55 protein-coding genes and 1 tRNA gene (1 of these 56 cut by a window edge) are annotated in these 56,866 nt (G+C 65.1%); 24 read left to right on the top strand and 32 right to left on the bottom strand.

From position 1 onward, the window contains the following. Positions 1–658, bottom strand: partial view of a response regulator transcription factor gene (locus VQ044_RS11980; protein ID WP_327624991.1) — the 5' portion only. The gene continues 8 nt to the left of window position 1, outside the view; only the first 658 of its 666 coding nucleotides appear in the window; it begins with the start codon at positions 656–658; its stop codon lies off the left edge, out of view. Between the two features lie 118 nt (positions 659–776). Here VQ044_RS11980 and dsbD point away from each other — a divergent pair, with 118 nt between their 5' ends. From dsbD to VQ044_RS11935, 9 genes are all read left to right on the top strand, one after another. After that, positions 777–2,717, top strand: coding sequence for a protein-disulfide reductase DsbD (gene dsbD, locus VQ044_RS11975; protein WP_327647501.1), 1,941 nt, complete (start codon positions 777–779; stop codon positions 2,715–2,717). A 1-nt stretch (position 2,718) separates the two neighbouring features. Beyond that, positions 2,719–3,525, top strand: a complete 807-nt coding sequence (locus VQ044_RS11970; RefSeq protein ID WP_327647499.1) for a TlpA family protein disulfide reductase — start codon at positions 2,719–2,721, stop codon at positions 3,523–3,525. A 1-nt stretch (position 3,526) separates the two neighbouring features. After that, positions 3,527–4,222, top strand: a complete 696-nt coding sequence (locus VQ044_RS11965) for a L,D-transpeptidase (RefSeq protein ID WP_327647497.1) — start codon at positions 3,527–3,529, stop codon at positions 4,220–4,222. A 118-nt stretch (positions 4,223–4,340) separates the two neighbouring features. Next, positions 4,341–5,009 (top strand): L,D-transpeptidase, encoded by a 669-nt coding sequence (locus VQ044_RS11960; RefSeq protein ID WP_442872915.1) that lies wholly within the window; start codon positions 4,341–4,343, stop codon positions 5,007–5,009. A 27-nt stretch (positions 5,010–5,036) separates the two neighbouring features. Next, a complete protein-coding gene (locus VQ044_RS11955) occupies positions 5,037–5,657 on the top strand; it encodes a DsbA family protein (protein ID WP_327624997.1) in 621 nt (206 codons plus the stop codon). Between the two features lie 322 nt (positions 5,658–5,979). Then, the gene (locus VQ044_RS11950; protein WP_327647493.1) at positions 5,980–7,032 is read left to right on the top strand and encodes an ABC transporter substrate-binding protein; all 1,053 of its coding nucleotides are present in this window, start codon (positions 5,980–5,982) and stop codon (positions 7,030–7,032) included. A 79-nt stretch (positions 7,033–7,111) separates the two neighbouring features. Further along, positions 7,112–8,176, top strand: a complete 1,065-nt coding sequence (locus tag VQ044_RS11945) for an ABC transporter ATP-binding protein (protein WP_327647492.1) — start codon at positions 7,112–7,114, stop codon at positions 8,174–8,176. Continuing rightward, complete coding sequence (locus VQ044_RS11940) at positions 8,173–9,345, top strand: ABC transporter permease (protein WP_327647491.1); 1,173 nt, start codon at positions 8,173–8,175, stop codon at positions 9,343–9,345. Before VQ044_RS11945 ends, VQ044_RS11940 begins: the two co-directional genes overlap by 4 nt. Next, entirely contained in the window at positions 9,342–10,133 is a 792-nt protein-coding gene (locus VQ044_RS11935) for an ABC transporter permease (protein WP_327647489.1), read from the top strand. The genes VQ044_RS11940 and VQ044_RS11935 overlap by 4 nt, the downstream gene beginning before the upstream one ends. A gap of 116 nt (positions 10,134–10,249) precedes the next feature. On the opposite strand, the gene VQ044_RS11930 is transcribed toward VQ044_RS11935, so the two are convergent. The 8 genes from VQ044_RS11930 to VQ044_RS11895 all read right to left on the bottom strand — a co-directional run bounded on the left by VQ044_RS11930 (position 10,250) and on the right by VQ044_RS11895 (position 18,308). Further along, positions 10,250–11,005 (bottom strand): TSUP family transporter, encoded by a 756-nt coding sequence (locus VQ044_RS11930; RefSeq protein ID WP_327647487.1) that lies wholly within the window; start codon positions 11,003–11,005, stop codon positions 10,250–10,252. 17 nt (positions 11,006–11,022) lie between these two features. Beyond that, complete coding sequence (locus VQ044_RS11925) at positions 11,023–11,883, bottom strand: fumarylacetoacetate hydrolase family protein (protein ID WP_327647486.1); 861 nt, start codon at positions 11,881–11,883, stop codon at positions 11,023–11,025. A gap of 48 nt (positions 11,884–11,931) precedes the next feature. Then, entirely contained in the window at positions 11,932–12,858 is a 927-nt protein-coding gene (locus VQ044_RS11920) for an alpha/beta hydrolase (protein WP_327647485.1), read from the bottom strand. A gap of 36 nt (positions 12,859–12,894) precedes the next feature. Next, positions 12,895–13,878, bottom strand: a complete 984-nt coding sequence (locus VQ044_RS11915; protein WP_327647484.1) for an aldo/keto reductase — start codon at positions 13,876–13,878, stop codon at positions 12,895–12,897. A 28-nt stretch (positions 13,879–13,906) separates the two neighbouring features. Further along, positions 13,907–15,187, bottom strand: coding sequence for an RNA polymerase subunit sigma-70 (locus tag VQ044_RS11910; protein WP_327647483.1), 1,281 nt, complete (start codon positions 15,185–15,187; stop codon positions 13,907–13,909). After that, entirely contained in the window at positions 15,184–16,719 is a 1,536-nt protein-coding gene (locus tag VQ044_RS11905; RefSeq protein WP_327647481.1) for a tripartite tricarboxylate transporter permease, read from the bottom strand. Before VQ044_RS11905 ends, VQ044_RS11910 begins: the two co-directional genes overlap by 4 nt. Then, positions 16,719–17,213 (bottom strand): tripartite tricarboxylate transporter TctB family protein, encoded by a 495-nt coding sequence (locus VQ044_RS11900; protein ID WP_327625008.1) that lies wholly within the window; start codon positions 17,211–17,213, stop codon positions 16,719–16,721. The genes VQ044_RS11905 and VQ044_RS11900 overlap by 1 nt, the downstream gene beginning before the upstream one ends. Positions 17,214–17,300: 87 nt before the next feature. Then, positions 17,301–18,308: a tripartite tricarboxylate transporter substrate-binding protein gene (locus tag VQ044_RS11895; RefSeq protein ID WP_327647478.1), complete on the bottom strand. Its 1,008-nt coding sequence runs from the start codon at positions 18,306–18,308 to the stop codon at positions 17,301–17,303. 126 nt (positions 18,309–18,434) lie between these two features. Between VQ044_RS11895 and VQ044_RS11890 the strand changes: the two genes are divergently transcribed. Beyond that, positions 18,435–19,178, top strand: coding sequence for a FadR/GntR family transcriptional regulator (locus tag VQ044_RS11890; protein ID WP_327647477.1), 744 nt, complete (start codon positions 18,435–18,437; stop codon positions 19,176–19,178). Between the two features lie 28 nt (positions 19,179–19,206). Here the strand turns inward: VQ044_RS11890 and VQ044_RS11885 are convergent, their stop codons facing one another. The 8 genes from VQ044_RS11885 to VQ044_RS11850 all read right to left on the bottom strand — a co-directional run bounded on the left by VQ044_RS11885 (position 19,207) and on the right by VQ044_RS11850 (position 28,388). Then, positions 19,207–20,388, bottom strand: a complete 1,182-nt coding sequence (locus VQ044_RS11885) for a pyridoxal phosphate-dependent aminotransferase (protein WP_327647507.1) — start codon at positions 20,386–20,388, stop codon at positions 19,207–19,209. A gap of 149 nt (positions 20,389–20,537) precedes the next feature. Further along, positions 20,538–21,683: an iron-containing alcohol dehydrogenase gene (locus tag VQ044_RS11880; protein WP_327647475.1), complete on the bottom strand. Its 1,146-nt coding sequence runs from the start codon at positions 21,681–21,683 to the stop codon at positions 20,538–20,540. Between the two features lie 3 nt (positions 21,684–21,686). Further along, the gene (locus VQ044_RS11875; protein WP_327647474.1) at positions 21,687–23,069 is read right to left on the bottom strand and encodes an aldehyde dehydrogenase family protein; all 1,383 of its coding nucleotides are present in this window, start codon (positions 23,067–23,069) and stop codon (positions 21,687–21,689) included. Between the two features lie 9 nt (positions 23,070–23,078). Beyond that, the gene (locus VQ044_RS11870) at positions 23,079–24,449 is read right to left on the bottom strand and encodes a glutamine synthetase family protein (protein ID WP_327647473.1); all 1,371 of its coding nucleotides are present in this window, start codon (positions 24,447–24,449) and stop codon (positions 23,079–23,081) included. 84 nt (positions 24,450–24,533) lie between these two features. After that, positions 24,534–25,586: a TRAP transporter substrate-binding protein gene (locus tag VQ044_RS11865; RefSeq protein WP_327625014.1), complete on the bottom strand. Its 1,053-nt coding sequence runs from the start codon at positions 25,584–25,586 to the stop codon at positions 24,534–24,536. Between the two features lie 80 nt (positions 25,587–25,666). Continuing rightward, positions 25,667–26,998, bottom strand: coding sequence for a TRAP transporter large permease (locus VQ044_RS11860; protein ID WP_327625015.1), 1,332 nt, complete (start codon positions 26,996–26,998; stop codon positions 25,667–25,669). Further along, positions 26,995–27,585, bottom strand: coding sequence for a TRAP transporter small permease subunit (locus VQ044_RS11855; protein ID WP_327625016.1), 591 nt, complete (start codon positions 27,583–27,585; stop codon positions 26,995–26,997). The genes VQ044_RS11860 and VQ044_RS11855 overlap by 4 nt, the downstream gene beginning before the upstream one ends. Continuing rightward, on the bottom strand, positions 27,582–28,388 hold the full coding sequence (locus VQ044_RS11850; RefSeq protein WP_327647471.1) for an N-formylglutamate amidohydrolase: 807 nt from the start codon (positions 28,386–28,388) through the stop codon (positions 27,582–27,584). Before VQ044_RS11850 ends, VQ044_RS11855 begins: the two co-directional genes overlap by 4 nt. 134 nt (positions 28,389–28,522) lie before the next feature. Between VQ044_RS11850 and VQ044_RS11845 the strand changes: the two genes are divergently transcribed. After that, on the top strand, positions 28,523–29,398 hold the full coding sequence (locus VQ044_RS11845; RefSeq protein ID WP_327647469.1) for a MurR/RpiR family transcriptional regulator: 876 nt from the start codon (positions 28,523–28,525) through the stop codon (positions 29,396–29,398). A gap of 52 nt (positions 29,399–29,450) precedes the next feature. Here VQ044_RS11845 and VQ044_RS11840 read toward each other — a convergent pair whose 3' ends face one another. The 9 genes from VQ044_RS11840 to VQ044_RS11800 form a co-directional block, all read right to left on the bottom strand. Continuing rightward, on the bottom strand, positions 29,451–30,275 hold the full coding sequence (locus VQ044_RS11840) for an XdhC family protein (protein WP_327647468.1): 825 nt from the start codon (positions 30,273–30,275) through the stop codon (positions 29,451–29,453). 13 nt (positions 30,276–30,288) lie between these two features. Further along, positions 30,289–31,500 carry a vWA domain-containing protein gene (locus VQ044_RS11835; protein WP_327647467.1) on the bottom strand — a complete coding sequence of 404 codons (1,212 nt, stop codon included), beginning with the start codon at positions 31,498–31,500 and terminating at the stop codon, positions 30,289–30,291. Continuing rightward, positions 31,497–32,381, bottom strand: coding sequence for an AAA family ATPase (locus tag VQ044_RS11830; RefSeq protein ID WP_327647465.1), 885 nt, complete (start codon positions 32,379–32,381; stop codon positions 31,497–31,499). The genes VQ044_RS11835 and VQ044_RS11830 overlap by 4 nt, the downstream gene beginning before the upstream one ends. An 87-nt stretch (positions 32,382–32,468) precedes the next feature. Then, on the bottom strand, positions 32,469–34,889 hold the full coding sequence (locus tag VQ044_RS11825; RefSeq protein ID WP_327647463.1) for an aerobic carbon-monoxide dehydrogenase large subunit: 2,421 nt from the start codon (positions 34,887–34,889) through the stop codon (positions 32,469–32,471). Then, a complete protein-coding gene (locus VQ044_RS11820) occupies positions 34,886–35,386 on the bottom strand; it encodes a (2Fe-2S)-binding protein (protein WP_327647461.1) in 501 nt (166 codons plus the stop codon). The genes VQ044_RS11825 and VQ044_RS11820 overlap by 4 nt, the downstream gene beginning before the upstream one ends. A 10-nt stretch (positions 35,387–35,396) precedes the next feature. Further along, positions 35,397–36,260 (bottom strand): FAD binding domain-containing protein, encoded by an 864-nt coding sequence (locus VQ044_RS11815; protein ID WP_327647460.1) that lies wholly within the window; start codon positions 36,258–36,260, stop codon positions 35,397–35,399. Between the two features lie 141 nt (positions 36,261–36,401). Further along, the gene (locus VQ044_RS11810) at positions 36,402–37,601 is read right to left on the bottom strand and encodes an MHYT domain-containing protein (RefSeq protein WP_327647458.1); all 1,200 of its coding nucleotides are present in this window, start codon (positions 37,599–37,601) and stop codon (positions 36,402–36,404) included. 220 nt (positions 37,602–37,821) lie between these two features. Then, positions 37,822–38,079, bottom strand: a complete 258-nt coding sequence (locus VQ044_RS11805; protein WP_327647457.1) for a DUF6552 family protein — start codon at positions 38,077–38,079, stop codon at positions 37,822–37,824. Then, a complete protein-coding gene (locus VQ044_RS11800; protein WP_327647455.1) occupies positions 38,069–38,770 on the bottom strand; it encodes an SDR family oxidoreductase in 702 nt (233 codons plus the stop codon). Before VQ044_RS11800 ends, VQ044_RS11805 begins: the two co-directional genes overlap by 11 nt. Positions 38,771–38,887: 117 nt before the next feature. Here VQ044_RS11800 and VQ044_RS11795 point away from each other — a divergent pair, with 117 nt between their 5' ends. From VQ044_RS11795 to VQ044_RS11775, 5 genes are all read left to right on the top strand, one after another. Next, positions 38,888–39,778, top strand: a complete 891-nt coding sequence (locus VQ044_RS11795; protein WP_327647453.1) for a LysR substrate-binding domain-containing protein — start codon at positions 38,888–38,890, stop codon at positions 39,776–39,778. Between the two features lie 467 nt (positions 39,779–40,245). Beyond that, a complete protein-coding gene (locus VQ044_RS11790) occupies positions 40,246–41,364 on the top strand; it encodes an ABC transporter substrate-binding protein (RefSeq protein WP_327647505.1) in 1,119 nt (372 codons plus the stop codon). 72 nt (positions 41,365–41,436) lie between these two features. Beyond that, positions 41,437–42,354: an ABC transporter permease gene (locus tag VQ044_RS11785; RefSeq protein ID WP_327647451.1), complete on the top strand. Its 918-nt coding sequence runs from the start codon at positions 41,437–41,439 to the stop codon at positions 42,352–42,354. Further along, the gene (locus VQ044_RS11780) at positions 42,351–43,175 is read left to right on the top strand and encodes an ABC transporter permease (protein WP_327647449.1); all 825 of its coding nucleotides are present in this window, start codon (positions 42,351–42,353) and stop codon (positions 43,173–43,175) included. Before VQ044_RS11785 ends, VQ044_RS11780 begins: the two co-directional genes overlap by 4 nt. After that, on the top strand, positions 43,172–44,254 hold the full coding sequence (locus VQ044_RS11775) for an ABC transporter ATP-binding protein (protein ID WP_327647448.1): 1,083 nt from the start codon (positions 43,172–43,174) through the stop codon (positions 44,252–44,254). The genes VQ044_RS11780 and VQ044_RS11775 overlap by 4 nt, the downstream gene beginning before the upstream one ends. Positions 44,255–44,278: 24 nt before the next feature. On the opposite strand, the gene VQ044_RS11770 is transcribed toward VQ044_RS11775, so the two are convergent. From VQ044_RS11770 to VQ044_RS11750, 5 genes are all read right to left on the bottom strand, one after another. Next, positions 44,279–44,632 (bottom strand): SHOCT domain-containing protein, encoded by a 354-nt coding sequence (locus VQ044_RS11770; RefSeq protein ID WP_327625036.1) that lies wholly within the window; start codon positions 44,630–44,632, stop codon positions 44,279–44,281. Between the two features lie 125 nt (positions 44,633–44,757). Further along, positions 44,758–45,690, bottom strand: a complete 933-nt coding sequence (locus VQ044_RS11765) for an SDR family oxidoreductase (RefSeq protein ID WP_327647503.1) — start codon at positions 45,688–45,690, stop codon at positions 44,758–44,760. Between the two features lie 23 nt (positions 45,691–45,713). Continuing rightward, positions 45,714–46,001 carry a hypothetical protein gene (locus VQ044_RS11760; protein WP_327647447.1) on the bottom strand — a complete coding sequence of 96 codons (288 nt, stop codon included), beginning with the start codon at positions 45,999–46,001 and terminating at the stop codon, positions 45,714–45,716. A gap of 43 nt (positions 46,002–46,044) precedes the next feature. Next, complete coding sequence (gene queG / locus VQ044_RS11755) at positions 46,045–47,226, bottom strand: tRNA epoxyqueuosine(34) reductase QueG (protein WP_327650956.1); 1,182 nt, start codon at positions 47,224–47,226, stop codon at positions 46,045–46,047. Between the two features lie 51 nt (positions 47,227–47,277). Continuing rightward, the gene (locus tag VQ044_RS11750; protein ID WP_327647443.1) at positions 47,278–47,970 is read right to left on the bottom strand and encodes a glutathione S-transferase family protein; all 693 of its coding nucleotides are present in this window, start codon (positions 47,968–47,970) and stop codon (positions 47,278–47,280) included. Between the two features lie 351 nt (positions 47,971–48,321). Here VQ044_RS11750 and VQ044_RS11745 point away from each other — a divergent pair, with 351 nt between their 5' ends. Then, positions 48,322–49,128 carry an undecaprenyl-diphosphate phosphatase gene (locus VQ044_RS11745; protein WP_327625044.1) on the top strand — a complete coding sequence of 269 codons (807 nt, stop codon included), beginning with the start codon at positions 48,322–48,324 and terminating at the stop codon, positions 49,126–49,128. A 145-nt stretch (positions 49,129–49,273) separates the two neighbouring features. Here VQ044_RS11745 and VQ044_RS11740 read toward each other — a convergent pair whose 3' ends face one another. After that, positions 49,274–50,278, bottom strand: coding sequence for a complex I NDUFA9 subunit family protein (locus VQ044_RS11740; protein ID WP_327647441.1), 1,005 nt, complete (start codon positions 50,276–50,278; stop codon positions 49,274–49,276). Between the two features lie 156 nt (positions 50,279–50,434). Here VQ044_RS11740 and VQ044_RS11735 point away from each other — a divergent pair. The 7 genes from VQ044_RS11735 to VQ044_RS11705 all read left to right on the top strand — a co-directional run. Continuing rightward, positions 50,435–50,519 (top strand) — tRNA-Leu (locus VQ044_RS11735). A gap of 186 nt (positions 50,520–50,705) precedes the next feature. Then, complete coding sequence (locus tag VQ044_RS11730; protein ID WP_327647439.1) at positions 50,706–51,887, top strand: tyrosine-type recombinase/integrase; 1,182 nt, start codon at positions 50,706–50,708, stop codon at positions 51,885–51,887. Then, positions 51,888–52,514 carry a hypothetical protein gene (locus VQ044_RS11725; RefSeq protein WP_327647437.1) on the top strand — a complete coding sequence of 209 codons (627 nt, stop codon included), beginning with the start codon at positions 51,888–51,890 and terminating at the stop codon, positions 52,512–52,514. A 78-nt stretch (positions 52,515–52,592) separates the two neighbouring features. After that, positions 52,593–52,796 (top strand): helix-turn-helix transcriptional regulator, encoded by a 204-nt coding sequence (locus VQ044_RS11720; protein WP_327647435.1) that lies wholly within the window; start codon positions 52,593–52,595, stop codon positions 52,794–52,796. 1 nt (position 52,797) lies between these two features. Next, positions 52,798–53,229, top strand: coding sequence for a helix-turn-helix domain-containing protein (locus VQ044_RS11715; protein WP_327647434.1), 432 nt, complete (start codon positions 52,798–52,800; stop codon positions 53,227–53,229). Between the two features lie 49 nt (positions 53,230–53,278). Next, positions 53,279–54,403, top strand: a complete 1,125-nt coding sequence (locus VQ044_RS11710) for a tyrosine-type recombinase/integrase (RefSeq protein WP_327647432.1) — start codon at positions 53,279–53,281, stop codon at positions 54,401–54,403. A gap of 70 nt (positions 54,404–54,473) precedes the next feature. After that, positions 54,474–56,866, top strand: a 2,393-nt coding sequence (locus VQ044_RS11705) for a class I SAM-dependent DNA methyltransferase (RefSeq protein ID WP_331827672.1), incomplete at its 3' end; no start/stop codon positions are given.

The raw sequence follows: 56,866 nt of genomic DNA, 5'->3' as shown, positions 1-56,866 counted from the left end.
CGGCCTCCCGCAGCCGGTAGCCGACACCGCGCACCGTCTCGACGACGCTTCTGCCGAACTTGGCCCTCAGATTATGGATATGGACCTCGACCGCATTGCTTTCGACGCCTTCCTGAAAACCGTAGAGCTTCTCTTCCAGCTGGGCCTTGGACAGGATCGTGCCGGGCCGTTCCATGAGCGCATGCAGAAGCTTGAACTCGCGGCGCGAAAGACGCACGTCCTCGCCGCCGCGCGTGGCGAGCATCTTGGCCGGATTGAGGCGCACGCCGTCCCATTCCAGATGGGCCGTCGGGCGATTGCTGGCGCGTCGAACCAGCGCCCGCAACCGCGCTGCGACCTCGTCGAGATCGAACGGCTTGCCGAGATGATCGTCGGCCCCGCCATCGAGCCCCTCGACACGATCGGCAACGGTATCGAGCGCCGTCAGCAAGAGAACGGGCGTCGCGTCGCCGCGCCCGCGTATCGTCGCCAGCAATTCGTGGCCGGACCCGTCCGGCAGCATGACATCGAGGACAATCGCATCGAAGCCACCCGACCGCAACGCGGCGTCCGCATCGCCGCGACACGTCGCCAGATCGGCGGTGAAGCCGTTCATCTGGAGGCCGACCGTCAGGCCGTTGCCGAGGATCTCGTCGTCCTCGACGATCAGAATGCGCATGCGTCGTCCTTCTCGATCTGAACGTGGCGTCGTTTTCCCTGCTCGCCTGCCCAGCTTAAGGCTGCCTTAAGCTGGGCAGGCGATCTCACCCCCGCAACGACGCAATGAGGGGTCGCCCATGAGATCGATGACGATCTTCTTTTCGCTTTGGCTTTTTCTGCCTCTGGCATCGGCTCTTGCCCAGACGGCGCCGCTGCCGGTGGACACGGCGTTCGCGTTCTCCGCGAACAAGACCCCGGCCGGAGGGCTCGAGCTGCGATGGGAGATCGCCGACGGCTATTATCTCTATCGTGATCGCATCGCGGCGCAAACGACCGATGGCCGCAATGTCCCGATGACGACCCCGGCCGGAGAGCCGAAGGACGATCCCTATTTCGGTCGGATGGAGGTGTACCATCGCTCGGCCGAGGCCTCCGCCGAGCCGGCCGCCATCGCCGATCTCGGTGATGCACCGGCCGTAACCGTCAGCTACCAGGGCTGCCAGGACGACGGCATCTGCTACCGGCCGCAGACGAAGACGTTCGATCTCGCGGCGCTGTCGGCGCAACCGACGACACCCGGCAAGGCCGAGGACGCGCTGAACCGCCTCGTCCGGGGCGAAAGCATCTGGAAACGTCCGTCGGTGTCCGCGGCGGGCGACGAAACGAGCGTTGCCACCGCCAACGCCCCGGCCTCCTCCGCCCCGCAGGCCGGGACGCCGGTGGCCACGACGATCAGCAACCTTCCGCAACCTTCGGCGGGCACGCCCGGCATCGCGATCGACCGATCGAACCGCGGTTTCGTCGCCGATCTGCTCGCCGATGGCGGCGCGGCATGGGTGGTTGCGATGTTCTTCGTCCTCGGTCTCGGACTGGCGTTCACGCCTTGCGTCTTGCCCATGTATCCGATCCTGGCGGGTCAACTCAGCCGTGGCGGCGAGCGGCTGTCGGCCGGTCGCGGCTTCGTGGTCTCCGCGACCTATGTCGGAGCGATGGCCGCAGCGTTCGGGCTTCTCGGCGTCGCTGCGGCATGGTCCGGCCAGAATCTACAGATCGCGCTGCAATCAAAGGCCGCGATCCTGTTCGTCTCGGCGCTCTTCGTCGTTCTGGCACTGTCGATGTTCGGCCTGTTCGAGCTGCGGCTTCCCGCCGCCTGGACAAACGCGATCGCCCGAAAGGCGCCGGGATCGCGCGGAAGCCTCTCGTCCAGCGCCGCGCTCGGATTCACCTCGGCGCTCATCGTCGGCCCTTGCGTAACGGCCCCCCTCGCCGGCGGTCTTCTTTATATCGCCCAGACGGGCGATGTCGGCCTCGGCGCGGTCGCACTGTCCGCGCTCGGGCTCGGCCAGGGCATTCCCCTGATCGTCTTCGGCACGATCGAGTCAAGGGCGCTGCCGAAAGCCGGCCGCTGGATGGTGCTGGTCACGCGCGCCTTCGGCTTCGCCTTTCTCGGCCTGGCGATCTGGATGATGTCGCGGATCCTGCCGCCGACAGCCACGCTCGGCCTCTGGTCGGCGCTGCTTCTGGGTGCCGGCGTGTTCCTCGGCGCGTTGGACGTCCTCGGCAGCGAAGCCGGCGTTCCGCAGCGGCTGGCCAAGGCCGGCGGCTTCGCCGCGATGCTCTATGGCGCGATTCTGGCCGTCGGCGCCGCCGCCGGGGCGGACGATCCGCTACGCCCGCTGGCAAGTCTGGCTACGGCCGGACCGGCGGCACCAAGCGAAAAGCCGATCTTCCGCAAAGTGCGGGATTCGGCGGACATGGCAGCGTTGGTTCGCGCGGCCGACCGTCCGTCGCTCATCTACACCACCGCCGAATGGTGCGTGACCTGCAAGGTCATCGAACGGAACGTCTTCGGCGACCCGACCGTCAGAGCCGAGCTTGCCGGATTCCAGTTGCTCGAACTGGACCTCACCGAGGACGATCCCGCCCGGACCGCGCTGATGAAGGAGTTGGACGTCGTCGGTCCGCCCACCATGCTCTTTGTCGACAACCAAGCGCGCGAGGTGCCCGGTTCCCGGCTGATCGGCGATATCACGGCCAGCGGTTTTCTCGCCGCGGCCCGCCTGGCGGAGGGTAGCTGATATGACGGCCATCAGCCTCGGCCCCCTCGTCTTCGCCGGTGACCGGCTGGCCGCGATCCTCGCCATCGTCGCCTTTCTCGGGATCGCGGCGATCGTGGCGGGCCGGATCGACCCGCGCATCGGCAACTGGTCGCTGGCCGTGGTCGTCGTCGGCTTCGTGGCGGCGCGGCTCGGCCATGTCGCCGCGAACTGGGATAGTTTCGCGGAGGCCCCGCTACGGATCTTCGCTGTTCAGGAGGGCGGATTTTCCTGGATTGCCGCCATCGCGGCCGCGGCCCTTTACACCCTCTACGCCTGCCGCGGCGCGAAACTGCGCGCCTGGTCATTTGGAACGTTGGCGGCCGCGTTCGTCATCTGGAACACCGCCTGGCAACTGACCGCCACGACCAGCGCGGTCGCCGCTCCGATGACCGCCTTCGCCACGCTCGATGGCGGCGAAGCGCGCCTGTCCGACTTCGAGGGCAAACCCGTGGTGCTCAATCTCTGGGCCAGCTGGTGTCCGCCCTGCCGTCGGGAAATGCCGATGATGGCGCAAATGGCCAAGGAGCGCGGTGATGCTTTCTTCGTCTTCGCCAATCAGGGCGAAGGCACGGATACGGTCCGCCGCTATCTCGAACAGACCGGGGTGCAGATCGACAACGTCCTGCTCGACCAGGCCAACAGTTTCGCCCGCCACTACAGCGTCGCCGGCTATCCCGCGACCCTGTTTCTCGACAAGACGGGAACCCTTCAAACGATGCATTTCGGTGAAATCTCGCGGGAAATCCTGGCCTCGACCCTTTCCGACATCGCAAAGAAGGATGACTGACATGTCCGGATGGACCATCGCCATTCGAGGAAGCCTCCTCGGCGCGGCGGCGCTTCTCTCCGCCTGCTCGACGACGAGCAATCCTTCGCGCGTCGCCCTCGGATATGCGGGCAGCTCCGACGACGATCCGCGTATCTCGCGCTACTACGGCGGCGTTGTCGATCAGGGTTGGGCGATTCCGGCGATCCAGCCGGACGTCGTGGAGCAGCGCAATATCCGGCAGGTCGTCGATTTCGACACCAAGGAACCGGCCGGCACCATCGTCGTCGATCCAAAGAACCACTTTCTCTACCTGGTGATGGAGAACGGCAAGGCGATGCGCTACGGCGTCGGCGTCGGCAAGGCGGGCTACGCCTTTTCGGGCACGGCCACCATCGCCCGGAAGGCGAGCTGGCCGGGATGGACGCCGACGGCCAACATGATCCGGCGCGACCCCGAGCGGTACGGCCCGCATGCGGGCGGTGTTTCAGGTGGCCTTGGAAATCCGCTCGGCGCGCGGGCCATGTACCTTTACCGGAACGGCCAAGACACGCTCTACCGCGTCCACGGGACCAACGAGCCCTGGACGATCGGTCAATCCGTGTCGTCTGGCTGCATCCGGATGGTCAACCAGGATGTCATCGACCTTGAACAGAGGACTCCGGTCGGCACCCGCGTCGTGGTGCTCGACGGAAGCGAGACTCCGGGGTCCGTGTAATCGCCTGTCAGCCCCGGCACGCGCCGCAGCCCCCCAGCGGCGAATTGCGGCGTCGGATGCGGATTCACCGCCGCCGCGTCAAAGCCGATCACCCATGCCAACCAAAAGGTCTTTCGATTTGTCTGCAACTCTTCTGCGCATCAGCGCCATCGCGCTGGCGACATTCACGCTGGCCGCCTGCTCGACATCGTCTCAGCCGACCCAGCAACTGGCCTATGCCGCGCCCAAGCCGCCCGTCGACCCGCGCGTCGCCCGGATGTATGGCGCGGTGACCGACGACGGCTGGCAGATTCCGGCTGTCGATCCGAAAAACATGGACCCCCGCAACATTCGCCAGGTGGTCGACTACGAAACGACGGAGCCGGCGGGAACGATCGTCGTCGATCCCCGCGCCCGCTTCCTCTATCTCGTCATGGAGAATGGCAAGGCCATGCGCTACGGCGTCGGCGTCGGCAAGGCGGGCCTGGAGTTCACCGGCAGCGGCATCATCAAGCGCAAGGCGGCATGGCCGCACTGGACGCCGACCCAGGACATGATCAAGCGCGAGCCCGACAAATATGGCGGCGCCCTGCGCGACGGCATGGACGGCGGCATCGACAACCCCCTCGGAGCCCGGGCCCTGTATCTCTACAAGGACGGCAAGGACACGCTCTACCGCATCCACGGTACCAATCAGGAATGGTCGATCGGCAAGGCCGTCTCCTCCGGCTGCATCCGGATGCTAAACCAGGACGTTATCGATCTCAACAGCCGTGTCCCGAAGGATACGCGGATCGTCGTGATCTGATTGCCCAACCAAAAAGGAACTCCCGCCATGACCATTCCATCCATCTCCCGCCGCAAGCTGATCGTCGCCTCCGCTGTCCTCGCCGGTACGCCATTTTTGTCCCGGACGGCCTTTGCCGAGGTCGATCCGATGTCGAAGGAGGCCGTGCTGTTCGATCCGCAGGTTCCCGTCCTCGGCAACCCGAAAGGCGACGTGACCATCGTGGAATATTTCGATTACCAGTGCCCCTACTGCAAAAAGGCCCATCCGGACGACATGCGGGTGGTGCAGGAAGACGGCAACGTCCGCTTCGTCATGAAGGACTGGCCGATCTTCGGCCCCCCCTCGCTCTATGCGGCGCGCCTGACGCTCGCCGCCGGCTCGGGCCACGCCAAGGCAATGGCCGCCTTGATGGCGACCAAGGGCAAGCTGACGCCCGACATGATCGAGACGATCCTGACCAAGGCGGGCTTTTCGGTGCCCAAGCTCAATGCGGCCTATGATCGGGACAAGGACCGGATCAATTCCATGCTGCAGCGAAACAGCACGCAGGCCGAGACCTTCGGCTTTCCGGGGACGCCGGCATACGTCATCGGAACCGCCATCTATCCCGGTGTGGTCGCGCCGAACGACATGAAGGCGGCCATCGCCGCAGCCCGCAAGGGCTGAGCGGCGCAGCCAAGCCTCTGGTTCGGATCACCCCGTTGAAACGATCCGCCAAGCAATCGAAGTGGCCGGGCCGTCCCGGCCTTTTCTCGCATCCGAGCCATCCTTGGCGTCGTCAAACGTCCGGTAAAGGACCGTCGGTACCCCAGAAGGGATGGCTCGGATTCCAATTTCTCTACAGCCGCCGAGGGTAACTTTCGCCACCTGCAACCGGCAATTATCCGTCGGGAAACCCGCCCGGACGTTCCCAATCCGAGAATGCATATTGTGCTGGCAGGCAAAGCGTGATCCCATTTCAAACCAGTTCCGAAATGGGGGGAATTCAATGAGCACGACCAATCTGCCACGCGCTGCCGCCGCCGCGCTTGGAAGCCTGATACTTCTTGCGTCCGCCGGGGCGCAGGCGCGAGACCTGACCGTGGTCTCCTGGGGCGGCAGCTACCAGGACGCCCAGAAGAAAATCTATTTCGAGCCATTCTCGCAGAAGATCGGCAAGCCGGTTCTCGACGAGAGCTGGGATGGCGGCATCGGCGTGATCGCGGCGAAGACGCAGGCGGGCGTACCCAACTGGGACGTGGTTCAGGTCGAGTCCGAGGAACTCGAACTCGGCTGTTTCGACGGCATGTACGAGCCGATCGACTGGGAGGCGCTCGGTGGGCGCGACAAATTCATCGACGCGGCGGTCAGCGACTGCGGCGTCGGAGCGATCGTCTGGTCGACTGCGATCAGCTACGACGCCAGCAAGCTGACGACAGCGCCGACCTCCTGGGCAGATTTCTGGGACGTGGAGAAAATTCCCGGCAAACGTGGCCTGCGACGCGGACCCAAATACTCGCTCGAATTCGCATTGATGGCCGACGGTGTCGCGCCGGCGGAGGTCTATTCAGTTCTCGCCACGCCGGAGGGCGTCGACAGGGCCTTCGCCAAGCTCGACGCGTTGAAGCCGAACATCGTCTGGTGGGAGTCGGGCGCCCAGCCGTTGCAGTTGCTCGCCTCGGGCGAGGTGGCGATGACGACCGCCTATAACGGGCGCATTTCGGGCATCAACAAGGACGAGGGCACGAACTTTGAGGTCGTGTGGAACGGCAGCATCTATGCGGTCGACAGCTGGGTCATCCTCAAGGACAGCCCCAACGCCGAAGAGGCGATGGATTTCATCGCCTTCGCCAGCGCGCCGGAGAACCAGTCGAAGCTGCCCGAATACATCGCCTATGGGTTGCCGAACAAAGAGGCGGCGGCGCAAGTGCCGGCCGATTTGCAGGCCGATCTTCCGACGACAGCGCAGAATATCGAGAATGCCGTCCCCCTCGATGCCGGCTTCTGGACCGACAATGTCGAGACACTGACCAAGCGCTTCGACGCCTGGCTCGCACAGTAAGCTGTGGGATCAAGTGGCTCCGATCCGGCGAGATCCGCCGGGTCGGAGCGTTGCGGGTATGCGGGCTCGAAGGTATGCAATGGACGCGTTTATCAGGTTCGAGAACATCTCGAAGGCGTTTGGCGCGCAGACCGTGGTCGACAATCTCGATCTGACGATCCGGCGGGGCGAATTTCTCAGCCTGCTCGGGCCCTCGGGGTCGGGCAAGACGACGATCCTGATGATGCTTGCCGGCTTCGTCGCGCCGACGCAGGGCCGGATTCGGCTCGACGGACGCGAGATTCAGGGCGTCCCCGCGCACAAGCGCGATCTCGGCGTCGTCTTCCAGAGTTATGCGCTCTTTCCGCATATGACGGTTTCCGAGAACGTCGCCTTTCCCTTGCGCATGCGTGGGGTGCGCAAGGCCGAGATCAGCGAGCGCGTCACGCGTTCGCTCGACATGGTCCAACTCGGCAAACTCGGCGCCCGGCGACCCGCGCAACTGTCGGGAGGCCAGCAGCAGCGCGTGGCGCTTGCCCGCGCCATGGTCTACGAGCCGAAGGTGGTGCTGATGGATGAGCCGCTCGGCGCGCTCGACAAGCAGTTGCGCGAGCAAATGCAGCTCGAACTGCGGGACCTGCACCGCTCGCTTGGCCTGACCATCGTCTTCGTGACGCACGATCAGTCCGAGGCGCTGACGATGTCCGACCGTATCGCGGTCTTCGAGTCGGGCCGCATCGAGCAGATCGGCCCGCCGGAGGAGATATACGACCGTCCGCGGACCCGTTTCGTCGCCGAGTTCATCGGCGAGACCAATGTGCTGGAAGGGACGGTGGTGTCGTTGGAGAAGGGCGTGGCGCGGCTGTCCGCCGGGGGGGGACGAACGCTCTTGGCGCGGACCGACCGCGATCTCGCCGCAGGGCAACGGCTGCTCGTCTGTGTCCGGCCGGAACGAATCGCCGTTTCGGACGACCCCGGCGCCGCCAACGCCATTCCGGTCGAAGTCGCCGACAGCGTGTACCAGGGCGACCACATCCGGTTGCGGCTCGAGGGCGATGGCGTGTCGCTGGTCGGGCGCCGGGATCGCAGCCGCGCCGACGTCCCGACCGGCACACGCGGCTATGCCTCCTTCGCTCCGGGCGATTGCGCGCTGGTCGACGCATGAACGCGGCGGGGTTGAGATCGGCTGCCCTTGTCCTGCCGCTCGTGCTGTTTCTCGGCGTGTTCTTCTTCTGGCCGCTGGCCACGATGCTGGCGACTGCCGTGAGCGACGATGCCGTCGGCAAGGCGTTTCCAACGACAGCGGCGGCGCTCTCGTCGTGGGATGGCGCGGTGCCACCTGACGCGGCGATCCAGACGGCGGTGGCGACCGATCTGCGCGTGATCGAGGATCGCAGCGTCCTCGGCGACGCCGTGCGCCGCCTCAACAGTGCGGTGCCAGGGTTTCGTTCGCTGATCACCAAGACCTATCGTACCGTTCGCCAGAACGCCGACGCGCCGTTGGACCTCACCGCGATCGACGCCCAATGGGGCGATCCTGCGGTATGGCGCGGCTTCGCCAGAGCCGTGCCGCCCTATACGGATCGCAATCTCCTTGCCGCCGTCGATCTTCAACGCGGCCCCGACGGCGACATCCGCCAGGTCGGCGAGGCCGCTTCGGCCAACCGCGTCATCATGGTGCGAACCTTCGTCATCGCGGCAAGCGTCACGGCGCTGTGCGCCGCCATCGGACTGCCTTACGCCATGCTGATCGCCGGTGCCGGCGGTTGGGTGCGAACCCTCCTCCTCCTCGCGGTGCTGCTGCCGCTCTGGACCTCGCTGCTGGTGCGCACTGCGGCGTGGGTGGTGCTCCTGCAGAACAACGGGCTGGTGAATGGTTTCCTCCAGACCTTCGGTCTGATCGACCATCCGCTGCCGCTGATCTTCAATCGCGCGGGCGTCGTGATCGCCATGACCCATGTGCTCTTGCCGTTCATGGTCCTGCCGATCTACAGCGTGCTGCTGACAATCCCGTCGAACCTGATGCCGGCGGCGGCCACGCTCGGCGCGAACCCGCTCCGGGCGTTCCGGCACGTTCTCTTTCCCCTCGTGCTTCCGGGTCTGATGTCCGGTTCGCTGCTCGTCTTCATGGTGGCGCTTGGTTATTACATCACGCCGGCGCTGGTCGGCGGAGCAGAGGACCAGATGATCTCGTCGGTCATCGCGTTCTACGCGACCGGCACCGCCAACTGGGGGATGGCCGCGGCACTCGGCATCATCCTGCTTGCGGCGACCCTCGTTCTCTACGCCGTCTATGGCCGCTTTTCCCGCACACCGCCGGGGTTCGGCGTATGACCGGGCGGATCCTGCGCACGATCTACGGCGCCGCGGTGGTGTTCTTCCTGATCGCGCCGATCCTGGCGATCCTGCCGCTCGCCTTCACCGACAGCATCTTCCTTTCCTATCCGATCAACGGCTTCTCCGACCGGTGGTTCAGGGAACTCGTCGCCAACGAGACCTGGAGCCGGTCGATCGTCAACAGCCTGATCATCGCGACCAGCGCCACCGTCCTGTCGACCAGCATCGGCACCCTCGCCGCGCTTGGCCTGCGCGGCGATCGGATTCCGCTGGCCGGGCTTTTGCGCACCGGCTTCATCCTTCCGATGGTGGTGCCACCGGTGGTTCTCGGCGTCGGGATGCAGATCCTGTTTGTCAAAGTCGGGCTGGCCAGCAGCTATCTCGGCGTCATTGTCGCCCATTCCGTCCTGTGCGTGCCCTTCGTCGTGGTCACCGTTTCGGCCTCGCTCGCCGGCATCGACCCGGCGATCGAGCGCGCCGCATCGAGCCTCGGCGCCTCGCGGACGCGAACGTTTCGCGAGATCACCTTGCCGCTCGCCCTCCCCGGCGTCGTTTCGGGCGCGGTTTTCGCCTTCGCCACGTCTCTCGACGAGGTGATCCTGACCCTGTTCGTCGCCGGGCCCAACCAGCGCACGCTGGCTCGCCAGATGTTTTCGACGATCCGCGAGAATATCAGCCCCGCCGTCGCCGCGGCCGCTCTGCTGCTCATTGTCGGAACGCTCGTCCTCGCCGCCTTGGGCGCGGTCCTTCGACACAGGCAGGCGCGACCGGCCGATACCGCGTAGTCCAGCCACGGCATCCCCGGTGTGGCCCACTTCCTCTCGAAACAGGTGGCGCCAACCATGACGCGCAACCCCGCTGGCATTCTCGACCCACAGACGAGGAGGGACGCCGGAGTTCGCTATGCCGGGCTGAGGAGAATCGCGAGCCCTTGGACGAGATAGACCGCGCCGATCCCCAGCACGATGGTCTTGGTCCAGGTTCTATACTGGCGGTCGGTGATCCGATCGAGGACGGTGCGGGCCAGCGAGGTGCCGACGACCGCCAAGCCCGCGCCCATCAGCAACAGCCAGCCGGAGACCGCATCGCCCCCCGCCGTCACGATGACGCCGAAATAGACCAGCTTCATGCCGTGGGCCATGACCTGGCAAGCCGACTTGCTGGCCACGATGATGCGGCGATCCACCGGCATGCGGACGAGAAACGCGTCGAGGAGCGGGCCTGATACGCCCGAGACGAATTGCAGGCCGGTGCCGACGAAGCCGGCAAATTCGGCGGCGCCGCGCCGCCGGGCATGGGGCGCGTAGCGCTCGGGCAGCGCGAAAGCCATGAACGGCACCAACCCGAGGCTGATCAGCACGGTGGCGCGATCCGGCACGAGCAAGAGAAACGAGAACAACGCCAACGCCGCCGCCGATCCGGCGGCGAACCGCGCCACGACCCGAAAATCGATATAGCGCCACCACAGCACCGCCCGCCAACCATTGGCCGCCAGCTGCGTGACGCCGTGCAGGATCATCGCCGCCGGAACGGGCAACAGGAACAGCAAGCCGCCCATCAGCACCATGCCGCCGGCGATGCCGAACACGCCGCTCAGGAACGACGTGCCGAGAACCAGCACGGCGAGCCCGGCCAGGGCGAGCGGTCCGCTCAGCATCAGCTCCGCCCTCGAACCTACTGGAAGCTGTTTTCGAGCGTGCCAAGCCCCGTAATGTTCATGCGCACGACATCGCCCGGCTTGAGAAACCGCGGCGGCTTGAAGCCGATCCCGACGCCGACCGGCGTGCCGGTGGCGATGATGTCGCCGGGCACCAGGGTCAGGCCGGCCGAAATCGTCTCGACGAGGCTGGGGATGTCGAAGATCAGGTCGCTGGTATTCGCCTTTTGCCGGACCTCGCCGTTCACCCGGGTCTCCAGATCGAGGTTCTCCGGGTCGACCTCGTCGGCGGTGGCGATCCACGGCCCCATCGGGCAGAAGGTGTCGAGCGCCTTGCCGAGGAACCACTGCTTGTGCTGTTTCTGGCGGTCGCGCGCCGTCACGTCGTTGACGATCATGTAACCCCAGATGTGTTCGTAAGCCTTGGCCTTGGGGATGTTGCGGCCGCCCTTGCCGATCACCAGGGCGAGCTCGATCTCGTAATCGACCGACTGCGTGACGTCGCCATGCAGTTGCACGACGTCGCCGGTTCCCACAACGCATGAGGCGGGCTTGGTGAAGACGGCCGGAAACTCGTCGACCTCCGCTCCCGCCACCGCGCCGGCCTCAAAGCCGCTCTGGGAAAACTCCTTGGCGTGGGCATGATAATTCTTGCCGACGCAGAAGATGTTGCGGCGCGGCGCCGGAATCGGCGCTTCGATCGTCAGGCTGTCGAGCGGCATCGCTTCGCCGACAGCGCGGATCTCGCCGCGCAGACGATCGTAATTCTCGATCAGTTCCACCATGTCAGAAACGGCCGGCTCGATCGCCCGCACCATCTGATCCTCAACGACGCCGATCCGGGATTCGCCGTTCTTCGCATACCGTATGAACTTCATCCTGCCGGGCTTCCTCTCCAGTCCAGTGTCTGCTTTTTCGCGGGTAATTCAGCCGCGATAGTCCGATGCCGGCCGGGTGAAGAAGCCATGCAGGATCTGGTAGGCGATCAGGAAGTTCTTCTGGGTGAAGGACGCATGCGAGATGCCCTTCATCACCGCGAACTCCTTGTCGGCGTTCGGCAAGCGCTTGAAGAAGGCGAGCAGGTCGTCGATGCCGGCGATGCCGTCGAACTCGCCGCGCATGACGATCGTCGCCGCCTCGAGCTTTTCCGGATCGACCAGCGGCAGCCGGGTACACATGTCGATATAGGTGCCGTTCGGCATGGAATCGTCGAGCGCCAGCACCTGATCGATGAAGGGCTGGGCGAAGCTGTCATGCACGGTGCCGGGGTGGTCGCGAGTGAAGATCGACCACATGAATTCCTGGTTGACCGGACGGCGGACAGTACCGCGCCAATCGTCGATCTTCTTGCGGCGCTGTTCCAGCGTCGGGCTGCCCTCGCCGGTCCAGACCATCGCGTCGAGCGCCAGGCGGCTGACACGGTCGGGATGGCGTTCGGCGAACGTCGCGGCGCGAAGCGCGCCTGAGGAAATGCCATAGGCAAAAAGCGGTCCGCTCTCGCCCTGCTCGATGATGTAATCGGAGACAGCCTTGGCGTCGTCGGCGCCGTCGGCGATCGTCGCCAAGACGTCCTCGCCCTTGTAGGAGCGGCCATAGCCGCGGCAATCGAAGCACCAGGTGTTGAAGCCGCGGCTGGCGAACCAGTCCATGACCGAGGCTTCCGGCATGCCCTCGACCTGCAGGTCGAAGGTCGGCTGGCTGGCCATCGACGACCCGTGCACGAACAGGATGGTGCCGCGGATGGGGCCATCGGCCACGCTCGGCTTTTCCCAGATGAAAACTTCCTGGCCATTCGATGTCGTGCGGTGTGCCTTGCCTTCGGTCTTCGTCGTCCGGCGGATGTCGTCCTGCATGTCGTGTTCCTGATGGTTGGGGATCGTTCAGTCGGCTCAGATGCCGAGGCGCTTCATCTGTGGTTCGGGATAGCGCAGGCCCGCCGCCGCGCCGGGCGGGAAGGCCGCGTCGAGCCGAGCGCGTTCGGCGTCGGTGAGAACGAGGTCGAGCGATTCGGCGTTCTCGTCCACACGTTGCGGTCGTTTGGTGCCGGGAATCGGCACGATGTCCTCGCCGCGCGCCAAGAGCCACGCCAGCGCCACCTGCGCCGGCGTCGCGCCATGGGCCTCGGCGCAGGCCCGCAGGCTATCAAGCAGCCGAAGATTTTGCGCCAAGTTGTCGCCGGTGAAGCGCGGCATGTCGCGGCGGCGGTCCTTCTCCGCCAGATCGACCTCGCCGCCGATCGCGCCGGTCAAGAACCCCCGCCCCAGCGGCGAATAGGGTACGAAGCCGATGCCGAGTTCGCGGCAGGTCGGCAGGATTTCCGTTTCCACGTCGCGGGTCCACAGAGAATATTCGGTCTGCACGGCGCTGAGCGGATGCACCGCATGGGCGCGGCGGATCGTCGACGCACCGGCCTCCGAAAGCCCGATGAAGCGTACCTTGCCCGCCTCGACCAGCCGCGCCATCGCCCCGACCGTGTCCTCGATCGGCACGTTCGGATCGACACGGTGCAGGTAATAGAGGTCGATCACCTCGGTTCCGAGTCGTTGCAGGCTCTTCTCGCAGGCGGCATGCGCATATTCCGGCGTGCCGTTCACCCCGGTCTTGCCGTCAGGCAGCCGCAGATTGCCGAATTTCGTGGCCAGGACGGCTTCGTTCCGCCGGCCTTCCAGCGCCGCGCCCAGCAGCTCTTCGTTGCGGCCGTTGGAGTACATGTCGGAGGTGTCGATGAAGTCGACGCCGCGATCCAGCGCGTGGTGGATCGTCGCGATCGACTCCTCTCGATCCGCCGGACCGTAGATATCGGTCATCGACATGCAGCCGAGGCCGATGGCCGAGACGGTCAGTCCCTGTTCGCCCAGCTTCCGGGTTTTCATGTCGCCTCCGATCCTTCGTTCAAGACCCTCACGCGCCCTCGAATTCCAGAATATGCAGGCCGCGATTGCGATCGAGCAGATAGATGATGCCGTCCTCGCCGACGGCCACGTCGTTCGACTGGGGGCTCGGCTCGCCGCCGAGCGGTTCGGGGATGAAGAAGCCGACCTCCTCCGGCAAGGTGGGGTCCTTGGCGTCGATGATCCGCAGGCCGCCGGAAAACCAGGTGGCGTAGATCAGGGTCGTATCGAGCCGCTCGTGGAACTGATGCGCGCCGAACCGGCCGGGCGCGCCGCTGTAGGGTGAGGCGTGCTCGCCCAGACTGAAGATCGACAGCGGCTTGAGATCGCTCAGGTCGCTCGCGTCGAAGAGCCAGAGGAACCCATGCAGCCGGCCGTGCAAATGGTCATGCTCCTCGTCGATCGCCGCGGCGATGCGCCGGCCGCCGATCGGGTTCTCGAACGGCATGACGGTGTGGGTCGGCTCCGGAATCGCCGGATGGTAGTCATAGGCACCGATGGTTCTGAGATCAGTGATGTCGGTCGCGTCGATCACCCGGATCCCGGCGTTCCAGACCGCCGCCCACAGCTCGTCGCCGCAACGCATGGCGTGGTGGAGGCGGTTCTTCAGGCCGTGCCAATGTGGCGTCTCGCCGCCGGCTACGTGCTGGCCTGGCAGCGCCCAGCGCGCGACCTCGCGCGGCCGGGCGGGCTCGGCAAGGTCGTAGACGACCAGGATATTGCCGACATAGCCCTCCATCTCGGTCGAGATGTAGGCGTAACGTGCGTCGGCATCGAAACGGTGGACGCCGACGCCATGGGTGCGCTCATAGGCGAGGAGGGACGGCTTGGTCCGGTCGGAGATATCCCAGATCTTGAAGCCGCCCTCGTCGTAGCTCTCGTTCGCGGCCTTGCGCAGCCGCGGCATGTCGCCGGGCGCGACGCCGACCCGCGCCGCCACCTCCGCCTCGCCCGGGTCACGGCCGAGTTCGTCGCGCAGCGCGATTTCCGCAGCGGCGATGCCCTTGGCGCGGCGTTTGAAGTGGCGGTCGTTCTGCTCGACATTGGTGATCATCAGATCGCCGACGACGCGCAACTTGTGGGTGTGCGAGGCGTCGGTCTCCAGCCGGATGTCCGCCACGACCTTCGGATTTCTGCGGTCCGAGACGTCGACGATCGAGGTGCCGTAGGGCGGTTTCATGTGCCCGATGAAGACATGATCGCCGTCGACCACGACCTGGCCACCACCGGGAATGTCGAGCATCGCGATCTGACGCACCCGGTGCGAAAGCGGCTGATCCGCGGGGCTCATCGACCGGCTCCCGCCGATGGTCCCGCCGCCCTGGCCCGCCGATCGCGCCACCGCCCGGTGACGACCGGCAGCAGCAGGCTCAGGAGCAGCAGCACCCAGAGGATGTTGCCGATCGTGGAGGAGAACATCACCATCGGGTCGTTTCCGGAAATCCGCATGGCCAGGATGAAGGAGCGCTCGATCAGCGGGCCGAGGATCACCCCGATCAAAATGGCCGCGACGTGATAGCCGGTCTTGCGCGCCACATAGCCGATGATGCCGAAGGCGAAGGCGATGCCCATATCGAACAGGAATCCACGCGGGACGAAGGCGCCGACCAGCGTGAACGCGACGATCATCGGTGCGAGATACATGGTCGAGACGACGGTGATCCGCGACATGTAGCGAACCATCGGGACGATGGTGAGGAACATGAAGACGTAGGACACCGCCATCGCCGTGATGACGCCATAGGCCAGTTCCGGGGCCTCCACGAAGAGCCGCGGGCCGAACGGAAAGCCGTGAAACTGCAGCACGACCATCATCACCGCCGCCGTGCTGCCGCCCGGCACGCCGATGGCGAGCAGCGGCACCAGCGTTCCGGTGGTCACGCCATTATTGGCGGCCTCGGGCGCCGCGACGCCGTCAGAAAAGCCGGTGCCAAACCGTTCCGGCGTTTTGGAGAACAGCCGGGCCTGCTGGTAGGCGACGAAGGCCGCGATCGAGGCGCCGGCGCCCGGCAGCACGCCAATCACCAGCCCGAGCAGGCTGGTCCAGGTGATCAACCACCATTTGCGGAAGGCCTGCAGGGTCTCGCTCAGGCTGTTCGCCCAGGTTGTGGCCGGCACGGCGACCGTCCCCTTGGTATCGACGAGCCATTTCTGCTCAAGCATGACAAGAGCTTCGGAGATGGCGAACAGGCCGATCAGGGCGGGCACCAGCGGCACGCCGTCGAAGAGCTCCAGAAAGCCGAAGGTGCCGCGCGGTGTCGCGTAGATGTGGTCGGCGCCCATCGCCCCGAGCATCAATCCGAAAGCACCGGCGATCAGGCCCTTCAACATGTCCTGAGCGGCGATGGAAGCGATCAGCGCAAGGCCGAACAGCATGATCACGACCATCTCGACGCTGTGGACGTAGTAACCGACGCGCGATAGCGCCGGCAGCGCGAACAGCGTCACGATCGAACTGATCAGTCCGCCCATCACCGACGCCACGAAACAGACGGCGAGCGCCTTGCTGGCCAGACCATTCTTGGTCATCTGGTAGCCGTCGAGCGTCGTCGCAGCGGCACCGCCGGTGCCGGGGATGTTGAGCAGGATCGCCGGAATCCCGCCGCCGAAATGCGAGGCGCTGTAGAGCGCCACCATGAACACCAGCGCCACTTCCACATCGAGGGCGAGCGTCAGCGGCAACAGGATGATGATCGTGTTGTGGGCGGCAAAACCGGGGATCGCCCCCATGACGATGCCGATCAGCACGGCAGGGATGATCACCCACCAGAGGCTGAAGGAATGCAGGAACAGGCCCGTGATAAAGGCGGCGTCGAATTCCATCAGAAGATGGCTCCCATGAGCTGCTCGAACGGACCCTTGGGGAATCGGGTATTCAAGAGAACGATGAAGAAGAACCAACCGCCGAGGGCGGCAAGGCCGGCCGTCAGCAAGGCGCGCCCGACCGGGCGCGCGCCGGCGACGTGAAACGAGAGCGCCAGAAAGGCGAAGGTCGTGAGGGTGAAGCCGAGATAGGGAACCGCGAAAATATACGCGACGATCAGCGCGACGAAGATCGCCCGACTGGCGCGCGAAGCCGGCGCCCCGAAGAAGTCGCCGAAACCCATCGAATAACGGCCGCGGCGAAGGCCGATCGCGACTCGCGCCATGTAGATCAGGACGAGCAGCAGCATCAGCCCGGCGAGGATCATGCCGCTCATCTGCGCCTGCCAGGGAAAGCTCCGGACGGACAGCACGTAATAGATGGCGTAGGCGCCCGCGGCGATGGGGATGATGAGATCAGCCCCGACTGGTTTCCTGGTTTCGCGATCCAACATCGGCGAGATCCTGCTTGCGACCGGATGGGATAGGGGGCGGCTGCACAGCCGCCCCCGTCAGGCAAAGTCTTCTTGCCCGAGGTGGGATTACTTGCCCGTCAAAAGGTCGCGGTAGCGCTCGGCCAGTTCGCGGGTGGCCGCAGCTTCAGCCATCGCCGTTTCCTGGTCGCCCGGCGTGATGAACTCGGGCGGAACGCCGGCCGCCTTCACCGCCTCGACATAGGCAGGATCCGCCATGGTCTGGTCGATGGTGGACTTCAGCAATTCGACCCGCTCGGGATATTGCTCGAGTGCCGCGGCGTGGACCGCCCAGGCGCGCGAACTGAACAGTTCCGGCAACTCGGTTCCAAGCGCCCCGTTCACGGTCGGGGCGTTTCCGGACGCCTCGGGAACGGTGTTCTTATTCGCGAAAATGCCGAGAATGCGGGCCTGCTCGCCGAGCGCGATCGGGTTGGCCAGCGGCAGGGCGGAGGCGTCGACCTCGCCGGTGATCGCCGCCATCGCCGTCGGATTGCCGCCGCCGAACGGGATCAGGTTGAACTGGGCCCCGGTCGCCTCGCCGAGCGCCAGCATGCCGATCGAGGCCGGATGCGGCAGGCGGCTGACCGAAATGCTCACTGGCCGCTTCTTGCCTTCTTCGACAAGCTGCTCGAGCGATTCAAACGGTGAATCCGCGCCAACCCAAACCGCCATTGGTTCGGTGCTGGTACGCCGGATGTAGACCAAATCCTTGCCGATATCGATGCCGACATTCTGCAGCGTCAGCATGATGACCTCGGGACCGAGGTTCGAGAACAGCAAATTGTAGGCGTTCGGCTCTTTCTGCATGAAGAATTCATAGCCGACCTGCCCCGCGGCGCCGGGGTAGTAGCCGAATTCGAAGTTGGTTTTCAGATATGTGTTCCAGACCTGGACGAAAGCGCGGGAATCGCGATCAGCGCCGCCACCTTCTCCGGTCGGGATGGTGATTTCCATGTTGCCGGCGGGATAATCCTGGGCGAAGGCCGAGCGGCCGAGACCGAGCGACAGCGCCGCGGCACCGGCCGCCGTGCCGGCAAGAAACTTGCGGCGAGACGGATGTGTGGTGAATTTCATCGTGTAACCTCCCTGGTAAACGCGGTAAGCCGCATCGTTCTCGTTTCTATCCGAGGCCTTATTGGTTGACCTTTACGGCATTCTGGTATATTCTTGGTTTGATATTGTCAACCAATGAAAGACGCAATGCAAGGTTTCGATTCCAAGCGAGGCTCCGCCGATCTGGCGCTGGACGAACTCCGGCGGCTTTTGCGCGACGACGGCCTGGCTCCCGGCGTCAGGCTGCCGACGGAGCGCGCGCTCGCCGATCGGCTGGGGATCAATCGGGCGACCTTGCGCAAGGCCTTGGCGCGCCTTGAGATGGAGGGAGCGATCGTCCGACATGTCGGACGCGGCACCTTCGTCAGCGCGCCGCCCGAGGCTTCGAAGGCACCCGCCGAAAACGCCTCGCCGATCGAGCTCATGGAGGCCCGTCTGGTCCTGGAGCCCGCCATCGCGCGCGAAGCGGCCTTGCGGGCGCGCAAGGAGGATCTGGAACGGCTGGAGCTGTGCCTCGTTCGCTCTGAATCCGCCGACGGATTCGAGGCCTTCGAGGAATGGGACATCGCCTTTCACCGGGCTTTGGCCGACGCGACCCAGAACGCGGTCTTCACGATGGTGATGGAGATGATGCGGACCATGCGCAGCACGGCGGAATGGGACAGGCTGAAGCGGGCGTCGTTCAACCCGGACCTGCGGGACCGCTATCGCATCGAGCACCGGGCCATTCTTCGCGCCCTTGAGGCGCGCGATCAGGCCGCCGCGGTCATGGCGACGGTCCAGCATATGCAGACCGTCTACGCCGCGATTTCCGGCAAGCAATGGCCCCCCATCGACCACCCCGCGATGCCGCGACGCCGCATACGGGAAGACATGGCGGACCGCGTCTAGCGCGGCTGGCGAATAGGCCCGGAGGCGATCAGGTCCCGGCGTTGGAGCGAAGAAACCCATCCATCCGCACCAGCGCCTTGCGGATGTTCTCCTCCGAATTGGCGTAGGACAGCCGGACATAGCCCTCGCCGAGAATACCGAAATCGGGACCGCCGATCAGCGCGACTCCGGTCTCCTCGAGCAGCGCGGACGCCAGCTTCTTGGCCTTCCAGTCGGTCCCGGAAATATTCGGGAAGGCATAGAACGCGCCCTTCGGCGTCGCGCAGGTCACGCCCGGCAGGGCGTTCAGCCCGTCGACGACGACACGGCGGCGGCGGTCGAAGGCAGCCATCATCGCCGCGACATCGTCCTGCGGCCCGTCGATCGCCGCAATTCCGGCGAACTGGCTCGGCGCGTTGACGCAGGACCAGCAATTGACCGCCAGCTTGCGGATCTTGTCGTAGAGCTGGTCGGGCCAGATCGACCAGCCCATGCGCCAGCCGGTCATCGCCCAGGTCTTCGACCAGCCGTTCAGCACGATCAGCCGGTCGCGGAGTTCCGGGAACGTCAAAAGCGAGCAATGTTCCTCGCCGTCATAGGTCATGACGTCGTAGATCTCGTCCGACAGGATCGCCACGTCCGGATGATCGGCGAGGCCCTTGACCAGCTTCTCGATCTCGGTGCGCGGGGTGACGCCGCCGGTCGGATTGGCCGGGGAATTCAGGATCAGGAGCCGCGTCCGGTCAGTGATCAGCGACAGGGTTTCGTCGGCGGAGAAGGCAAAGCCATTCTCCTCGCGCACCGGCACCGGCACCGGCGTCGCGCCGGTGTATTCGATCATCGAGCGATAGATCGGAAATCCCGGATCGGGGTAGAGGATCTCGGCGCCCGGCTCGCCGAACATGACGATGGCCGCATACATGGTCGGCTTGCCGCCCGGCAGGATCACGATGCTCTCCGGCGACACCTCGACGCCGGTCGTCGTCAGCGTTCGCCGCGCCACCGCCTCGCGTGTCGCCAGCAGCCCGGTTGCCGGCGTATAGCCGTGGTGGCCGTCGCGCAGCGCCTTGATTGCCGCTTCGACGATATGGTCCGGGGTGCGAAAATCCGGCTGGCCGATGCCGAGATTGATGATGTCCTTGCCCGTGGCGCTGAGCGCGGTGGCGCGCGCGAGCACGGCGAAGGCGTTCTCTTCGCCAATGCGATCGAAGCCTGAAATCGTGTGAAGCATCATCGTCTCTCGGAAAGCGTGGGCACAAGACCGCGGCTCTCGACACGCATCCACGCGCCGGGATTTCGCGGCCACTGCCTAAGCCATGCCGGCCTCGAAGTCGAGTTGCGTCGCTTGGGCGCGGCGGGGCCCGGCGCCCCCGCATCGTCTCACAGACAGGCGCGGATCAGGTCGCGGGTGTTCTCGGCCGTCATCGTGACCGGATTGCCGCCGGTGCTGGGATCGCGCAGCGCCATCTCGGTTAGACGATCGATGTCGGGATCGACGACGCCCAACGCCGTCAAGTTGGCGGGGATGCCAAGCTCACCGGTGAGTTCGCCGACGAAGGCGTCGAACCCCTCGAAGCCGCCGGCGATGTCGAGATAGGCCGCCGCCCGTTCGATCCGCGCTTCGATCGCCTCGCGATTGAAGGCCAGCACCGGCCGCATGACGACGGCGTTGGTGGTGCCGTGATGGGTGTGATGGAGGGCGCCGATCGGATGCGAGATCGCATGGATGGCGCCGAGCCCCTTCTGGAAGGCGGTCGCGCCCATCGCGGCAGCGGCCATCACCTGGGCGCGGGCCTCGATGTCCGAGCCATCGCGAAAGGCGCGCGGCAGATACGCCTTGACCAGCCGCAGGCCCTCCAGGGCGATGCCCTGGCTCATCGGATGGAAATGCGGCGAGCAATAGGCCTCCAGGCAATGGGCGAAGGCATCCATGCCGGTACCGGCGGTTATCGCCGGCGGCATCCCGATGGTGAGCTCGGGATCGCAGATGACGACCTGGGGCATCAGCTTCGGATGGAAGATGATCTTCTTGGTTTCAGTCGCCGCGTCAGTCAGGACTCCCGCGCGGCCGACCTCCGATCCAGTTCCCGCGGTCGTCGGCACCGCGACGATCGGGGCGATCGCGTCGGCATTCGCCCGCGTCCACCAGTCGCCGATGTCCTCCAGGTCCCAGACCGGGATCGACTGCCCGGCCATCAGCGCGACGAGCTTGCCGAGATCGAGACCCGAGCCGCCGCCGAAGGCGATGACACCGTCATGGCCGCCGTCGCGATAGGCCTTCACCCCGGCGTCGAGATTGGCGCCGTTCGGGTTCGGGTCGACATCGGCGAACATCGCCCGTCCCAGCCCCGCCTCCTGCATCAGGTCGAGCGCGCGGGCGGTGACCGGCAGCTTGGCCAGGCCCCTGTCGGTGATCAGCAGCGGGCGCGCGATGCCGGCGGCCGCGCAGGCGTCGGCGAGTTCCGCGATGCGTCCGGCGCCGAAACGGATGGCGGTGGGATACGACCAATTGCCCCAGAGCTTCATGGGTCAGGCTTTCTTCAGATGATAGGATTTCGGGCGGGTCACGCTGCGATAGCCGAGCGTCGACAGCGCCGCGCCACGGCCGGTGTCCTTGCAGCCGGTCCAGCAGAGCGCCGGGTCGAGATAGTCGCAGCGGTTCATGTAGATCGTCCCGGTCTCGATCTGACGGCCGATCCGCTCCGCCGCGTCAGCGTCCCGCGTCCACAGCGAGGCGGTCAGTCCGAAGGGCGAATCGTTCATCAAAGAGATCGCCTCCGCGTCCGACGATACCCGCATGATGCCGACGACGGGGCCGAAGCTCTCGTCGCGCATGACGCGCATGGAATGGTCGACATCGATCAGGATCTGCGGGGCGAGATAGGCGGTGTCGCCCGTGTCGGCCGGAAACAGCGCCGGATCGATCAGCGCCCTAGCGCCGGCATCGATCGCTTCCTTGACCTGGGCCCGGACCTCGCGTGCGAAGCGGATGTTGGCCATCGGCCCGAGCGTCGTTTCCGGGTCGAGCGGATCGCCGAGACGATAGGCTTCGACGATCTTGACCGCCTTCTCGACGAAGGCGTCGAAGAGCGCGTCCGCGACGTAGATCCGCTCGATCCCGCAGCAGCATTGGCCGGAGTTGAACATCGCGCCGTCGATCAGCGTCTCCACCGCCGCGTCGAGATCGGCGTCGGCGCGGACATAACCCGGATCCTTGCCGCCGAGCTCCAGTCCGACGCCGGTGAAGGTGCCCGCCGCGGCGCGCTCGATCGCCCGCCCGCCGCCGACCGACCCGGTGAAATTGACGAAGTCGAAGGCGCGGGCGCCGAGAAGCTCGGCGGCCGTCTCATGGGTGACGTGGATCGCCTGGAACAGCCCGTCCGGCAGGCCGGCGGCGCGGAACGCGGCGGCGAAGCGTTCGCCGGCGAGGATCGTCTGCGTCGAATGTTTCAGCACCACCGCGTTGCCGGCGGCCAGCGCCGGCACGATCGTGTTGACGGCGGTCAGATACGGGTAGTTCCAAGGCGCGACGACCAGTACGAGGCCGAGGGGTTCATAGGCGATGAAGCGGCGAAAGGCGTCGGAATCCTCGATCACCGTCGGCTCCAGCGCGTCCTTCGCCAGCGCGGTCATGTGGAAGGCACGCTCCTTCACGCCGCCGATCTCGCCGCCGTAGCGCACCGGCCGGCCCATCATCCGGGCGAGTTCGGGAACGATCTCGTCGTTCATCGCCTCCAGCGCCGCAATCGCCCGGTCGACGATCGCGACACGCTCGGCAAGCGGTCGAACCGCCCAATCCTTCTGCGCCGCCCGCGCGGCCGCAAGGCGTGGCGCCAGCGCCGCCGCGTCCTCGGTGTCCCGACGGACCAAGACGCTGCCGTCGATCGGAGAGATACAGGTCAATTCGCTCATCACAACCTCTCAGGAGCGCTCGAAGCCGCGCCGGACTTCCCAGTCGGTCACATGGGAATCATATTCGCGCTGCTCCCACCGGGCGGCATGCACATAATGGGCGACGACGTCGTCGCCCAGGGCCTGTCTCAGCATCGCGGATTGGTCGAACGCCTCGCTCGCGGTGCGAAGGGTGGACGGGACGTGCCGCATTCCCTCCCGCGCGCCATAGGCATCACCCTCGAAGGCCGGCTCCAGCGCCAGCTTTTCCTCGATCCCGGCGAGCCCGGCGGCGATCTGTCCGGCAAAAGCCAGATAGGGATTGAGATCCGAGCCGCCGACCCGGCACTCGACCCTGACGCCCTTGGTGCCGGCGCCGCACAGGCGATAGCCTGCGGTGCGGTTATCGAGGCTCCACACGGCCATGGTCGGCGCGAAGGTGCCGGCGACGAAGCGCTTGTAGGAATTGACATTCGGCGCGAGCAGCAGCGTGACGTCGTCGGCGTATTTCAGCAGTCCGGCCAGATAGTGCCGCATCAGCTCCGACATGCCGTGCTCGGCCTCGGCGTCGTAAAAGGCGGGCTCGCCGTCTAGGGTCTGTAGCGACTGATGGACATGGCTGGACGAGCCGGCGGAGGCGTCGTTCCACTTCGCCATGAAGGTCGCCGCGCGGCCCTTGGCCCAGGCGATCTCCTTGACGCCGTTCTTGACGATCACATGGTTGTCGGCGGCGGTCAGCGCGTGATCGTATTTGACGTTGATCTCTTCCTGGCCCGCCGAGGCCTCGCCCTTCGAGCATTCGACCGGGATGCCGGCGCCGTAGAGCCCGTTGCGGACGGCGCGCATCACCTCCTCTTCCTTGGTCGTCTGGAGGATGTGATAGTCCTCGTTATAGGCGCTGACGAGGGAAAGATCGCGGTAGCCGGCCCGCTCGGCGGCCGCGAAACTGTCCTCGAACAGGAAGAATTCGAGCTCCGAGGCCATCGTCGGCCGCAGCCCGATCGCCTCCAGCCGCGCGATCTGGCGCTTCAGAACGGCGCGGGGCGAATGGGCGACCGGCCCGTCGGCGTCATGATCCTCCACGTCGCAGAGGACCAGCGCCGTTGCTTCCAGCCAGGGCACCCGGCGCAGCGTCGACAGGTCCGGCCGCATGACGTAGTCGCCATATCCCGCCGCCCAGCTCGTTGCCTCGTATCCCTCCACCGTGTTCATCTCCATGTCGGTGGCGAGGAGATAGTTGCAGCCATGGGTCTCTTCCCAGGCGCTCTCGACGAAGAACGCGGCGTGGAAACGCTTGCCCATCAGCCGCCCCTGCATGTCCACCTGGACCACCAGGACGGTGTCGATCTCGCCGCTCTGAACGGCCTGTTTCAGTTCGTCGAAGGTCAGTTTGCCGGGCATCGGTGAGACACGTCGCAGCTGGAGTGAGGGAGCCGCGGCGCCGATCGTGGCGCCGCGGCTGGGTGAGGTTCGATCAGCTCAATTCTAGCTGTAGCGGTAAGGCTTGCCGGCTTTCGCCATCACGTCGTTGTACTCGCGGAAGATCTTCACCACACGCGCCGTGCGCTCGCTGGTCGCGGCGATCTCGTCCCAGAACTTGAACGCCTCGGCTTCCACCGTCGCCCATTCCTCTTCCGGGATCGTGGTCAGCTTCAGTTTGTCGCCGTTGACACGCAGCTTGGCTTCGCCGCCCCAATACCATTGCTGGCGGAAGTAGTGGGAGGAATCCATCGCCAGCTTCAACAGCATCTTCAGGTGCTCCGGCAGCTCGTCATACTTCTCCTGGTTGGCGAAGAACGAGCCGCACCAGGCGCCGGAGATGTTGTTGGTGAGGAAATATTCGGTCACGTCGGCCCAGCCGACGGTGTAGTCCTCGGTGATGCCGGACCAGGCGATGCCGTCGAGCTCACCGGTCTGCAGCGCCACCTCGACGTCCTCCCAGGGCAGTGTCACCGGCACGATGCCGAAGCGGGTAAGGAAGCGGCCGGCCGTCGGGAAGGTGAAGATCCGCTTGCCCTTCAGATCCGCGAGGCTGTTGATCGGTTCCTTGGTGGCGAAGTTACAGGGATCCCAAGAGCCGGCGGAGAGCCATTTGACGCCCTCGACCTCGCCATAGGCCTCTTCCCAGATCTCTTTCAGCCCGTACTGCTCGAACAGCACCGGCACGTCGAGGCTGTAGCGGGTGCCGAAGGGAAAATAGCCGCCGAACACCGAGATATCGACCGGCGCGGCGATCGAATCATCGTCCGACTGGACCATGTCGATGGTGCCGCGCTGCATGGCACGGAACAGTTCGCCCGTCGGCACAAGCTGATCGGCGAAGAACAGCTCGATCTCCATCTGGCCATTGGCCGCCTTGTTGAAGTCGTCGACCATGCCCTTGACGACGAATTCGGCGAGCGCAGGGCCGGCATAGGTCTGCAACCGCCAGCGGATCGGCGCGCTTTGGGCATGAACGGCCGGGGCGGCGAGGGTCGAGGCACCGGCCGCCGCCGTGACAACGCCCGCCTTTTTGAGGAAATCGCGTCTGTTCGTCATGTCGTCGCTTCCTTCTGTTGCGGCCCGGTCAGGCCGGTTGCACGGGCTTTGCCGCCCGCTTGTTTTGCCGACCAGCTTGGTCAGCGACCATTGGAATAGGCGTATTCCGGCAGCCACAGCGCGATCTGCGGAAAGGCGGTGACGATGCCGAGGCCGACGATCATGATGCCGACGAACGGCCAGACCGAACGGTAGATGTCGGACAGCGTGATTTCGGGCGGCGCCATCGCCCGCATCAGGAAGAGATTGTAGCCGAAGGGCGGCGTCATATAGGCGATCTGGCAGGTGATCGTGTAGAGGACGCCGTACCAGACGAGGTCGAAACCGAGGGCGCCGACAAGCGGAATGTAGAGCGGCGCGACGATGACCAGCATGGCCGTGTCGTCGAGGAACATGCCAAGCAGGATGTAGGAAATCTGCATCATGATGAGGATCTGCCAGGGCCCAAGCCCCAGATCCTCGGTGAAGAAGCTGTCCAGCGCTCGCGACGCGCCGACGCCGTCGAAGATGCTGCCGAAGGCGAGCGCCGCCATGATGATCCAGAAGAACATGCAGGAGATGAGGAGCGTCTTTCGCACCGTCTCGTGCAGCACATGGAGGGTCAACCGACGCTTGACCAGGGCCGCGATCATCGCCGCCACCGCGCCGACGGCGGAGCTTTCCACCAGGCTGGTGACGCCCATGACGAAAAGGCCGGTCATGGCGAAGAAGATGAACAGCGGCAGGATGCCGGCCTTGAGCAGACCGATCTTTTCCGCGCGGGTGATGCCCTCCCGCTCTTCCAGCGGCAGGGCGGGACCCAGCTCCGGGTTCACCCGGCAGCGGAGGTAGATATAGACGACGAACATCGCCGCGATCATCAGCCCCGGAAACACGCCGGCGAGCCAGAGCTGGCCGACCGGCTGGCGCGCGATCATGCCGTAAAGGACGAGGACAACGCTCGGCGGCACCAGGATGCCCAGGGACGATCCCGCCTGGATCACCCCCGTCACCATGACCTTGTCGTAGCCGCGCCGCAACAGTTCGGGCAGCGCGATCGTCGCGCCGATCGCCATGCCGGCGACGGAGAGCCCGTTCATGGCCGAGATCATCACCATCAGCCCAATCGTCCCAATGGCAAGGCCGCCGGCCGTGCCGCCCATCCAGACGTGGAACATGTGGTAGAGATCGTCGGCGATGCCGCTCTCCGACAGCATGTAGCCCATGAAGATGAACAGCGGCAGCGTGAGCAGCGGATACCATTTCATCAGCTTCATCACGGCCGAGAAACCCATCTCCGAGCCGCCGTCGCCATAGAGAAACAGCGCGGTCACGACCGCGACGCCGCCGATGACGCCGAAGACGCGCTGGCCGGTCAGCAGCATCACCATCATGCTGGCGAACATGAGGATGGCGATCATCTCGTAGCTCACGAGGAGGCCCCCCGCTCGGCTTCGTCCGGTTCCCGGTCGCGCGGGTGGTCGACCTCGTCTTCCCGCGGCAGCCGCTCGACCCCGGGCAGCACGATTCCCCGTGCCTCGGCGACGTTGCGGATCAGCATGGCGATGGCTTGAAGCAGCATCAGCACGATGCCGCAGACCATGACGATCTTGATCGGCGCCATGTAGGGCCGCCAGGACGAATAGCTCCGCTCGCCATATTCCAGCGCATAGGCCGTGGATGAGAGGCCCCCGTAGAGGAGGATGCCGAGGTAGAAGATCAGGAGAAGGATCGTGACCGCGTCGGTCGCCGCCTGTGCGCGTGGGCTCCAGCGCCCGTAAGCCAGGTCCATGCGGACATGGGCGCCCATCTTGAGCGAGTATCCACCGCCGACCAGGAAATAGGCCACCATCGCGAACTGGGCCATCTCCAGCGTCCACAGCGATGGCAGGAAGAAGGTCTTGGTGATGGTCGAATAAAACAGGATGCCGATCATCCCGAAGATCGAATACATCGTGACGAGACCCACCCAACCGTTCACGCGGTCGATGAACCGGACATAGGCGGCCAGCCGCTTCATGCCGCCGCCCCTTTCGACGCGTCGGCCGGGAGTGAAGCGTGGGCGCGCGACACCCAGGCGGCCAGGCGGCTGGCAATCTCGACCACGTCCGCGGGCGTGGCGATCAGGTCGTTGCGGATCTCGATCATCGCATTGGCCATCCCATGCGGAACCGCGTGGGTCACCAGCGTATGCATGACCCCGTCAGCCGGACCGTATGGCTCGTTGCGGCGCATGTCGAGCGAGCCATCGGCCGCCTCCAGGATGGCATCGGCGAGGCGCTGGTCGCTGTCGTGCAGGATGCCGATTTCCACGGACCGGCGCTCTCCGGCATAGACCGGGGTGAAGGAATGGATCGTCAAAAGGACGGGGTTGGCATGGGTGGCGCGATGCCGCGCGACGGCCTTTGCCAATGCGCTCTCGAACGGCCGATAGAAGCGTTCGACCCGGTCGGAGCGCGCCGCCGCGATCAGCCCAGTATTGCCGGGAATCTCGTGGACTTCACTGCGCGCGGGAATCGAATCCTCGGCCTCCGGCGGCCGGTTGCAGTCATAGACGAGCCGCGACACCTTTTGCGCGACGAGCGGTGCGTCGAACGTCTCCGACAGATGCCGTGCCACCGCCAATGCTCCCGGGTCCCAGGCGGCGTGGCTGGCTTTGGTCGCCGCACCGATGCCGAGATCGCCGAACTCGGCGGGAATCGCGTTCGAGGCATGTTCGCAGACCAGAAGAATGGTGCCGGCCCCGTCCGGATTGATCACCTCGACCGTTTGAGCGCGCGAGCCGGCGGACGGCTCCTTCGGTGTTGCACTCCCTTCGGACAAGGCGTTACCTCTCGACTGACTCTGAAACGATCATTACAGAGTTACCTACCATGTCAAGCGCGCCCAGCCGCGAAATTCGGCGACGGCGTGGCGCCATGTTACGAGGCCGGCGCGGATGAACGGGGAGCTTTTCCATGACGACGAGCGATGACCGGACGATCGCGGAGCTGATCCGCGCCGCGTTTCCCGCTCTGACCCGCGCCGAGCGGCAGCTGGCCGACGCCATCCTCGAGGACTATCCGATTTCGGGGCTCGGCAGCATCACCGCCCTATCGGAAAGCTCCGGCGTTTCGACGCCGACGGTGCTGCGCATGGCGCGCAAGCTCGGCTTCGACGGCTTCACGCATTTTCAGGCGAGCCTGCGCGGCGAACTGAAGATGATGATTTCCGATCCCGTCGCCAGGCGCGAGCACTGGACCGACGAGCTGCCGCACGCCCATATCCTCAACCGCTTCGCCGAGGCGGTATCCGACAATCTGCGCAAGACACTACAGCGGATGAACGTCGAAACCTTCGACGCCGCGACGGCCCTTCTGGCGGACCCCGATCGCGCGGTGTTCGTCGTCGGCGGCCGTGTCACCCGTTCGCTGGCCGACTATTTCTTCAGCCTGCTCCAGGTCATCCGCGACGGCGCGCATCTGTTGCCGCCCAACGCCAATATCTGGCCGCACAGCGTGTTGAGCATGAAGGAGGGCGACGTTCTCCTGATCTTCGACATCAGGCGCTATGAGCGCGAACTCCTGAGTCTCGCCAAGATGGCCCGCGCGCGCGGCGTGACCATCGTGTTGATGACCGACCAGTGGGGATCGCCGATCACCACCCACGCGGCGCACGGCTTTCATGCCCGGATCGAGGTACCGTCGGCCTGGGATTCGACCGTCGTCCTGACCTACATGGTGGAGGCCCTGCTGGCCGGCATCCAGGCGATCCACTGGGACACCGCGCGGCGGCGGATGAACGAGCTCGAAGGCCTGCTCGACGAAACCGCGATGTTCAAGAAGTTCACATGAGGGGCGAATAGATCAGGCCGCCGGCTCTGCGGCCACGCCGCCCTGCCGGCCCCTATCCCCCGCCCTCGCGTTGGCCACGGCGGCGGGCCTGAACGATCTCGGCGAGGATCGACAGGGCGATCTCCTCCGGCGTGATTGCGCCCAGATCGAGACCCGCCGGCGCCTTGACCCGAGCGAGCGCCGCCGGGTCGGCGCCTTCGGCGGCCAGCGTCTGGCGCAGCGCCGCCATCTTGCGCCGACTGCCGACGAAGGCGTGGGTGTCGGCCGCGATCCCCAGCGCGGCTGTCAGCGCCGCCTTGTCGCCCCGACCTTGCGTCGAGACGACGACGAAGCGCCGGGCTTCCTGAAGATTGTCGACCGCGAAGCTCTCGATGACGCGGTCGGCGGCGGGCGTGCCGGGCCGATCCTCCGCCGGGGCCGCGAGGGTGACGTGGAAGCCAAGCGGCCGCGCCTGGCTCGCCAGCGCCATCGCAACGGGACTGGCGCCGAGGATCACCAGCGAGGGCTGCGGCAGGACGGGCTCGATGAAGATGTCCATGGTGCCCTCGCTCGGGCACATGTTCTTGGCGAAGCGCACGCCCTCGCGGCTTTCGCCGGGGCTGACGCCGAGTTCGGCGAGGAGGTTTTCGGGCTGCACCGAGACCAGCCGCGCCACACCGTCGGCGAGCGCCTCGCGCGCCGCTTTCAACACCGCGCCGCGGGCGCAGCCGCCGCCGATCCAGCCAGCCGCGATGGTGCCGTCAGCACGGATCACCGCCTTGGCCCCGGCCTTGGCGGCGGTCACCGAAACGGTCCGCACGACGGTCGCCAGAACGAAGGCTTCCTCGGCCGCCTTCAGCCGGGATATCAGGTCGATCACGTCGACATGGGCGGTCATCGCAAGGGGTCCGTCACAGTTTCGCCAGATAGGGTTCGAGGTCGGCAAGGCTTTGCAGCGTATGCGCCGGGGCATAGAGGTCGACATGGGGCAGCGCCGCCTTGATGCCGGCGGCCTCCGGCGCGTAGCCCTCCCAGCCGATCATCGGGTTCAGCCAGACGATCCGGCGGCAGCGCCGGGAAAGCCGCGCCATCTCGCGGCCAAGCAGCGCCGCATCGCCGGTCTCGTAGCCGTCGGAAACGATCATGACGCAGGTCCGCGAATGGATCACCCGCGCCGCGTGCCAGCGGTTGAAGGTCTGAAGGCTCTCGCCGATCCGCGTGCCACCGCCGGCGCCTTGCGCCATCATCGACAGCCGGTCGAGCGCGCGGACGGGGTTCCTCTCCTTCATCGCGTCGGAGACATGGGCGAGCCTTGTATGGAACAGGAAGGCGTCGGCCTCGCGAAACTCGTCCAAAACGCCGTGGATGAAGCGAAGAAAGACGCCGGTGTAGAGGCTCATCGAGCCCGACGCGTCGAGCAGCATGACCAGCCGCAGCGGCTTCTCCTTGCGGCGGCGCTTCACCAGGGAAATCGGCACGCCGCCATGGCTGATATTGCGGTGGATGGTGCGGCGAAGGTCGAGCCGGTAGCCGCGGCGGCGGGCGAGATCGCGGCGGGTGAGCCGCGTGCGCATGGTCCGCGCCAGCCGCGCGGCGATGTCATGGGCCGCCGCGATCTGCGCCGGACCGGCGATCTTGCGAAAATCGGTTTCGCTAAGATTGTCGGCGCGCGACGCACCTTCCATGCGGCCGACGCCGTCGCGGTCCTCGCCGGGCTCGTCGCCGGCGGGCATCTGGTCCGGCGCCGTGTCGCCGCCGGAATGGGCGGCGTCGTTGCGCAGATTCTTGAGCGACGGGCTGTCGGCGGCCCGGGTCGAACCGGAGATCGCCGAGCGCGAGCGCACCCGCTTGCCGAGCCAGAAGGCGTCGAACAGGCCGTCGAACACCTCCCAGTCGGCCTTGCGCGCCGCGAACAGATGCTTGAAGGCCGCACGCAGCAGACCCGGCCGGTCGCCATAGCCGGACGCCAGCAGCATCGCCGCGTCCTGGCCCTCGCTGAGGCCGACGGCAAACGCATTGTCGCGCAAGGTGCGCAGGAACGCCGCGAGCTTGTCGGCGACAAGCGCCGACAACGCCTCGGGCTCCCCCGGCACCAGGGCCGGCGCGGGGCCGGCGGCGCTCACGCCACCTTCCCCAGCAGGCGCTCCGTCACTTCCCGCGACAGCCGCGCCTTGTCCTCTTGGGTCTTCAACAGGCACATCAGCGTTTCATGCACCGTCTCCGGCCGGTCGGCGAGATCGCGCACGTCGAGGCCGACCAGCGCGGCCGCCCAGTCCAGCGTCTCGGCGACACCCGGAACCTTGCGCAGATCCTCCTTGCGGATGCTCTCGACCATCTGTGCGATCTGCAGCGACAACGAGGCGCCGGCGCCCTGAACCCGCGCCATGATGATGCGGGCCTCGCGATCGACGTCGGGGTAGTCGACGTAATGATAAAGGCAGCGTCGGCGCAGCGCGTCCGACAGCTCGCGCGTGCCGTTCGATGTCAGCACGACATGCGGGATCGAGACGGCGGTGATGGTGCCGAGCTCGGGGATCGAGACCTGGAAGTCCGACAGGAGCTCAAGCAGGAACGCCTCGAACTCCTCGTCGGCGCGATCGACCTCGTCGATCAACAGGACCGGCGGCTTTTCCCGGCGGATCGCGGCGAGCAGCGGTCGCTCCAGGAGATATTTTTCCGAGAAGATCTGGTCCTCGATCGCGCCCGCCTTGCCGCCTGCTTCAACCTGGTGCGCTTGGATCGTCAGCAATTGCCGCTGGTAGTTCCATTCGTAGAGCGCCGCCGACTGGTCGAGGCCCTCGTAGCATTGCAGCCGGATCAGCTCGGCCGAATGCACGGCCGCCAGCGCCTTGGCGACCTCGGTCTTGCCGACGCCGGCCTCGCCTTCGAGAAGCAGCGGGCGCTTCAGAAGGTCCATCAGCGAGATCGCCACCGCCAGTTCGCCGTCGGCGATGTAGCCCGCCCCGGCGAGGCGCTCGGCGATCTGGTCGCGGGACAGACTCATGGCCGGTGCTCCGGTCTCCCCCGCGGCGCCGGCCGCGCGCCGATCGTGACGCGCGACGCCGCCATGCTTTGCCCTCTCACGACAGGCTCAACCGAGCGCGCCGAGGTCTTTCGCCGCCTTCCAGTTGCGCCAGAAATCATGCGGCATCTGGATATGCGTCGAGCCCAGAAACGAAAAGGCGTCGTTGACGGCGTTGGAGAAGGCCGGCACGCCGCCGACATTCGGGCTTTCGCCCACACCCTTGGCGCCGATCGGGTGATGCGGCGAGGGCGTGACCGTGAAATCGGTCTCCCAATGCGGGGTCTCGACGGCGGTCGGCATGAAGAAATCCATGAACGAGCCGGTGATGACGTTGCCCGTTTCGTCGTAACGGATTTCCTGACCCATCGCGATGGCGAAGGCTTCGGTCAGACCGCCATGGACCTGCCCCTCGATGATCATCGGATTGATCCGCGTGCCGCAATCGTCCAGCGCATAGAAGCGGCGGATCTTGTAGACGCCGGTGTCGACGTCGATCTCCATCACGCAGATATAGGCGCCGAAGGGATAGGTCATGTTGGGCGGATCGTAATAGCTGACCGCCTCCAGCCCCGGCTCCATGCCCGGCGGCACCGAATTATAGGCCGCCCAGCAGATGTCCTTCATTGACATGGTCTTTTCCGGCAGCCCCTTCACCCGGAAACCATCGATGTCCCATTCCAGATCGCCTTCATGGACCTCGAGCTTGTAGGCCGCGATCATCTGCGCCTTGGCCTTGATCTTGCGCGCCGCCATGGCGATCGCCGCGCCGGCCACCGGGGTCGAGCGCGAGCCGTAGGTGCCGAGACCATAAGGCGCGGTGTCGGTGTTGCCCTCCTCGACCATGATGTCGTCGGCCGGAATGCCGATTTCCGTCGCGATGATCTGCGCCCAGGTGGTCTCGTGGCCCTGGCCCTGGCTCTTCGAGCCGACGCGGGCGATGCCGGCGCCGGTCGGGTGCATCCGGATCTCGCAGCTGTCGAACATGGCGATGCCGAGGATGTCGCAGTTCTTCGACGGGCCGGCGCCGACGATCTCGGTGAAGAAGGAAACGCCGAGGCCCATGATCTCGCGCGTCTCGCCGCGCTTGAAGGCCTCGCGCTTTTCCGCCTGCTCCTTGCGCATGCCGGCGTAGTCGACCGCCTCCATCATCTTCTTCATGGCGGTGTGGTAGTCGCCGGAATCATATTCCCAGCCGAGCGCCGAATGGTAGGGAAACTGCTCCGGCTTGATGAAGTTCTTCAGCCGCAGTTCGGCCGGGTCCATGCCGAGCTTCTGCGCCAGAATGTCCATCCCGCGCTCGATGCAATAGGCGGCTTCCGTCACCCGGAACGAACAGCGATAAGCGACGCCCCCTGGCGCCTTGTTGGTGTAGATGCCGTCGACCGCCACATGCGCCGTCGGGAAATCATAGGACCCGGTGACGATGTTGAAGAAGCCGGCCGGCCATTTGGACGGATCGGCGCAGGCGTCGAAGGCGCCGTGATCGGCGAGGACATGGACGCGAAGCCCGGTGACCTTGCCCTCCTTGGTCGCGGCGATCTCCGTGGTCATGTGGTAGTCGCGGGCAAACGACGTCGTGGTCAGGTTCTCGATGCGATCCTCGACCCATTTCACCGGCTTGCCGGTGACGATCGTGGCGACGGCGGCGCAGATATAGCCCGGATAGGCGCCGACCTTGTTGCCGAAACCGCCGCCGATATCCGGCGCGATCACATGGATCTTGTGCTCGGGAATCTTGGCGATCAGCGCCACCACCGTGCGGATGACGTGCGGCGCCTGGAAGGTGCCCCAGATCGACAGCTCGCCGGTGATCTTGTCGAAGGAGCAAACGCACTGGCAGGTTTCCAGCGGCGAGGGATGGGTGCGGTGATAGGAGAGCATCTCCTTGATCGTCACGTCGGCGTTGGCAAAGGCGGCGTCGGTCAGCTCCCGGTCGCCGACAGTCCACTCGAAGACGTGGTTGTGATGCTTGCGCGGCCCGTGCGCGCCCTCGGTCTTGCCGGCCAGATCCTCGCGCAGCACCGGGGCGTCCGGCGCCATCGCCGTGAATGGATCGATGACGACGTCGAGTTGCTCGTATTCGACCTCGACGGCGTTGATGCCGTCGTCCGCCGCATAGCGGTCGGTGGCGACGACGAAGGCCACTTCCTGGTTCTGGTAGAGCACCTTGCCGTCGGCCAGCACCATCTGCACGTCGCCGGCGAGTGTCGGCATCCAGGCGAGATTGACGCCCTTGAGATCCTCGGCGGTCAGCACGGCCAACACGCCCGGCACCTTCAGCGCCGCCTCCGTGTTGATCGAAACGACCCGCGCATGCGGATAGGGCGAGCGCACGAAATCGCCGTGCAGCATGCCCGGCAGCTTCAGGTCGTCGACATAATTGCCCCTGCCCTGGGTGAAGCGCACGTCCTCGACGCGCTTGCGCTTGCAGCCCATGCCTTCGAGCTTGGCTTCGCGTTGTTCCCGCGTCGGTGCCATGTCGTTCATTCCGCGGCCTCCTGAAATTCGGTGCCGTTGATCTTGGCGCTCGCGTATTGGATTGCCTTGACGATGTTCTGGTAGCCAGTGCAGCGGCAAAGATTGCCGGCGATGCCGAAGCGGATTTCCTCCTCGCTCGGCGTCGGGTTCTCCTGCAGCAGACGTTGGGCGCGCAGGATCATGCCCGGCGTACAGAACCCGCATTGCAGACCGTGCATCTGCCTAAAGCCCTCCTGCAAGGCCGACAGCGTACCGTCGGCATTGGCCACGCCCTCGATCGTGGTGATCGCGGCGCCTTCCGCCTGGACCGCGAACATAGTGCAGCTCTTCACCGACATGCTGTCGATATCGATGGTGCAGGCGCCGCAATGGGTGGTCTCGCAACCGATATGCGTGCCGGTGAGCTGTAAATTCTCGCGGATGAAATGGACGAGCAGCATGCGCGGCTCGACGAGGCCTTCGACCGCTTCGCCGTTCACCGTCATCGTGATGTGAGTCTTCGCCATGGTTTCCCCCTCAGCCGGCGCGGCCGGCGGCGCGGGTCAGCGCGCGCGCGACCATGATGCCGCCGACATGTTTGCGGTATTCGACCGGACCGCGCGTATCGGCGGCGGGCGACATGATCGCCTCGGCGGCGGCGGCAGCCTTTTTCAGCGTCGCGTCATCGAGGTTGGTGCCGATGACGATCCCGGCCGCCTCGTCGGCGAGCAATGGCGTGTCCGACAAATTGGTCAGTCCGATCGCGCAGGTCGCCACCGTGCCGCCGTCCATCGTCAGCATGACGGCGGCGGCCGCCGTCGCGTAGTCGCCGACCTTGCGCTTCAGCTTCTCATAGGCGTAGCCGTGGCCGTCCGCCGGCGCCGGAATGGCGATCGCCGTCACGATTTCGCCCGGCTCCAGCGCGGTCACATAGGCGCCCTGATAAAATTCCGCCGCCGCAACCTCGCGGGTGCCACTCGGCCCTTCGATCCGGTAGCGCGCGCCCAGCGTCATCATCAGCGCCGGCATGTCGTTGCCCGGATCGCCATTCGCCACATTGCCGCCGATCGTGCCGCGATAGCGCACCTGCGGGTCGGCGATCAAAAGCGCCGTCTCGCGAAGGATCGGCAGCGATGCGGCGATGGTGTCGTTGGCGAGCAGTTCGTGCTGGGTCGTCATCGCGCCGATCACCACCGTGTCGCCCTCGCGGCGAATGCCCTTCAAGGCGCCGATGCCGTGCAGGTCGACGAGGTGCTCGGGCGCGGCGAGCCGCAGCTTCATCATCGGGATCAGGCTGTGGCCGCCGGCAAGAAGGTTCGCGTCCTCGCCCAGTGAGGCCATCAGCTTGACCGCTTCGGCAACGGTCGCTGGCCGGTGATAGTCGAACTGACCCGTTATCATCGTTCCCCCCTTGTCCTTTTTCGCGATAGGCGCGGACATTGGGGCGAGGCTGTTCCGCGGTAAGACGGCCGGCCTCAACGCGTCACGAACGCCCGGATTGCGCACGAAATGCCGTTTTCGGCGCATGAACTGCGTCAGCGTTTATGACCTATTTCCGGCCTGCTGCGGCCTGGCATCGTGTCGGGCGAGGCCGAGACGCGTCTTCAGTTCCGCGATCCGGGCTCGGCTAACCGGAACCTGGTGCGGCGTCAGCCCGTCGAGTTCGACGATGCCGCCATCTCCCGCCCGGCGCACCGAGGTCACGTGCGGGATCGCGACGATGTGGCTGCGATGTACCCGCAGGAACTGGGCCGGGTCGAGCCGCGCCTCGGTCGTGGAGATCGACCACGGGCACATCCGCTCGCGGGTGCCGTCATGCACCAGCGTATAATGCGCGTCGGCCTTCACGCCGCGCACCTCCGCCACGTCGATGAAATGCGTGCCGTCGGGCCCTTCGACCGGCAGCCGCGTCACCGGCGGCAACAACGGCCGCGTGTCGGCCGGCGGATGTGCGGCGCCCGCGCCGAGGGCGTCGGCGACAAACGCCGCGTCGCCGATGCCCGCCGGGGCAAAGGCATGGACAGCGCGCTGGCGCGGTTCGGGAACCAGCAGCAGCAGGAAGCCCGCGGCGATGACGAAACAGAGCAGCGCGACGATCAGCGCCAGAACTTCGGCCGAGGCGACCAGTCCGACGGGGCTCGCGCCGTCCAGGGAATCGAGCGGCTGCAATCGCATCCCGTACATCGCCGTATAGTGCATGCCGGAGACGGCGAGGCCGAAGGCGACGGCACTCAGCGCCAGCCGCCGGCCATCATGCCGGGCGATCAGGATCCGCAAGCCGCCATAGGCCGTGCCGACCGCGATGAGCGCCGCGAGGCCGACCATGACGGGGTCGTGCTCGATGGTGAAATCGCCCGCCAGTCCGTGAATCCCGACATAGTGCATCGAGACGATACCGGCGCCGAGCAACAGCGCCGAGGCGATGACCCGCCCTTCGGACGGCTCACCGACGCTGACGAAGAACAGCGAAACGCCGACGACCAGCGCGCAGATCAGAAACGAGACGATCGTCGGCAGGACGAGATAGCCGGCGGCCTGCGGAAGCGGCGCGGCCAGCATGCCGATGAAATGCATGGTCCAGATGCCGACGGCGAGGAACACGGCCGCGCCGGCGAGCAGCAGCCGGCGCGTCAGTCCCGGCGCGCCGCGGACCCGGGCCGCGAGACCGAAGCCGGTGTATCCGCCCAGAATCGCGACCGCCAGCGAGAGGGCGACCAGATAGGGATTGTGCCCGTCGAACATCTTGCTACCGCAGCGCGCCGGTGTCCTTCCGGGCGCGCTTTCTCCTCGCGGAGAAGTCTATAATCGCCGGGGCGGCAATGACAACGTGCCGTTGCCGCCAATGTCCAGACGCGCGGGAGCCGGCAATTGCGCATCGTCCCCGTCGCCGAACCTGATTCGGCGATCATGCTTTTGTCAGGTCGATGCGACGGAGCGACGATCAGCCGATTTCAGGCGACTTTCAGCTGCTCGCAAGCCCCACCAGCATCGCGCCGAGAGCGACGAGGTGGATCAGGATGAGTGCCCGATCGTTCCACAGCACACCGACCGCGAACCAGCCGATGAGCCCGACCACAAACAGATAGATGTTCCAAGGCGTCCACCCGAAGGCCGTCGCCGTATAGCCCATGATCTGGATGATCGACGCAACCCATTTGATCGTAAAGGCGATCTGGCCGTTGTTGCGCGGTGCCGGTTCCGCGACGGCGTCAGACAGCACGGGTCAGCCCGCCATCGACGCGAATGTTCTGGCCGGTCATGTAGGCGGCGTCCTCGGAGGCGAGATAGGCGATCAGCGACGAGACCTCGCCCGCTTTGCCGTAGCGGCCCATGGGAATGCGGGCGCGGCGGTCCTCGGTTTCGGGCAGGCTGTCGATAAAGCCGGGCAGAACATTGTTCATCCGCACATTGTCGGCGGCGTATTTGTCGGCAAACAGCTTGGTGAAGGCGGCAAGCCCCGCCCGGAACACGCCCGAGGTCGGAAACAGCGGGTCCGGCTCGAAAGTTGCGAAGGTCGAGATGTTGACGATCGAACCCCCGCCCTGGGCCACCATGATCGGCGCGACGAGACGGGTCGGCCGCACGACATTGAGCAGATAGACCTCCATGCCGGTGTGCCAGTCCTCGTCGCTGATCTCCAGCACCGGCCCCTTCGGCCCGTGTCCGGCCGAGTTGACCAGCGCGTCGACGCGGCCCCAGCGGTCCATCGCCAGATCCACCAGCCGTTGCAGATCCGCGACCGACCGGTTCGAGCCGGTAACGCCGACACCGCCGAGGTCGGCGGCGAGAGCCTCGCCTTTGCCCGAGGACGACAGGATCGCGACGGTGTAGCCGTCAGCGGCCAAGCGCTTCGCGGCGTCGGCGCCCATGCCGCTGCCGCCGGCTGTGATGAGGGCTACTTTCGAGGTCATGACCGTTCTCCGTTGTCTCTATCCGTCGCCAGAATGGACCTCCGGCGGGGGCTTGACCAATCATGTCTCGTCGCGCGAGACTGTAGAAAATCTACTGCCTGAACTGAGGCGCTCCCCGTGCGAACACCGAATTTGAACGCGTTGCGGATGTTCGACGCCGCCGCGCGGCATCTGAACTTCCGGCTCGCGGCGGAGGAACTGAACCTGACGCAAGGAGCCGTGGCGCAACAGGTGCGCCGGCTCGAGGCCGATCTCGGGCAGGTGCTCTTCCACCGCAAGGCACGCGGCATCGCGCTGACCGAGACGGGGGAGAGCTATCATCGCCCCATCTTCCGGGCGTTGGCGATCATCGATGACGCCACCGGGAAGCTGCGGCCGGAGACCGCCCGCATCACGCTGAGCGTCACGCCCTCCTTCGCGGCGAAATGGCTGGTGCCGCGACTGAGCCGCTTCGAAGAAGCCTACCCCGAGATCGATCTGCGGACCGTCGCCAGCGAACGGATCGCCGATTTCCAGCCCGACGGCGTCGACATCGCCATCCGTCACGGGCATCCGCCGTTCGAACGCGGCACGCACAGCACGCTTCTCGCCCCTCTTGATCTCTGCGCGGTCTGTAGCCCCGGATACGCGGAGTCAGCCGCGCCGATCGAGCGGTTCGAGGATTTTGCCGCGCACCGGCTGATCCAGGACAGCCATATTTTCTGGGAAACGCTGTTCGAGCACAGCGGGACGACGGCCCGCCATCGCATCATGCAATTCAATCAGACATCGCTCGCCATGGACGCGGCGGCGAACGGCCAGGGAATCGCGCTGGCGCCGCGCTTGCTTCTGGCGGAGGAGATCGCGCGAGGCCGACTCGTCATGCTGTGGCGGGACGAAAGCGACGATCAAAGCGGCTACCACATCGTCCATCCGATCGGGGGGAAACCGAATCCCGCCAGGAACGCCGTGGTCGAGTGGATCCGCTCCGAGGTCGAGGGAACCGGCGATCTCGATCCATCGCGATAGCTTGGGCGGAGAGCATGCATTCGCGGGACGGCGACGCGGGTGCGGATAGCAGAGCCGAGAACGCCTAACCATGCCGAAACGACCGCCGGTTCGCTCATTCGGACCGCCATGCGCCATTACCGCGGCGCGGACCCCATTTTCAAATCGGATTGATGGCGAGGCGAGGACGTGCCTAATATCACCGGTCGAGCCTTTCTGAAGCCTGCCGTGCAGCGACATCGGACTGTCATCGACGGATGTTACCGCACCGGCGCTCCCATTGGGGAAGCGACTGGTTTTCGTCGACGCCCGTGTCGACGCTCTCTGAGAGTCCGTTTCGAAACTCACTGCGGCGGGTTCAAAGGCCCCTCGGATGGTCGCTCCGCAATGACATGATACCCGATTTCCGCGGGTTTGGGCGTCCCGGGTGAACCATGGAGGCTGGTCTTGGCAGGGTTTCGAAACGGCCTCTGAGAGGGTTACCCATGATGACGTCCCGAACATGCACCACGGCGCTCGCCACCGTCCTGTCTCTGTCGACCAGCCTTGCCCTCGCGCAGTCCGGCGACGCCGCGATGTCGATGGACGAGCTCGTCGCGGCAGCCAAAAAGGAAGGTCAGCTCACCACCATCGCGCTGCCGCACGACTGGTGCAATTACGGCGAGATGATCGAAGGCTTCAAGGCGAAGTACGGCCTCGCGGTCAACGAGCTCAATCCCAATGCCGGCTCCGGCGACGAGATCGAGGCGATCAAGGCCAACGAGGGCAACACCGGCCCGCAGGCGCCCGACGTCATCGATGTCGGACTGTCGTTTGGACCGTCCGCGATGGCCGAAGGCCTGCTGGCTCCCTACAAGGTCTCGACCTGGGACGAAATTCCGGAGGATGCCAAGGATGCCGACGGCCATTGGTACGGCGATTACTACGGCGTCCTGGCCTTCCAGGTGAACAAGGACATCATCGACAACGTGCCCACCGACTGGGCCGATCTGATGAAGCCGGAATATGCCAACGCGGTCTCGCTGGCGGGTGATCCGCGCAGCTCGGCCCAGGCGATCCAGTCGGTCTACGCGGCCGGGCTCGTGGCCACGCCCGACGGCGGCGGCGAGGCGGTCGGCAAGGCCGGCCTCGACTTCTTCAAGAAGCTGAACGAAGCCGGCAATTTCGTCCCGGTCGTCGGCTCGACCGCGACGCTGGCGCAGGGGACGACCCCTGTGCTCATCCATTTGGATTACAACGCGCTCGCCTCCCGCGATACGCTGAAGGGCAATCCCGCGACGGAAGTCGTGGTGCCGAAGTCGGGCGTCGTCGCCGGCGTCTACGTCCAGGCGATCAGCGCCTTCGCGCCGCATCCGAACGCCGCCAAGCTCTGGATGGAATATCTCTACTCGGACGAAGGCCAGCTGACCTACCTGAAGGGCTATTGTCACCCGATCCGGTTCAACGCGATGTCGAAAGCAGGCAAGATCCCGCAGGAACTCCTCGACAAGCTGCCGCCGGCCGAGGCCTACGATACCGCGAAGTTCCCGAGCCTCGACGACCAGAACGCCGCCAAGGCGGCGATCACCGGCGAGTGGGACAGTGTCGTCGGCGCCACCGTCCAGTAGCACGCTCGATGTTCGGATCGCCGGCGACGCCGGCGGTCCGTCCGGTCGCGACACGGACGACAGCGGGGGATCATGGCGTCTATCGTCGATGCAGGGACGACCGGTTCGCGAACGGCGCCCGCCGCGGGACCGCCGCGCAGACGACCGCCGCGCTCGCTGGCCTGGCTCGGCATCGTGCCATTCTTCGCCTTCGCGCTGCTGTTCCTGATCGGGCCCACGGTCTATCTGGTCTTCGGCGCCTTTCAGACCCCTAGCGGCGCGCTGACCTTCGACAACATCATCGGCCTGTTCACCCCGCAGATCATGGCGGCCTATTCGATCTCTATCCAGGTCAGCCTAGCCTCGGCGGCGTTCGGCGCGCTGGTCGGATTCTTCATCGCCTACGCGATCGTCCACGGCGGCCTTCCGGGCGCAATCCGGCCGACTGTTGTCACCTTCGCGGGCGTCGCCTCGAATTTCGCCGGCATCCCGCTGGCCTTCGCCTTTCTGGCGACGCTCGGCCGTCTCGGCCTGGTCACACTGTTCCTCAAGGATACGTTCGGCATCAATATCTACACGCTGGGCTTCAACCTGTTGTCGTTCTGGGGCCTGACCATCACCTATCTGTATTTCCAGATTCCGCTGATGGTGCTGATCATCACCCCGGCGCTCGACGGGTTGAAGAAGGAATGGAGCGAGGCCTCCGAGATCCTCGGGGCATCACGCTGGCAATATTGGCGGATGGTCGGGCTGCCCGTGCTGGCGCCCTCGATCCTCGGCTGCTTCCTGTTGCTCTTCGCCAATTCCTTCGGCGCGATCGCGACCGCCTATGCACTCACCGGATCCTCGCTCAACATCGTGCCGATCCTGCTCTACGCGCAGATCCGCGGCGATGTCCTCTACAACCCCAATCTCGGCTACGCGCTCGCCTTCGGCATGATCGTCATCACCGGCTGCTCCAACGTTCTCTATCTGTGGCTGCGCGCCCGTGCCGAGCGGTGGCGGCAATGACAAATTCGCGGCTCGTCCCCTTCGCCATCGTCGCCGTCGGCGCGCTGTATTTCTTCCTGCCGCTGGTCGCCACGTTCGAATTCTCGCTGTCGATGCTGCGTGGAATCTGGAGCTTCGAGGCTTACCGGGTCGTCTTCGACGATCCGCGCTTTCGCGAGACCTTCGTCTTCTCCGTCGTCGCCGCGCTCGCGACGATCGTCCTCGGCGCGCTTCTCGTCGTGCCGACGGCCTACTGGGTGCGGCTGAAATTTCCCAGGCTGCGGCCGCTCGTGGAGTTCATCACGCTGCTACCGCTGGTGATCCCGCCGATCGTTCTCGTCTTCGGCTATCTGCGGCTTTATAACTCGTCCTCGCTGCTGCCCTTCACCGGCAGCGCCCTCGGCACCAATATCCTGCTCGTCTTCGGCTATGTCATCCTGTCGCTGCCCTACATGTTCCGCGCGGTCGATACCGGCATGGCGGCGATCGACATCCGGACCCTGACCGAGGCCGCCGAAAGCCTCGGCGCCAGGCGCCCGACGATCCTGTTCAAGGTGATCCTGCCGAATGTCCGCGCCGCGGTCCTGTCCGGCGCGTTCCTGACCTTCGCCATCGTCATCGGCGAGTTCGTGCTGGCAAGCCTTCTCAACCGGCCGGCCTTTGGCCCCTATCTCGCGTTGATGGGCGCCAACCGCGCCTATGAGCCGGCGGCGCTCGCGGTGATCGCCTTCGCGGTCACCTGGGCCTGCATGGCCATGCTCCAGGTTGTCGGCAGCCAGGCTCCCGGCCGCTCCCGTTCGGGACGATCGCTGTTCAAATTGGGAAGGCGCGCCGCCCGATGAGCTTTCTCCAGATCTCGAACGTCTCGAAGCGCTTCGGAGCGACTACGGTGGTCCGCGATTTTGACCTTGCGGTTGAACGCGGCGAGTTCGTCTCGTTTCTCGGACCGTCCGGTTGCGGCAAGACCACGATGCTGCGGATGATCGCCGGCTTCGAGACGCCATCGGCCGGCAACATCGTGATCGACGGCGAAGACGTGACCGACACCCGGCCCAACCGCCGGCGGATCGGCATGGTGTTCCAGGCCTATGCGCTGTTTCCGAACCTTTCGGTCGCCGACAACGTCGCCTTCGGCCTCAAGGTCGCCGGCCGCCCGAAATCCGAGATCGGCCCCCGTGTCGAGGAAATGCTGGCGCTGATCAAGCTGCCGCATCTGGCCGAGCGCTATCCTTACCAGCTCTCCGGCGGGCAGCAGCAACGCGTCGCGCTCGCCAGAGCCCTGGCGCCGAGCCCGCGCGTCTTGCTGCTCGACGAACCGCTCTCGGCGCTCGACGCGCAAATCCGCCTGTCGCTGCGCGAGGAGATCCGGGCGCTGCAGCGCGAGCTCGGTATCACCACGATTTTCGTCACGCACGATCAGGAAGAGGCCTTGTCGATCTCCGACCGGATCGTCGTGATGAGCGACGGCCGCATCGAACAATGCGGCGCGCCCTTCGAGATCTACAATCGGCCGACCAGCCGTTTCGTGGCGAGTTTCGTCGGCACGCTCAGCCTTCTCGACGGCGTCAGGGAAAGCGGTTCGACGGTCGCGGTCAACGGCACGTCGGTGACGCTGGCCGAACCGCCGCAAGGCGCGGCGGGAGCCCCAGTGACGCTGGCGCTGCGGCCCGAGGCAGTGAAGCTCGAACCCTCGCCCGAACGGATCAACCGGCTGAGCGCACGAGTGGAGGACACGCAATTTCTCGGCTCGGTGGTGCGGCTGAAACTGTCGGTCGCCGGCGGCATCATCCTCGCCGATACCTTCAACCGGCCGACCGAGCCGCCGCCGCTGCGCGGCGCGCTCGTCGACCTCTATTTTTCGCCGTCCGACGTGTTCGCGCTGAAACCGGGCGCGGCGCCAGAACCCGCGACAACGGCCTGACCGCCGTCGACCGCGCGCCTTCGGTCACTCGCCGAGGGTGCGCTTGCGTTCCTCGAAATCGTCCTTGTCGATCTCGCCGCGCGCATAGCGCTCCTTGAGGATATCGTGCGGCGAGCGTCCGCCCTGTTGATTGGGCGCCTGCATTGCCGGCCACGCCCCGCCGCCGAGCCAGCGCACCAGGAGGACAATGAGGCCGATCACGATGGCCAGGAACAAGATCATGAAAAAAGGACCGAAGATCATGCCGGACCAGCCTCCATCCCAGCCCATATGCGGGCCATAGGCGTATCGATAGGGTTCCGTCTGCTGCGCCAGGGCCATGCCCGGCATCAGGGCGACGGCCGCGACCGCCGCCGGAATGATTGTGTACCTGCTCATTGTGCTGCTCCATGTTTCCGGCTCGGGCGGCTCGCACGCGCGCGCTCCGCCGTACCATCCGCAAACCATGAACCTTCCAGCAACCGTCGCCTTGATGCGGATCAAACCGGGCGCGGGCGAGCGCCTTACCCGCCCTTTTCCTGTTTGTAATCCCCAACCAACCCCGCCAGGCCCTCGCGATAGGTCGGATAGCGGAAGGCGTAGCCCGCCGCCTTGATCTTGGCGTTGGAAATCCGCTTGTTCTCGCCGTAGAAACTGCGCGCCATCGGCGACAACTCGGCCTCGTCGAACCCGGTTTCCGGCGGCGGCGCGACGCCTGCGAGTTCGGCGGCGTGCGCGACGACGTCCTGTGGTGGCGCCGGCTCGTCGTCGCTGACGTTGAACACACCGCCGAGGCGCTGGCCGGCAAGCAGCGCCAACGCCCCGGCGATATCGTCGACATGGATGCGGTTGAACACCTGGCCGGGCTTCACCAGCCGCTTGGCCGTCCCCCTGGTCAGATTGACGAAACCGTTGCGGCCCGGCCCGTAAATGCCGGAAAGCCTGAGGATCGCCAACGGCACGCCGCGCGTTTCCGCGACCTCCCGCCAGGCATCCTCCGCCGCGACCCGCGCCTTGGAGCGCTCGGAGACCGGCCGGGTCTCGCTGTCCTCGTCGACCAAGTCGCCGTCATGGTCGCCATAGACGCCGACCGTCGACAGATAGCCGATCCATTGCAAATTCGGGCTGCCATGGGCGATCTCGTCGACATACCAGCGCAGCACCGGATCACCTGCCCGGGCGTTGGCGCCGCCGACGCAGGCGCCGACTGGGGCGGCATGGCCGGGCGGGATCGAGACCAAGAGGTGGGTGGCGCGATAGAGCGTCGAGGCGATGCCGTCCGCCGGATGCTCGCCATCGAAAACGAAGGGCTTCAGGCCATGCGCGGCCAAGCTTGCCGCCTTGTCCCTGGAGCGGACTGTAACGCCGGTGACCGTGTTCCTGTCGAAGGCCTTGGCGTCGAACGTCTCGACGAAGCGCGAAGCCGAATAGCCGTGGCCGAAGACGAAGAGCCGCATCCGAGATAGATCGGATATGTCCGTCATGCCGCTCGACCTTTGACACGCGAATGACGCCGGCCGGCCGGAACGATCTCGTCGACCTCGAGCCGACCGATCCTGAGACGGCCGATATCGGCGGACCCGACCTTTGCCCGACCGATCGACAGCCGACCGATCGCGAAGGCGCCGAACGCGATCGCTCCGACGGCGAGCGCGCCGATCGCCAGCGCCCCGACCGCCCCAGCGCCGATCGCCTGGCGGCGGCGCAGCGCGTCGGGCAGGCTGCCGCCGGCCCATTGCAGCGAGTGCCGGGCCTGCTCGACGCTCATTCTGCCAGCCTTGACTGCGGTTTCGCCGGCCGTAACGGCGGCATCACGCACCGTCTCGGCCGACTGCCTCGTCTTCCTGCCCCAGCGCATGCCATTCGCTCCTGACGTTCGGATTGTCTTCGCTATCGAGCGCCCCGACGCGTTCACGCAAGGCGTCGGCACGATCGAGACGGTCCAGCGCCCAGATCGCCATCGCCCGAACCAGCGGCGCTGGGTCCCGCAGCAATCCCCAGACCATGGGAGCCAAATTCGGATTCCCGGAATTTCCGGCCGCAATCAGGCAGTTGGAGACGAACTTGTCGCGACCGATCCGCTTTACCGGCGAACCGGAAAACAGCGCCCGGAAGCCATGATCGTCGAGGGCGAGCAGTTCCGCAAGGCGCGGCGCCCGCAATTCGTCGCGCGCGATCAGCTTGGCCTCGCGGGCGTTCGCCGCGAACTTGTTCCAGGGACAGACGGCGAGGCAGTCGTCGCAGCCATAGATGCGGTTGCCCATCGCGGCACGGAACTCGCGCGGGATCACCGCCTTGGTTTCGATCGTGAGGTAGGAGATGCAGCGCCGCGCGTCGAGTTGATAGGGCGTGGGGAACGCGTCGGTCGGACAGACGTCCTGGCAGGCGCGGCACGAGCCGCACAGGTCTCGACCCGGCTCGTCGGCGGGAAGCTCGAGCGTGGTGAAGATCGAGCCGAGGAACAGCCAGGAGCCATGTTCCCGGCTGACCAGATTGGTGTGCTTGCCCTGCCAGCCGAGTCCGGCGATCTCGCCGAGCGGCTTTTCCATCACCGGCGCAGTGTCGACGAAGACCTTGGCGTCGTGGCCGCTGGCGGCGCCTCCGGCCTTGGCGATCAGCCGTGACGCCAGTTCCTTCAGCCGACCCTTGATCAGTTCGTGATAGTCGCGGTGGCGGGCATAGACCGAAATCCCGCCGCGATCGGGCCGCGACAGGATCGCCAGCGGGTCCTCGTCCGGCGCATAGCTCAGGCCCAGAACGATAATCGAGCGCACCTGTGGCCACAGCGCCCTCGCCGAGCGGCGCCGTTCCGCCGTCTCCGGCATCCAGTCCATGGTGCCGTGGCGGCCCTGGGCGAGGAAGTCGTCGAGCCGCGGACCGGCCGCAACGTCGCCGGTGCCCGGCGCGATGCCGACGGCGTCGAAGCCGAGACGGCGCGCGTCGTCCCGGATGAAGAATTTCAGGCGGTCAGGCAAATTGTGGGGTGGGGCCACCATGCGTCAGTTATAGCGGAAGCCTGCGGCCAGCGGAAACCGCCGCGCGGCTCAGAAATCCAGTTCGCCGTAATGATGTACCGGCGGCAGGCCGCGCACCCGTTCGCTGAGCAGCGGGCGGAAGGACGGCCGGGATTTCACCCGCATGTACCAGTCCTTGGCCGCCGGCTCCTGATCCCAAGGGACTTCGCCGAGATAGTCGAGGATCGACAGGGCGGCGGCCGCTGCCAGATCGGCGTAGGACAGCTTCGGCCCGGCCAGCCAGTCACGGCTTTCGGCCAGCCAGCCGAGATAGCGCAGATGGTGCTTGAGATTGGCCCGCGCGGCGCGGATCGCCGCGGCGTCGGGCGCACCGCCGCCCTCTTGCGGCTTCATTTCCAGCTTGAGCACCCGCTCGCGCACCAGATAGCGCGTCACCTCGCCGTCGAGTTTGGACAGGAACCATTCGGTCAGCCGGCGCGCCTCGGCCCGCTCGATCGGCTTTTCCGGCAACAGCCGCCGATCGCGCTGGAAGACGCCGCGCGTCTCGTCGAGATATTCGCCCACCACCGTCGCGCCGACGATCGGCGGGCCGTTGTCCTCGATCATCACCGGAAGCGTCGCCGCCGGATTGAGGGCGAGGAATTCCGGCCGCTTTTCCCAGGTCCGCTCCGGCAGAAGTTCGGCCCGCTCGCCGTATTCGCCGAGCACCAGCCGCACGAAGCGCGAGGCGGCGGACATCGGATGATGGTGAAGCTTCAGCATGAAAACGGGTCGGGAGCTCTTGCGTGGGGTCGCCGGGCACGGCTGGCGGCGCCGGACCGTGATGATATCGAAACACACGGCCGGAAGATCGGGCGGTCGCGTGGACCAGGATTGTCGCAGGTCCGCGTCAACGAACCCTGAACAACCTCGCCTCGGTGTTTCTGGGCCACATAGCAGCATCCGTGTGGCTTGCAAGATGTTGCAATCCTCGACCGAACGGAGTCAAAGCGCTGCGGGCCATGTTCCGCGTCGCGTTTCGATGCCCACGCGCGTCTCTCACCGGGACCGGCATCGAACGCTTCGCATCGGCCTTCCCGCGTAGATCAGAGATTCATCAAGGACGACGCTTTTATGGAAATCGGGACCATCATCGACGCGGTCATCCTCGGCATTACCGAGGGTCTCACCGAGTTCATTCCGGTTTCCTCGACCGGGCATATCCTTTTGCTCGGCCATTTCCTCGGCTTCCAGTCGACCGCCCGCAGCTTCGAGGTGCTGATCCAGCTCGGCGCGATCCTGGCAATCCTCGCCGTCTATTTCGCCCGGCTGTGGCAGCTGTTCATCACGCTGCCGTCGAGCCCGAGAAGCCGCCGCTTCGTCGCCGGTATCGTGCTGGCCTTCCTGCCGGCGGCCTTCGCCGGCGTCCTTGCGCACGACTTCATCAAGACGGTGCTGTTCGAGACGCCAATCGTCATTTGCGTGGCGCTCGTCGTCGGCGGCATCCTGCTGCTCGTCGTCGATCGGATGCCGCTCACCGTGCGCTATCACGACGTCATGGATTATCCGCTCTCGCTCTGCCTGAAGATCGGCCTGTTCCAGACTTTGGCGCTGATCCCCGGCACCTCGCGCTCGGGCGCCACCATCGCCGGCGCGCTGTTGATGGGCACCGACAAGCGATCGGCGGCCGAATTCTCGTTCTTCCTGGCCATGCCGACCATGGTCGGCGCCTTCACCTACGATCTGATCAAGAACCGGGACCTTCTGTCGCTCGACGATTTCGGGCTGATCGCCATCGGCTTCGTCATGGCGTTCCTGTCGGCGCTCGTCGTCGTCCGCGGCCTGCTCGACTTCGTCTCGCGGCACGGCTTTGCGCCCTTCGCCTGGTGGCGCATCGCGGTGGGTCTGGCCGGTATCGTGGCGATTGTGGCGATCGGCTAACGCGGAATGAGGAATGAGGAAAAGTGAGAACCGGTTTTCCGCCCGCATTCCCCGCTGACCTGCTGGAATCGATCCTATTTCATCGTAATCGAGCGCGAATTAAGAGCCTGGACGCCGGCTGGCGTCCAGGCCTTGCGCGATCCGCTCAGACGAATTCTTTTTCGTCCGGCGTCAGGCCGCCGGCCTGCGGTTGCGGCGTGGTGAACTGGCCCTCCGGGCGAAACCGGACGAGATAGGTCGGCAGGATCGCGTCGATCGTATGCCCCTTCAGCCCGAAGGCGGCGAGGTCGCGGCCCTCAGCGATGGCTTCCTCGGAGACCACATTGTCGTGCCGCAACTGGCGGACCTGGTCCTCGGTCAACGGCGCGCCGGGCAGAAACCGCATGACCCGCGCCATCGAAGCGGCTGCGCCGAACGGGATCGTGACGAAACGGCGCTTGCGGGCGATCACTGCGAGCATCTCTTCCATCAGCTCGCGGAAGGTGAGGATCTCCGGCCCGCCGAGTTCATAGACGCGGCCACCCGCCACCTTGCCGTCCACCGTCGCGGCGATCGCCTCGGCGACGTCGCCGACATAGACCGGCTGAAAGCGGGTGCGGCCACCGCCGATCAGCGGCAGGACCGGCGAGAATCGCGCCATCTGGGCGAAGCGGTTGAAGAACTGGTCTTCCGCCCCGAACACGATCGAGGGCCGGATGATGGTAGCATCGGCAATCGTTTCGCGCACCGCCTGCTCGCCGGCCGCCTTGGTGCGGGCATAGGCGGAGTCGGAGGAGGCGTCCGCCCCGATCGCCGAGATCTGGGTCATTCGCGCCCCGACGCCACGCGCCGCCTCGGCCACCGCCTGCGCCCCGAAGGACTGCACCGCCTCGAAATTCTGTCGGCCGCTTTCGGCAAGAATCCCGACGAGATTGATCACATGATCGGCGCCCACGACCGCCCGATCCACCGTCCAGCGATAGCGCAGATTCGCCTGGACCGGCATGATCTGGCCCATATTGCCGTTGGTCTGCAAGTGATAGGCCAGATCCGGCCGCCGGCAGGCGACGCGGATGCGGTAGCCGCGGCGAGCGAGCGCCAGCGTCACATAGCGGCCGAGGAAACCCGAACCGCCGAAGACCACTACTGTCTTGCCCGTGTCGACCGCCATCGTTCCCGCGCTCCTTGCTTGCCTCGCCATGTCGCCGCCCGGTAGCCCGCGCGCAATCGGCTTCGCCTTGCCTCATAACCGGTTCGCCCGCCAAGGTGAAGGCGCGAAAAAACCGCGTTGACAGCGGCGGGTCCAGCTTCTAATTGTCCGCGCCGTGCCCAGGTGGCGGAATTGGTAGACGCGCACCGTTCAGGTCGGTGTGTCGCAAGGCGTGAAGGTTCGAGTCCTTTCCTGGGCACCATTTCCCTATTCGAGACGGTCCGAAACAGTCCGAATAACGGCCCAAACCCCTAGAAACGCTGAATTCTTGATCCGACGTTGTCCAACGCGGGGTGTTGGTATCCAATTCATTTGTTGGTAGTTTTGTTGGTATCGGCCGCGAAAAGCGGTTGGAACCGAAACTCGATACCAACAAACGGATGGCGGAATGTCGCTCTCTGACCTGCAAATCAAGGCTTTCAGGCCTTCCGAGCGTCCCTCGAAACATAGCGATGGGGGCGGTCTTCATTTGTTGGTATCGCCGACCGGCTCGAAGCTGTGGCGAGTGTCCTATCGCTTCAGCGGAAAACAGAAGCTTCTCTCGCTCGGTCCCTATCCGACGGTCTCGCTGGCGGATGCGCGCGCGCGACGCGACGAGGCCAAATCGCTCCTGAAACGCAACATCGATCCATCGGAAAAATCGAAGCTCGATCAAATCGCGTTGACGACTTCGCGCGCGACCACCTTCGACGCGGTGGCGGAAGAGCTGCTTTCGAAAGCCGAGCGCGAAGGCAAAGCTGCGGCGACCCTGACGAAGAAACGCTGGCTTCTGGGATTGGTCCGGCCCGACATCGGCGCCCGGCCGATCACAGAGATCAGCGCGGCCGAAATTCTCGTTCCTCTTCGCCGTGTCGAAGCGCAAGGCAATTATGAAACCGCGCGCCGGCTTCGTGCCGTCGTCGGCCAAGTGTTCCGCTATGCGATCGCGACGGCGCGCGCCGACAACGATCCGACCTACGGGCTTCGCGGCGCCCTCACCGCTCCGACCGTCACGCATCGCGCGGCCTTCACTGACTGGAAGCGCTTTGGCGGATTGCTTCGCGCAATCGAGACCTATGAGGGCTCGACCGATACGCGCGCCGCGCTGAAGCTTCTCGCCTTGCTCTATCCGCGACCGGGCGAATTGCGGCAAGCGGAATGGAGCGAATTCGATCTGGCGAAGCGGGTGTGGACGATACCGGCCGCGCGAACGAAGATGCGCCGGGAGCATCGCAAGCCCTTGTCCGACGCGGCTGTTGCGATCCTGGAGAATGTGAAAAGCCGCTCGGGATCGGGACGCCTCGTCTTCCCTGCTATCCATACCACCTTGCGGCCGATGAGCGAGAACACGCTAAACAGTGCGCTTCGTCGGATGGGATTCGACAAGGACGAGATGACGTCGCATGGTTTTAGGGCGTCGGCTTCCTCGCTGCTGAATGAAAGCGGCCTCTGGCATTCGGACGCGATCGAAGCCGAGCTGGGCCATGTCGGCGCCGACGAAGTGCGACGCGCCTATCATCGGGCGGCTTATTGGGACGAACGCGTACGTATGGGCGAATGGTGGGCGAAGACAATAGAGGCGGCGCAGTAGATGGCGGCCGATGAGCTCACTTCATACTGGATGCACGTCAGCGCCTTTACAGTGAATCAGGCTTCGGCCCTTTGGTGCGGCGTCGACCCGGCTTCGATTGGGTCACTTTTCATTGGGGCGCCGTCCGAAGCTCACGCAACAAAGCAGATGCTGGTGGCAGCGATAGTGGGAGGCGAGCTGAAAGCCGATTCCAGCACTAACTCTCTCACCTTCATTGGCGACTACTCGGGCTCGCTCGTCTCGCGGCACGACCTCGAAGATTTTGCTCGGAAACGAAAGCTCTTTCCGGCATTCTTGTTCGACACATTGGCGCCGTTCGGTGCATCATCAGCCACGCCGCTTGGACAATTCCAAGCGAGCAATGTCATAGCGCCTCGACCAATACATTCCTACACCGGAGGAAAAGGCGGAAGGCCGCAAGAGTATGATTGGAATTCCTTCATGCTCGAAATCATTCGGCGCGCGAATCTTCCCGACGGGCTTCCCGAAACCCAAGCTGAATTGATCCGCGATATGCTCCTATGGTTTCGTGACACATACGATGCGGAGCCGGCGGAAAGCTCCGTCAAAAGTCGAATCTCCAAAATCTACGGGTACTTAGGCGAGGCCAAAAACCCCCTAGCGTAAGTTTCTGCCGCTTTTCGGCTTTTTAGCACTACGCGATCTTACAGAACGTCAGCCGTCTTGAACCGACGGAGGCGAATTATGTCGCACTACACTCACCTTCCTGAAACCGGCTTCCTGCGCTTGCGCTCCATTCTCGCGCCGGCCGGCCCGATCCCCGTTTCCAAATCGACCTGGTGGGCGGGCGTACGTGACGGCCGCTTTCCCAAGCCGACGAAGCTGGGCAGTCGGATCACCGTCTGGCGAGTGGAAGACATCCGCGCCCTGATCGACAAGGGGCGCTGAGATGGCGCGACGCCCGTCTTGGCGGGCGATCGGCAGGCACCGGACCTACACCGTGGAAGAGGCCGCCACCGCACTCGGCGTTCATCGTAGAACGATCCGGCGATGGCTGAAGGTGAACGGGCTGGAGGCGATCGACGGCAGGCGGCCGACGCTCATTCACGGCTCGGACCTGATCGCTTTCCTGAAGGCTCGCAAGCCGGCAAAGCGGACGCTTCAGCCGCACGAGGGCTTTTGCTTCTCCTGCCGAGAGCCACGCCGGCCGGCCTTCGACGCGGTGGAGGTGGAGGTCTCGGCGTCGGGGCGCCTCTCCTATCTCGCGCTTTGCGACACATGCACCACCACCATGCACAAGAAGCTCGGCAAGGACCTTCTGCCGGCGCTGGAGGCCAGATGCACCGTGACGATCAGACAGGCGGACGCACGCATAGGCTAGATCGCCGATCACCGTCCGAATGTTCACTTGCGAAAGGAGGCTGACACCCATGGCAAGGCACCACGCGAAAAACGAGCGCATCAAGCGCGCCTACATGATCTGGCTGGAGGATGCGAAGCGCATGGCACCTGCTTCCGTCAACGCCGCGCTGGCCGCCATCGCCGACTTTGAAGCCAGCACCGGCCACCGCGACTTCGCTGCCTTCCACCACGAGCAGGCGCGCGCCTACAAACGGCGGCTGGCGGAAGCCGGGCACAGCGCCACGGGCAAGCCGCTGGCAAAAGCGACCGTCACGGCCCGGCTGAAGGCCTGTCACGCCTTCTTCGTCTGGCTCGCCGGGCAACCCGGCTACCGATCGAAGATCAACGGCTCCGACGCGGAATATTTCAATCCGTCGAACCATGACCTGCGGATTGCATCGGCGAGGCGCGAAAAGCCCGGTCCGTCTCTGGAGCAGGTGAAGCACGTCATCGCCACCATGCCGGCCAGCACCGATCTGGAAAAGCGCGACCGTGCTGTCGTCGCCTTCATCCTCCTGACGGGCGCGCGCGACGCGGCGGTCGCCTCGCTGAAGATCCGTCATGTGAGCGTTGCCGGCCGTTTCGTCGATCAGGATGCCCGCACCGTGAAGACGAAGAACCGGAAGACGATCCGCACCGACTTTTTTCCGGTTGGGGGAGAGGTGGAAGCCATCGTCCTGGACTGGATCGCCCACCTCACCGGCCCGCTTCTCTTCGGCCCTGACGATCCACTCTTTCCGAAGACGAAGGTTCTGCCAAACGCGGCCGGCCTCTTTGCGCCGGCCGGGCTGGAGCGGGCGCATTGGTCCAACGCCGGCCCGATCCGTGACATTTTCAAGCGCGCCTTCCCGGCGGCCGGCCAGCCCTATTTCAATCCGCACAGCCTGCGGAAGACGTTGATGAGGCTCGCTTTCGATCTGGGAGTGAATGGCGAGGCAATAAAAGCCTGGAGCCAGAACCTCGGTCACGAGAAACTGGACACAAGCTTCAACAGCTACGGCACCGTTAGCGCGGAACGGCAGCAAGAGATTCTGGCGGGGCTACGCAGTCGCGATGATCGGACACGAAATAATCACGGCGAACCGTTGGATGACGAAACAGTGCGGCGAGCCTTGCGACAATTTATCCAAACCGGCGCGGCAACTGCAAACTAAGGAAATCTTCCGAATGCGGTAGGCAGGGTCTTTCCACTCCGATAGCTTCCCGCAACGGGGAGAGGGACGCATGACACCGCACGAATTCATCAAGAAATGGAGCGGAACAAAGCTCAAGGAGCGCAGCGCGGCGCAAGAGCATTTCCTAGACCTTTGCCGGCTGCTTGACGAACCTACGCCGGCCGACGTCGATCCGTCCGGGCTCGATTTTGCTTTCGAGGTGGGCGCGACGAAGACGACGGGCGGGCGCGGCTTCGCGGACGTGTTCAAACGCGGGCATTTCGGCTGGGAATACAAGGGAACCCACGCGAACCTCGACACGGCCTTTGCTCAGCTTCAACGCTACGCCGTCGCCCTCGACAATCCACCCCTCCTTATCGTTTCCGACATCGGCACAACGATCCGCATCCATACCAACTGGACGAACTCTGTCTCGAAGACCTACGAGGTCGCGATCGCCGCCCTTGAAGACGCCGATAAGCGGCAATGGCTGAAGGACGCCTTCAACGATCCCGAGCGTCTGCGACCGAAGAAGACCCGGCAGCAATTGACCGAAGAGGTCGCCGGAGAGTTCGCCGAACTCGCCAAGTTGCTGCGCTCTCGAGGCCACAAGCCAGAGGAGGTAGCGCACTTCATCAACCGGCTCGTGTTCTGCATGTTCGCCGAGGATGTGAAGCTTCTCCCCGGCGCGATGTTCACGCGAATGATCGAACGAGCCATCGAGGAGCCATCCGAGTTTGAGGGGTTCGCCCGCGATCTCTTCGTTGCCATGAAGAGCGGTGGCAGGATCGGCTTCGAAAAGGTCGCTTGGTTCAACGGTGGACTCTTCGACGACGATCTCGTGTTCGCCTTGACGAAGGACGAGATCAAGATCGTTCACCGCGCCGCCGTCCAATACTGGGGCGATATCGATCCGTCGATCCTCGGGACGCTATTCGAGCGCGGACTTGATCCCGACAAGCGCAGCCAGCTTGGGGCGCACTACACCGACCGCGACAAGATCATGATGATCATCAACCCGGTGATCGTTGAACCGCTTGCCGCCGAGTGGGAGGCCGCCAAGAGCGAGATCGAGGGTCTCCTGATCAAAGCTGAGGACGCCGAGGCGATCGCCAAGACGGCCGGCGGACGATCCGGCTCCTCTCGCAAGGGTCGCGCCACGTCGGCTCGCAACGACGCTCAGGCGGTCCTTGATCGATACCTTCATCGCCTTGCCGACTACCGCGTCCTTGACCCGGCCTGTGGGTCAGGCAACTTCCTCTATCTCGCCCTTCGGGCTCTGAAGGACCTGGAGCACAGAGCCCAAGTCGAAGCCGAAGCGCTTGGGTTGCCGAGGCGGTTCCCCTCGATTGGCCCCGAGGTCGTCAAGGGGATTGAGATCAACCCCTACGCCGCCGAACTGGCCCGCGTATCTGTCTGGATCGGCGAAATCCAGTGGATGCTGAAGAACGGCTTCGCCGCGTCGATGAACCCGATCCTGAAGCCGCTTGAGACAATCGAGTGCCGGGATGCCTTGCTTACAGAGAGCTATTCAAGGGCCCACTGGCCCTCGGCTGATGCCATCATCGGAAACCCACCCTTTCTGGGTGGAAGCAAGATGTTGTTCGAACTTGGCAAAGAGTACGTCGAAGCACTCAGAATAGCATCAGCCGGGGACGTTCCCGGTGGAGCTGACTTCGTAGTCTATTGGTTTGCAAAGGCTTGGGAACAGCTACGCCGCCGGTCGCATGTGCGTGCCGGTTTCGTTTCGACCAACTCAATAAGGGGAGGCGCGAACAGGGAGGTTCTAACTAGGATCGTCAAAGGCGGTCGAATTTTCCACGCTTTCGCGGACGAACCTTGGACCGTTGATGGCGCCGCCGTCAGGGTTTCTCTTATCTGCTTCTCATCAGAGAAACTTGGAGCCTCAGTGCTCGAAGGCACGCCGGTTGGCGAAATTCAATCTGATATAAAGGCAGGGCTAGGTTTTGATCTCGGTGACGCAGTACGTCTTGATACCAACAAAGATATCTGTGTGAGAGGAGTGGAGACTGGAGGACCATTTCAAATCGACAGACAAACGTTCTTAAAGCTCATCGACCAGCCCACCAATCCAAACGGCTACAATAACGACAGGGTTCTTCGGCGAATTTTCAACGGAAATGACTTGCTCAAAAGGCAACCTGAAAGGTACATGATTGATTTCTCCGAATTCGCAAGACAAGCAGACGCCGCGATGTTTGAGAAACCCTACGAGCACCTTGAACGCGCATATCAGTCATACTCTTCGAACCGGAAACGGCGGGTGGTGATACGGGAGCATTGGTGGACGCATCGTCGGTCTGGGGCAGCGTTGAGAAAGGCGACAAACAATCTGAAACGAATGATAGTAACTGAACCGCCCCGGGTTTCCCGGAGACCTCAGTTCCTGAGAGGATGGGGTCATGATGACGAAGACGACATCGAAGAGATATTCACCGGAGG

The sequence above is a fragment of the Aurantimonas sp. C2-5-R2 genome (assembly GCF_036549495.1).
Classification (GTDB): domain Bacteria; phylum Pseudomonadota; class Alphaproteobacteria; order Rhizobiales; family Rhizobiaceae; genus Aurantimonas; species Aurantimonas coralicida_A.
This window is presented reverse-complemented; position numbering and strand designations above follow the sequence as displayed.

Coding starts and splice junctions, on each gene's coding strand:
- VQ044_RS11890 (WP_327647477.1), top strand. CDS start 18,435: ATGCAAGGTTTCGATTCCAAGCGAGGCTCCGCCGATCTGGCGCTGGAC.
- VQ044_RS11770 (WP_327625036.1), bottom strand. CDS start 44,632: ATGAGCAGGTACACAATCATTCCGGCGGCGGTCGCGGCCGTCGCCCTG.
- VQ044_RS11825 (WP_327647463.1), bottom strand. CDS start 34,889: ATGAACGACATGGCACCGACGCGGGAACAACGCGAAGCCAAGCTCGAA.
- VQ044_RS11830 (WP_327647465.1), bottom strand. CDS start 32,381: ATGAGTCTGTCCCGCGACCAGATCGCCGAGCGCCTCGCCGGGGCGGGC.
- VQ044_RS11750 (WP_327647443.1), bottom strand. CDS start 47,970: ATGCTGAAGCTTCACCATCATCCGATGTCCGCCGCCTCGCGCTTCGTG.
- VQ044_RS11810 (WP_327647458.1), bottom strand. CDS start 37,601: ATGTTCGACGGGCACAATCCCTATCTGGTCGCCCTCTCGCTGGCGGTC.
- VQ044_RS11915 (WP_327647484.1), bottom strand. CDS start 13,878: ATGAAAACCCGGAAGCTGGGCGAACAGGGACTGACCGTCTCGGCCATC.
- VQ044_RS11760 (WP_327647447.1), bottom strand. CDS start 46,001: ATGAGCGTCGAGCAGGCCCGGCACTCGCTGCAATGGGCCGGCGGCAGC.
- VQ044_RS11910 (WP_327647483.1), bottom strand. CDS start 15,187: ATGAGCCCCGCGGATCAGCCGCTTTCGCACCGGGTGCGTCAGATCGCG.
- VQ044_RS11855 (WP_327625016.1), bottom strand. CDS start 27,585: ATGAAGCGGCTGGCCGCCTATGTCCGGTTCATCGACCGCGTGAACGGT.
- VQ044_RS11780 (WP_327647449.1), top strand. CDS start 42,351: ATGACAAATTCGCGGCTCGTCCCCTTCGCCATCGTCGCCGTCGGCGCG.
- VQ044_RS11895 (WP_327647478.1), bottom strand. CDS start 18,308: ATGAAATTCACCACACATCCGTCTCGCCGCAAGTTTCTTGCCGGCACG.
- VQ044_RS11950 (WP_327647493.1), top strand. CDS start 5,980: ATGAGCACGACCAATCTGCCACGCGCTGCCGCCGCCGCGCTTGGAAGC.
- VQ044_RS11920 (WP_327647485.1), bottom strand. CDS start 12,858: ATGCAGGACGACATCCGCCGGACGACGAAGACCGAAGGCAAGGCACAC.
- VQ044_RS11955 (WP_327624997.1), top strand. CDS start 5,037: ATGACCATTCCATCCATCTCCCGCCGCAAGCTGATCGTCGCCTCCGCT.
- VQ044_RS11935 (WP_327647489.1), top strand. CDS start 9,342: ATGACCGGGCGGATCCTGCGCACGATCTACGGCGCCGCGGTGGTGTTC.
- VQ044_RS11930 (WP_327647487.1), bottom strand. CDS start 11,005: ATGCTGAGCGGACCGCTCGCCCTGGCCGGGCTCGCCGTGCTGGTTCTC.
- VQ044_RS11925 (WP_327647486.1), bottom strand. CDS start 11,883: ATGAAGTTCATACGGTATGCGAAGAACGGCGAATCCCGGATCGGCGTC.
- VQ044_RS11870 (WP_327647473.1), bottom strand. CDS start 24,449: ATGCCCGGCAAACTGACCTTCGACGAACTGAAACAGGCCGTTCAGAGC.
- VQ044_RS11765 (WP_327647503.1), bottom strand. CDS start 45,690: ATGCGGCTCTTCGTCTTCGGCCACGGCTATTCGGCTTCGCGCTTCGTC.
- VQ044_RS11940 (WP_327647491.1), top strand. CDS start 8,173: ATGAACGCGGCGGGGTTGAGATCGGCTGCCCTTGTCCTGCCGCTCGTG.
- VQ044_RS11875 (WP_327647474.1), bottom strand. CDS start 23,069: ATGAGCGAATTGACCTGTATCTCTCCGATCGACGGCAGCGTCTTGGTC.
- VQ044_RS11885 (WP_327647507.1), bottom strand. CDS start 20,388: ATGCTTCACACGATTTCAGGCTTCGATCGCATTGGCGAAGAGAACGCC.
- VQ044_RS11775 (WP_327647448.1), top strand. CDS start 43,172: ATGAGCTTTCTCCAGATCTCGAACGTCTCGAAGCGCTTCGGAGCGACT.
- VQ044_RS11785 (WP_327647451.1), top strand. CDS start 41,437: ATGGCGTCTATCGTCGATGCAGGGACGACCGGTTCGCGAACGGCGCCC.
- VQ044_RS11725 (WP_327647437.1), top strand. CDS start 51,888: ATGGCGGCCGATGAGCTCACTTCATACTGGATGCACGTCAGCGCCTTT.
- dsbD (WP_327647501.1), top strand. CDS start 777: ATGAGATCGATGACGATCTTCTTTTCGCTTTGGCTTTTTCTGCCTCTG.
- VQ044_RS11840 (WP_327647468.1), bottom strand. CDS start 30,275: ATGACCGCCCATGTCGACGTGATCGACCTGATATCCCGGCTGAAGGCG.
- VQ044_RS11970 (WP_327647499.1), top strand. CDS start 2,719: ATGACGGCCATCAGCCTCGGCCCCCTCGTCTTCGCCGGTGACCGGCTG.
- VQ044_RS11720 (WP_327647435.1), top strand. CDS start 52,593: ATGTCGCACTACACTCACCTTCCTGAAACCGGCTTCCTGCGCTTGCGC.
- VQ044_RS11815 (WP_327647460.1), bottom strand. CDS start 36,260: ATGATAACGGGTCAGTTCGACTATCACCGGCCAGCGACCGTTGCCGAA.
- VQ044_RS11845 (WP_327647469.1), top strand. CDS start 28,523: ATGACGACGAGCGATGACCGGACGATCGCGGAGCTGATCCGCGCCGCG.
- VQ044_RS11880 (WP_327647475.1), bottom strand. CDS start 21,683: ATGAAGCTCTGGGGCAATTGGTCGTATCCCACCGCCATCCGTTTCGGC.
- VQ044_RS11900 (WP_327625008.1), bottom strand. CDS start 17,213: ATGTTGGATCGCGAAACCAGGAAACCAGTCGGGGCTGATCTCATCATC.
- VQ044_RS11740 (WP_327647441.1), bottom strand. CDS start 50,278: ATGGCGGTCGACACGGGCAAGACAGTAGTGGTCTTCGGCGGTTCGGGT.
- VQ044_RS11730 (WP_327647439.1), top strand. CDS start 50,706: ATGTCGCTCTCTGACCTGCAAATCAAGGCTTTCAGGCCTTCCGAGCGT.
- VQ044_RS11790 (WP_327647505.1), top strand. CDS start 40,246: ATGACGTCCCGAACATGCACCACGGCGCTCGCCACCGTCCTGTCTCTG.
- VQ044_RS11710 (WP_327647432.1), top strand. CDS start 53,279: ATGGCAAGGCACCACGCGAAAAACGAGCGCATCAAGCGCGCCTACATG.
- VQ044_RS11820 (WP_327647461.1), bottom strand. CDS start 35,386: ATGGCGAAGACTCACATCACGATGACGGTGAACGGCGAAGCGGTCGAA.
- VQ044_RS11945 (WP_327647492.1), top strand. CDS start 7,112: ATGGACGCGTTTATCAGGTTCGAGAACATCTCGAAGGCGTTTGGCGCG.
- VQ044_RS11715 (WP_327647434.1), top strand. CDS start 52,798: ATGGCGCGACGCCCGTCTTGGCGGGCGATCGGCAGGCACCGGACCTAC.
- VQ044_RS11905 (WP_327647481.1), bottom strand. CDS start 16,719: ATGGAATTCGACGCCGCCTTTATCACGGGCCTGTTCCTGCATTCCTTC.
- VQ044_RS11965 (WP_327647497.1), top strand. CDS start 3,527: ATGTCCGGATGGACCATCGCCATTCGAGGAAGCCTCCTCGGCGCGGCG.
- VQ044_RS11865 (WP_327625014.1), bottom strand. CDS start 25,586: ATGACGAACAGACGCGATTTCCTCAAAAAGGCGGGCGTTGTCACGGCG.
- VQ044_RS11800 (WP_327647455.1), bottom strand. CDS start 38,770: ATGACCTCGAAAGTAGCCCTCATCACAGCCGGCGGCAGCGGCATGGGC.
- VQ044_RS11745 (WP_327625044.1), top strand. CDS start 48,322: ATGGAAATCGGGACCATCATCGACGCGGTCATCCTCGGCATTACCGAG.